Source organism: Paenibacillus sp. FSL H8-0315 (genome assembly GCF_038005365.1).
Lineage (GTDB): Bacteria > Bacillota > Bacilli > Paenibacillales > Paenibacillaceae > Paenibacillus_AQ > Paenibacillus_AQ odorifer.
Window position 1 is genome coordinate 922744 of record NZ_JBBOTA010000001.1, and the last position, 57671, is coordinate 980414.

Sequence of the window (57671 nt, forward strand, 5' to 3'; positions counted from 1 at the left end):
ATAAAAATAATGAATATTAATCGTTAGTTTAATGAATTTTTTTCATACATTATTGAGGAGAGAAATCATTATGAATCTTTTAAAATATCAAATTTTCAGTAAGGTAGTTGAGATCGGCAGCATTACCAAAACAGGAGAGATATTAAATTTAACACAATCAGCCATCAGTCATGCGCTTTCTAGCTTAGAAGCTGAATTCGGACTGTGTCTTCTCATAAGAAACAGATCGGGTATCCGGTTAACCAACGATGGCGAACGTTTAATCCCACATATCAGAGAAATCCTCCACCTTAATGAAAAACTCAATCAAGAAGTAGCTGCATTAAAGGGTGTCGAAATCGGAACTGTGAAAATAGGTACTTTCTCTAGTGTATCGATCCAATGGATGCCTCAAATCATTAAACAATTTCAAAATCAGTTTCCACATATTGAAATAAAACTACTTGATGGTAACTACTCTGAAATAGAAGAATGGATTGCCGATGGAACCGCTGACTTGGGATTTGTTAATCTGCCTACTCGAGATGCTTTTCATGTGGTCCCTCTTCAAAAAGATAGGATGGTCTGCATTATGTGGCAAAATCACCCTCTCGAACGCCAATCAACCATCCGCCTTGAGCAATTGATTGATGAACCTTTTATCATGCCCATTGCGGGTTGTGACACCGATGTAAAGCGAATTTTCTCGCAAAATAAACTCACACCCACGATCAAATATGAATTAGAAGATGATCATGCCATAATCGCCATGGTACAAAATGGTTTAGGATTAAGTATTCTCCCCGAAATGATTTTGTCACATCTCCCCGACAATGTATGTTATCGCCCATTGGAAGGCGAGTATTGTCGTTCTATTGGTATTGCAGCTGCCTCCATTAAAAATGCCTCTCCAGCGGCAAAAAAACTAATTGAATTCATAACACAATGGATCACCAACGTGCCCATCCCTCCGCATTACCGTGATTTATGAGATGGCTCAACGCGCTGTCTGTAACGGCAAGCTTTAAGGCTATCCTTCGCAGAGTAGTCCCTTTTTTGATCCAGCATTAACGTTAGCGTCAGGGGAAACGATTCTTCACTATGTATCTTTTGAGAAATTCACAACTCCCGGGACACGATAATTTGCACAACATAGAGAACAGCCTGCTGGCTGTTCTCTATCGCTGTCTGCCTTAGAAGCACGTGAACGAGCTAATCCGATTCAAATCAATGCCGAAGTACGACCAGAAAAAACCATTCCATCTGAACCCTGCAATAGAATTACGTCCGACGAATACCGGAAAGAACCAGAATTGCTCGCCGTTGTTCAGCCAAATGTATGTGTTGCGGAACAGGCAGCGTCTGATCCCGCCGGGATCAATGGCAAATGTGGTAGACGACATTTGTGGCACGAATTGCGGTGGAGGAGCCGTCGGCGCTTGAACGCCTCCCGGTGCACCCCCCGGAAATTGTCCGGGGGTTCCACCCGGAAACCCTGGTCCCCCTGGTCCTCCTGGTCCTCCTGGTCCTCCCGGCATGCCAGGTCCGCCAGGTCCGCCAGGTCCGCCTGGGAATCCTGGAAATCCCCCGCCGGCACCCGGTGTTGGAAAAAATCCCATATGTGATCGCTCCTTTCATGAGTAGGCATAATCATCATATGCATTCGCGGAGAGAGCGTTTGGGCGCAATAGGCGTTTTTTCAAAAAATGAAAATCAACAATAAGATCTAACATAGGCACTATCGGAAACCTAACTTGCCTCTACTTATGGTACGTTCAGCGCATCATAGATAAACTGACCAATTACACTCAGCTTTACCTGCAGAATTTATTCCGTCCACATCACTTTACTAAGTTCTTAACTTTAATATGGAATCTTCACTGATGTGATGTAGATGCCTGGTCAGCCTTCACACAATCAATAGCGACAACGAATGCAATCATGAGCGTCTCCATCTCATCCTTCAATATTTGAACCTTATAGCTATCCCCCCAAGTGAACCATTCCTTGTCCACTTTACCGATGACTACACCATGCTGTAAAACCTGAAAATCCATGTCCCACCAATTACCATGTACCTCAATGTCAGCCGCATCAATCGTATAACGTGCTTTAAAGAAAGAAAACTCCTTCTTAATCGTCAATACCTCTCGACCATCTACTTCTACAAAAAACTTTGGTAAAAAACTGAACACTTTTTTCGTAATAAGTGCGACTTCATCTCTTGTTGTATTCATGATGGAGAATGTCTTGGGAATTTGCATAAAACTGCCCTCTACGTAATAGACATCTTGCTCCTGCTGATTCTTTACCGTGAATTTACCACTTAGACTGAATACCTTTTGTTTTATATAAAGTTGCTTCATTCTAAGCCTCCTATCGTTCCTCTTAGTTAACATCATTTTAGACAAATGTTATAGTTGTTTTGTCATAATAAAATCTATTTGTTCTTCTTCACCCATATAAAAAGAATGAGTTCCTGTATGAACAAACCTCATTTTTTCATAAAAGCTAATAGCGTTTTTATTTTTTTCCCAAACCCCTAACCAAATCTTCTCTTTATTACATTGTACCGCTATTTCTATAGCTTTATTTATTAGATATTTCCCAAGCCCCTGTTTATGAAATTTTTTTCTAATATAGATCCTCTCGACTTCAAGTGAATCATTACCCATTACTTCAGATTGAGCATCCTCGGTGTTTACCTTTAAATACCCAGCGATTTCTTCATTAAAATAAATAAAATAGAATTCTGATGAGCTATCCGACAATTCTTTTTCTAATTGTTTTAAGTTAAATGCTCTATCCAGGTAGGCCTTCATATTTTCAGGTGAATTTTGATTACTAAATGTCTCATTAAATGTTTCAACACTAATTCCTTGAAGTGAACCTAGATCTTCGAACGTGCACTTTTTTATATTGATAGCCATATCGTTTTCTCCTTTTAAAATATCAATTTACAAATAAACTCTTATTTTGAGCTCTAATTATATGGTGTTATGCAGATGTGACAGGAAAATAGTATACCATAATTGTTGTATTTGCAACAAAAAACTAAGGATTTACCATTCATTCTACCTATTCGCGTATTGGCGTAATCAGTCTCTATGCGGCAGTCAGAACTCCAAAAGGGGAAGCGAACGAGGTTTTGGGGATTCGATGATGGATGGCGGTTACTTTCGGACCCAGATGACGTTATTTGTGAATATTTCGGCTTTGGAGCAAAGTTTCGGACCCCAGTGCAGCTATTACCTCGAAAAGGCTGCTTTCGGGGTTTTTTTTAGACCAATAACGGCTATGCGGTCCGTTAGGATTCCAAAAGTGAGATATGACGCGTCTAAGGGTCATCTGAGTCCGTTAGATGCTACCGGGCGCGCAAACGTGGTCGAAGAAAGTGTGGCTTGGGAGTTTGATGATGGATGACGGTTACTTTTCGGACCCAGATGACGTTATTTGCGAAGATTTCGGCTTTGGAGCAAGGTTTCGGACCCCAGTGCAGCTATTCCCTCGAAAAGGCTTCTTTTGGGGTGTTTTTCAGGCCAATAACGGCTATGCGGTCCGTTAGGGTTCCAAAAGTGGGATATGGCGCGTCTAAGGGTCATCTGAGTCCGTTAGATGCTTCCGGGCGCGCAAATTTGATCCAAGAAAGCGTGGCTTAAAGGTGATGATAGTGGAAGTGAGCCAACTTTGAGAAATCGGTGATGGAGAATAGATCGGCGAGATTTGCGGGTCTACGATGGAGAATGTCAGCGGGATTTGGAAATCAGTGATAGCAGTAGAAAACGAAGCATGAGGATTCGTGGATAGAGGAAGCGAACGAGGTTTGGGAATTCGATGATGGAAGATGGTTACTTTCGGACCCAGATGACGTTATTTGCGAATATTTCGGCTTTGGAGCAAGGTTTCGGACTTCAGTGCAGTTATTCCCCTGAAAAGGCTGCTTTCGGGGTGTTTTTCAGGCCAATAGCGACTATGCGGTCCGTTAGAATTCCAAAAGTGGGATATGACGCGTCTAAGGGTCATCTGAGTCCGATAGATGCTTACGGGTGTGCAAATGTGATCGAAGAAAGTGTAGTTTTTTTGGGGGGATAGCGGAGGTGACAAAAGTAGAGGGTTCTTGATGATGGAGGAAGCAAACGAAGTTTCAGGATTCGCGGATGGAGGAAACGAGCGACGTTTGGGGGACGATGATGGAGCAAAAAAAATGAGGTGCCCCAGCAGCCATTTTCGGCTTTTAGGACACCCATCCTCTCCGCTGTGCGCATATAGCGCGGTATGGTGGACTGGTAAGAGCCCGGTTAAAGCCATCTCATAAATCTTTTTTTAGATAGTTTAATCTGATTACTTTCGGCCCATGCGGTTAGTTCTTTCATTCCCTTGTATTCTTCGTCAAGAAAACTAAAACATAATCTATAGGGAGGAAATCTGTGATCTACAGGTTTAATGCCTATTACGGGTATGAAATAGCCCTTTACATAAATATTATCAATTTGATTCGCTTGAATTTCTTTGTTTTCTACTATTATAGAGTCCGGAAGAATCCGAACCTCAATGAACTTTCTAATCGTAATGATCCTATAGAGCAATATGATTACAACAATCAGACAGAAGGTCGACCATATATAACCAAAATAAAGTAATACTTTAAACTCCGTATTATTTCTGGTATTTAACAATAGTATGCCACTTGAAAAAATCATAGAAAACAGAAGCGACATTAGCGACGGACGACTCACCTTATAAGCTCCTATATTTTCCATAACCCCCTCACTTTCTCAGACTATTATAGCTTACTATATTTCATAAATTATGGATATGGCACTTCTTTTTAATCCACAGGAATCTCAATGACCTTGTTATATTCCTTCATATAATGTATTCCTTCTATCAGAATACTTTCAGGTTTCGTTTGTGTATCAAATAATAAGGTGCGTTCCTTCATGAGTTTACCGTTTGTTTGTTTTGACTCTTTTTGATTAATTGTTGTTTTTAAAGCCGTGTTTTCGTTAGCATTTTCTATAGACACACCATCCAGCATTACATCCTCATCTGTAGCAATAGTTACTTCAATCCCTTGAGCGGTCTTGGTCACATCCTTAATCCATAATTCTTTATCCCCCAGTAGAATCGGCTCATTACTATCAGCATTTAGAGGATACTTTTCTTCCAGTTTCTGATATCCAACAAACTCTTTAACAACCAGCTGCAATGAATGCAGTTCTTTTGGCAAGGTGTCATAACGAATATCAAATGATCTCCCACCCAGCGAGGTTTTATTGCTACTACCTAATATTTCTACAGGCTTTCCATTGGCAATTAATTGAATGCCTTCTAACCCTAATCTTATTCGATCGAAATTCTCGACATTCATACTCCCTTTAATCACAGTCATGGTGGGTGTGGCCGTGATCGACTTGAAGGTAATTGATCCTTTGTCGGCTTTGACCTTTTTATTAATCGACTGTTTGATCTGAGTCACCATCGCTTGATTTGGATTATAAGAAAACGTTATGCTCCCTTCACTCATCTGCCCTTTCTGTGGAGGTCCCCAGTAATGAAGTGTCAGTTTTTTCGAGAATGGGCTTACGCTATCAAATGTCATCGTGCCTTTTATTTCTGTATGTTCGTCGTTGATTAAAGATACGCCACTTCTTATGTTGGAATTCGTGAGAAACCCTTCTATTTTTGAAGGACTAAAATGATCTCCCGTCTCCTCTAGTCCCTTAGGATTGTTTAACGTGTAATATACAATAAATTGATTGGCATCTGCCATAATTCCGTTAATCGTAAGTTCTGTTCCATCTGCTAACGTCGTCTTTTTGTCTATGCTTTGTCCCATTCCTTGTTCATTGAGTTGTTGTAAAGTTCCCTCTAACACCTCATCAAAACCAAATAACTTTTTTCCATAATAAGCGAAGGCATTATAGCTGTTTCCAGAAACTACTATCACTAATATAATGACGGCTGCAATCTTCCAGAGGGGCGAGCTTTTTCTTTTTATTCTTTTTGGAGGTGCCGAGTCTAAAGCATTTCTTAATCTCATTTCTAAACCCTCAGGTGCAGTTATGGACTCTAAGTTCCTCTTCTCATCCACTAATCGTTGTTCGACGTTATTGTTCATCAACATCACCTCTGTAATGATTTTTCAGCGTTTGTAATCCATTGTAGATCCTTGATTTAACAGTTCCGATCGAGACCTGTGTGATCTCAGCTATCGTTTGATAATCGAGATCATGAAAATATTTCAATTGAATTGCTTCTCTTTGCTGCTCATTCACATGTAACAATAACGCCTGCATATCCATTTGCTGTTCACTTTTATGATAAGGATCGCCTGATGCAACATCAGCTTTTTCCTTCTCGTCAGTGATGCTCCAGTCCTCTAATAACACCAGCTTGCTTCGCTTATGAAGTTGCCTTTTACAGCCGTTTACCAAAATCGTCTTACTCCAGCTGTAAAAAGACTCCTCTTTCTTAAGTTGGTCAATCTTCTCGTATAACGTAACTATCATTTCCTCCATGGCATCCATAGCCTCATGCGCATTTCCCATATAGCTGTACGCAAGCCTATAAAAAACATCCTTTTCATACATGATTAATTGCAGCAAAACTTCTTTATTTCCCTTTTTAGCTTTTTTCACCAATCGAACAACATCCATGCCTTCACCTCTCTCCCCTATATGAGTCAGGAGCACTGTAAAAAGTTCATCTTCATAAATTTTTTTTATATATCGTGAACTATTCAATCCACCTAAACTGTAATATTCAGGAAAATTTCACTCAGACATACCCAAATCTAGTTGATTTTAAACGCTTCAATGTAATAGAATGAACTAATCTAAAAAGAAAAGGATGGGCATAAGCAATGCCGTTTAAAGAACCTCGTACACTTAGTAAAAGATCCCTGCTATTCTTCTCTCTCATTATGCTTGTGAAAAGCTATTTTGCCTGGTATTTTCTATTTGAAGATGGCCCTACTTGGACCACTTGGCTTAAAGAAATCCCTTTTGTACTTCTAGTCTTTTGCTTGATTGAATGGTTCGCTACGAAACGAAAAATTGCAATTTACATGCTTGTCAATGTATTGATTACTACTCTATTTTTCTCATTAATTGTATATCATAATCATTTTGGCATCATTGCTACTTCGCAAGTATTAGATCAGGTCAAACAAGTGGGAGCCGTAAAGAAAAGTATATTTTCGGTCCTTCGTCCTCAATATATGCTTATCTTTGTGGATATCATTGTCATCAGCTTGGTTATGTTTAGAAAACAGAAAGCGCTGGATTGGAAAAAAGCCATGTCGCGCAAAAGTAACCGTAAAGCGGTGGCAGTCCTGTTCTGTATTTCCATCATCATTTGTGCAATGAATATTTTTCCAAACCGTGCCAGTATGAACGAAACGATTAAAGCGGAACAAATGGGCATTCTTAATTATGAAGCCTACTCTCTGCTAGCTGATCAAGAGGAAGAACAAATTGACGTTTCTGAGATTACACAATCCACTATTGATAAAACTAAAGGAATTCAAGCTAGCTCTAATCCGGTTTTATTTGGAGCCGCCAAAGGAAAAAATCTAATCATTCTGCAAATGGAGTCTTTCCAGAACTTCTTAATCAATCTAAAGATTGATGGACAAGAAATCACACCAAATATGAACAAGCTTGCCGCCAGCAGCTTCTACTTCCCGCGTTTCTACCAGCAGGTTGGACAAGGCAACACTTCAGATGCAGAGTTTATTGTGAACACTTCTTTTTATGTACCCCCTGATGGTCCAGCTACCCAAATGTACGCTCCTAAAGAGCTACCAAGCTTACCCAAGCTGTTGCAAGCACAAGGTTACGATACGGCAACATTCCATACGAACGAAGTCGACTTTTGGAACCGTGGTGAGCTTTATAGTGCTTTGGGATTCAATCGTTATTATGATAAAACTTACTTCGGGGAAGAAGACACTGTATTCTATGGCGCTTCTGATGAAGTTTTGTATGAAAAAACAGCTGCAGAGCTGGCAAGAATGGATCAGAATGAGCAACCCTTTTACTCCCATGTAATTTCGATGTCATCTCATAATCCGTTCTCCATCCCAGAGGATAAATACAAAATGACACTTCCAGAGCGATTCGAAGGAACGCTTGTTGGCGATTATATTCGGGCTCAGAATTATGCTGATTATGCGCTGGGACTTTTTATCGATGAGCTCAAACAAAACGGTGTGTGGGATAACAGCTTGATCGTATTGTACGGGGATCATCGTGGACTGCCTATCTTCTCTTTAAAAGAGGATGATCATCTCCTACTGGAAGAGATTCTCGGCCATGAATATTCGGAACGTGAATTGATTAATATTCCCTTGATCATGTCAGCGACAGGGATTACAACTCCTAGTGTAAAAGAACAGCTAGGCGGGCAAGTAGATATTTTACCTACCGTATCTAATTTATTGGGTGTCTCTCTTGCAGATCATATTCATTTCGGACAAGATCTCTTGAATCAATCAACTTATAACTTACTACCACAACGGTATTACTTGCCTACAGGATCTTTCGTAAATAACGAAGAGCTCTTCTTATCCGGCAGTGGCTTCGAGGATGGCCAGCATTATACTTTATCTGGTAACGGCAACCAACCTCTGCAATCCACAGAAGACGAATTCGAGCGTGCCTTACAGCTACTCCATTTGTCAGACAGTTATGTTACACAGCTACCGGATAGAGTTATTGAAGAATAAGCTGCAATGTATAGCAAAAAAGACTGTGCACACCAAATCGGTGAGCGCAGTCTTTTTCTATTATGGTTATTATTTTGACTCTTTAACAACTAGTTTAAGCGGTGCCGCAATCAGCTTCTCTACGGTTTTGCCTTCTAATACATCCTTAGCGGCTTGAATGGCTAGTTGGCCAATTAATTCAGGCTGCTGCGCAACGGTTCCTGTTAATTTACCAGCTTCGATGGATTTAAGTGCATCTTCATTTCCATCAAAACCAATCACAGGGATATTCTTGCCTGAACTTTGAATGGCTTCAATAGCACCTAGCGCCATTTCATCATTATGAGCGAAAACTGCTTGTACGCCAGGATTTCCTTGTAGAAGGTTCTCCATAACGGTCAGCCCTTTCGTACGGTCGAAATCAGCCGTTTGCTTAGCAATGACCTCTAGCTGGCTGTCCGCAATCTCATGGAATCCCTTACCGCGTTCCCGAGTCGCTGACGCTCCTGGGGATCCTTCTAACTCGATGACCTTTGCACCTTTCCCAAGCTGCTCTACAATATATTCTGCTGCCATAGAGCCACCCTTTACATTGTCAGAGGCAACAAGAGCTTTGATATCCCCTTGATCTGCGGAACGGTCCAACGTAACGACGGGAATATTTAAACTGTTAGCTGTTTGCACTACCGTCGAGATCGCTGATGAATCCACTGGATTGATCAATAACGCATTCACACCTTTTTGCATCAAATCTTCGACGTCATTACTTTGTTTAGCAGAATCATTTTGGGCATCAATGACAAGGACTTCCAAGCCTTGCTTCTTAGCCTCAGCCAAAACACCATCTTTAACGGATACAAAGAAGGGGTTATTCAATGTAGATATAGATAATCCAATCTTCATGTTCTCCATGCTTCCACCACTGCTAGGCTTAGCCCACTCTGGAGGCTCCAAGGAACAACCTGTCATGAGAATTAATAGTAAGGAAGTAAGAATCAAAGTTAACTTTTTCATGTTGGAATCCCCCTTATACGGCTTTCTTACGGTCTATGAGTACGGCAATGGCAATAACGATCCCTTTGACCACCATTTGGTAAAAAGAGGATACGCCGAGCAAGTTCAATCCATTGTTCAAAATCCCGATAATCAGTGCACCAATCAATGTGCCCACGATACGTCCACGACCACCAGTTAAGCTCGTACCGCCTAATACTACAGCTGCGATAGCATCCAACTCATAAGATGTGCCTGCTGTGGGTTGCGCTGAGTTCAATCTGGAAGTCAGGATCGCTCCTGCCAATGCGGACAACATACCGGTCAATGAATAGATCATTATTTTAATGCGGTCGACTTTAATCCCTGAAATAATAGATGCTTTTTCATTACCACCAATGGCATAGGTTTTACGACCAAATGGAGTTTTGTGCAATACAACCCATAAGACTGCGAAGACGATGATCATTGTTATAGCAGGTACAGGTATTCCCAGTAAATATCCACGGCCAAACAATTGGAAGGTCATGCTGTCTCCGAGACCTGTGATCGGATTACCGTCTGTGTATACAAGTGTTAATCCCCGGAAAATCGTCATGGTCGCCAACGTAGCGATAAATGGCGCCATTTTACCTTTTGTAATCATCAGTCCGTTGACCATCCCCATCACGCCACCCGCTAAACAACCTACAATAATGGCTAAGACAGGATCCCAACCAGACAACATCAGGTTAGCGGTGAAGGCACTGGATAGGGCTAGAATAGAACCCACCGATAAATCGATACCACCCGTTAGAATAACAAAGGTCATCCCAAAAGCGATAAGCGCATTTATGGCAACTTGTCTAAGCAAGTTCAGGATATTAAGGGGCTCCATAAAGCTTGGGTTCAACACCGTAACGATAACAATTAGAATAATCAGCCCTAGTAATGGACCTAGCTTCTGTGTAATTTGCCCGATTTGAAAACCTTTATTTTCTCTCTCACCTTTGATAGTTGTCATTACTATTGCCCCCCTGTAGCTAACGTCATGATTTTTTCTTGCGTAGCTTCTTGTTGTGATAGCTCTCCACTAATTTCCCCTTCATGAACCACTACGATCCGGTCGCTCATTCCTAAGACTTCAGGAAGCTCTGACGATACCATGATTATGGCGACTCCACGTTCCGTTAATTCGTTCATGAGCTGATAGATCTCCCGTTTAGCTCCTACGTCCACTCCACGGGTAGGTTCATCGAGGATAAGCACACTTAAGCCGATCCCAATCCATTTGGCGATGACCACCTTTTGTTGATTCCCCCCGGATAAATTCCGGACTAAAGTGGAGGAAGACTGTGTCTTGATGTGTAGCCGTTTGATAAGTATGTCTACAAATTCTTGTTCTTTTTTATCAATGATTACACCCTTAGGAGCGAAGCTATATAAATTTGTAAGCACCATATTGTCTCGAATAGAGAAATCAAGCACTAACCCTTCATCTTTACGGTCCTCCGTAACGAATCCTATCCCCGCCTTCATCGCATCATTGGGATTTCGAATCGTGACCTTTTCTCCCCGCACCATAATTTCTCCACGGTCTAACGATTCCAATCCGAATAAGGTTCTCATCATTTCTGTTCGTCCAGATCCCATTAATCCCGAGAAACCTAAGATCTCACCCGAACGAACGGAGAAATTAACATCTTTAAATTGCCCTTTTTTCGTGGCATTTTTAACTTCAAGAACAACCTCTCCGGGTTTGGAGGTACGCTCAGGAAACCGGTCGGTTAATTCACGCCCTACCATCTTCCGAACTACATCATCGAAGTTAGTCTCTGGAATGGGCTTCGTGTCTACTGTTTTCCCATCTCGCATGACCGTTATTCGGTCACATATCGTAAAAATCTCTTCCATCCGGTGCGAAATATACACGATGGAGACGCCTTCCTTTTTAAGGGAAGTTATGACTTCGAACAATTTCTGGATTTCCCGTTCGGTTAATGCCGCTGTCGGTTCGTCCATGACGATAACTTTTGCATGAGTCATAAGCGCTTTTGCAATCTCAATCATCTGTTTCTCCCCTACCGAACATTCCCCCGCCTCTTGATTTAAGGGAATCGTTACGGAGAGCTTACGAAACTGTTCATTTGCTAACGCTTTCATTTCTTTCATATTTAAGATCCCTAGTTTGGAGGTTCGTTCCTTACCAATAAACAGATTATCTAGAACTGTCATATCCGGCCACACATTCAACTCCTGATGGATAAAAGCGATCCCATAACGTTCAGCCTCTTTGGGATTGTTAAAGTATGTTTCCTGACCATCTATACTAATGGTTCCTTGATCACGCTGATGCAGTCCAATCAAAATGTTCATCAGAGTAGACTTTCCTGCGCCATTCTCTCCCATTAGGGCATGAACTTCACCATCCTTCAGCTCAAAATCCACACCCGTCAACACACGGTTAGCCCCAAAAGATTTATAAATATCCTTCATCGTAATGTGCATATGCTTTGAACCCCCTTTTTATCAAAAATAGACCCCGGCTTGTAAAATACAGTTTGCATACGGCTTAGCTTCCCCCGTACGAATGATGACCTTCGCATGCCGGGTTAACAATTTAAATTGTTCATGTGAAATCGCCTCTATAGGTATTTCCTTAAATTTGTCATTCAAGTATTCAGAAGTGCCTTTATTTTTTGCTGCTAATTCCTCTGCCACGATAACTTTCTCTATGACCATATCCTCTGATATGATTTCGACAATCTCTTGAAAGCTGGGAACTCCCAATTTAAGCGCTAAATCAATCTTTGGAACACCAGATGGAACGGGTAATCCAATATCAGCAATGACAATCGTATCGGTGTGGCCTAAATCAGTAAGCACTTTGGAAATATGACTGTTTAAGATTCCTTGTTTTTTCATAATTAAAGACTCACCTCCACCTCTACTCTTGTTGGCATGCCACCTTGGGCACCAAATTTTGTGACGGATAAAGAAGCGGCGCGATTGGCAAACTTTACACTAGTTCGAATAGACTTGCCTTCAGCTAGAGCAACAGCAAATGCCGCATTAAAAGTATCTCCTGCTCCAGTGGTATCTATAGCATTCACTTTATAGGTGGGAACTAAAACTTCCTGTTTACCATCGTAATAACGCACACCATTGCTGCCCTCGGTTATAAATAACTTATTGGGATATTTGCGTAAAGCTTCAGCAGTACTCATCTCAGGAAATAATATTGCACATTCATGTTCATTGGGAGTTAAATAGGTGGCATTGTTTATAATCGTTTCACTGATAGGCCGAGCAGGTGCTGGGTTAAGCAACATAGGCACATTGAATTTATAGCAAATCTCACTTACATAAGACACCGTCTCTTCCGGGATTTCTTGTTGGATTAATACCATGTCAGAGCCTTTAATATTCTCAAGTGCCCGTTCAACCAATGCAGGAGTAACTAAATCATTGGCTCCTTTTACAACGATAATGCTGTTATCGCCTTCCGCTAAAATGATGTGAGCTGTCCCACTTTCGACATGTGTAACCGGTTCCACATTGGCGGTAAAAACGCGATTCTTTTTCAGATTATCCATGATAGCGGTACCATAGAAATCATCACCTACACAACCAACCATCGTAACTTCTGCTCCTAGACGGGCAGCAGCGACGGCTTGGTTCGCACCCTTACCGCCCGGAACGGTGGAGAATTGTTCTCCAAGCACAGTCTCACCCGCGTGAGGCCGCTTATTCGAAGTCACTACTAAATCCATTGAACAGCTGCCAATTACACATATCTTAGCCATATTCATCAACCTTTCTCATGTTGTCATCTATTCTTTACTTCTTGTAGTTTCCCGCTCCACAAAGCTAACGGGTAGTTGAATAATCTTCTCTTCCACCTTATCTTGCTCAATTAGCTTAATAAGTAAACCCGCTGCTTCTCTACCCATATCATGTGCCGGCTGGCGAATGGTGGATAAAGCAGGTGACAACAAGCTGCTGAGCGGGATATCATCAAATCCGATGATTTGCAGATCCTGCGGCACTCTTTTACCTAAACGATGTGCTTCATGAATGACTGCCGTCGCCACAATATCATTACTGGCAATTACGCCATCCGTATCTATATATTTATCAAATAACTCCACAGCCCATTGTTCTGCTACTGTATGGGAGAAGGATGAAGTTTCGATCACATTATAGCTGATTCCCATTTCATTAAGTACTTCAATCGCCCCAAGAAATCGATCTTGTGCAGGTTTGATATGCGCCGGTCCTTGTATCACTGTAATTTTTTTGCTTCCCCGTGCGATAATCTCCTGTGCTGCAAGACGTCCGCCCTTTGTGCCATCTGCGTATACGGAAGGGCTATCATTAGAAGTACGGTCCAGAAATACAACCGGAATCTTCAAGTTAGAATAAACGTCACTCTCAGGGAAATTGGTTGACGATATCATGCCAATGACATTGTTTTGGATAAAGGTTTGAATATAATCCATCTCTTTGTCCTCGTTCTCATCACTATTGCCAAAGATGATCCGATAACCTTGCTCCTGCATCCGATCCTCTATCCCCCGCGCTAACTGCGGGAAGAAGGGGTTAGTAATATCAGGCAAGAGCAGCCCAATTAATTTAGATTTCCGCTTGTACAATGATCTTGCAACCTCATTAGGGGTATAATTCATTTCTTTGATCGCTGCCTCAACCTTTTTGCGAGTATCGATATTCACATATCCAGATTCATTTATAACCCGTGAGACTGTTGCTACCGAAACTCCAGCTATTTTTGCGACATCTTTGATCGTCATCATTCTTTCATTCATCCCCCAATGTGTAACCGGTTACATGTATTACATAAATTAGATTATCACATAACCTTTTCATTTACAAATCTTTTTTTCGAACATAAAGCTAACAAAAGATACCAACTATATATCGATATCTTTTGTTATTTGAATTTATTTATCTGCAAAGCGATTTAATAATTTTATTGTATTGAAGTGCATACCTTCATGGTAAAGTGTGAAATTTATGAATTCACCGATTGAATTTAGGGTTAATCCACTTCCTGTTGTAAGAGGGGTTACTTGCTCACTTAAGCGATTGTGAAAAGCTTCCTGGATCCGTTTAGGTTGCTCCGTAAGCATCTCAAGTAAAACTTCAAGCGTTGGCGGTTCCTCATTCCACTCGGCTGGTTTAGTCCCTTTCGCAAATAAGCGTTCAAAGCTTGCCGGCAATTGCATAAGCTCCCTAGCAGAATGAAAGGCAAACTTCTCTTGCACCAAATAAATATGTCCCAAATTCCATCGGATATTGTTATTAAACCCTTCTGGAATGCTATTCAAAGTTCCCTCAGATAGTCCCTCGACAGCACGCACAGTAACACTACGCACAAACTTAATTTGTTTGAATACAATTTGATCCATTAGGACCCCTCCTAATTTTTATCCATAGTTTACCATAAGATTATCTTTAATTTCCTAATATTATTTTATACTTAATTGTTTCATAACGAGCGTAATAAACGACTGCATATAACTTTCTTGAAGTTCCTTCTTTCTGTAGCCCATCCATATCGAATGCTTGGAGACTACATTTTTTTCTACTGCTATTTTAGCTAATGTTCCCTGATCAAGATAAGGTTTCGCCAACAAAGCAGATACATAACTAATTCCATAACCGGCAATGACAGCTTGAATAACTTCATTCACTCCATTAAATTGAAGCCCAATCGTTGGCTGCTGTACACTTCTTTCTTCACACAACCGGACAAGCCGCTCTCTGGCTGCACTGCCCTCTTCCCTCATAATAAATGCTTCAGACATCACTTCTTCAAAACTAACCTGCTGATTGGCAATAGGGTGATGGGAAGAAACCACGAATATATACTCGTCCCTATATAACTCCCGATGTTCGAACACTCCTGTATTATGCGAAGGAAACTCCATATCACTGTAAATCGCCACGTCTGCTTCAAAATTATTTAATTTTCCCATGACACCATGAGAATTAGTAGTAGTGATCTGAATGTTAACTTCCGGAAAAGATTGTTTGAATAATGACGCCCACCGGGGAATGAGGATGCTTGTCGCTAAATAATTACCTGCAATCCGCAGATTCCCCTCAGGAAATTTGTGATAGTCTTCGATGATTTGCTGGACTTGATCACCCATGGCAAAAAACTTCTCAAGAGGTTCGATTAACCTTTTTCCTAAAGGGGTGAGCACCATCCTCTTTCCTTTAATTTCAAATAATAAAATATGATTCTCCCGTTCAAACTTACGGATTTGCGCTGATATAGCGGGTTGACTGATATGCAAACGTTCAGAGGCTTTGGTCACACTACCTGTGATCGCAACGTAATAAAACAATTTTAATACATGATAGTTCATCGTGATCTCTTCCTCACTTCATAAAATAATATCAGTATTCGCCGCTTATCCTCAGCCATTTTACTATAACTATACATTATGGATGTTAACTATTATATATTGTTTATTTATATTTATTTATCTTATACTTACAACTATTCATAAGGGAGGTCACGTTAATGACAAAGACAGTATTATACTTAACCCGCCACGGGCAAACAGAATGGAATTTACAAAAACGAATGCAAGGGCATCAAAATTCTGCGCTTACAGCCTTGGGCGAACAGCAGGCGGAATGGTTAAGAGATCGTTTGGAAGTAGAAAACTTAGGCGCAATTTATTCTAGTACTAGTCCAAGAGCATTGCATACTGCGCAGATTTTACGGGGAAAGCGGAGTTTACCTATTCATCAGCAAGTTTCTTTAATGGAAATTAACATGGGGAGCTGGGAAGGAATGAATACGGATCAGATACAACTAGAATCCCCTTTACAATATTTCCATTTTTTCACCAGACCCGATCTATATATTCCTCTAACCTCAGGTGAAACTTACAAGCAGCTTGAACAAAGAGTAGTGCCGACAATGGAGCGCATCATAAACGATAACGTAGGGCTAGAAGTGCTCATCGTCACGCATCGGATGACTTTAAAAGTTATTATGGCTTATTTTCTCAATAAATCATTGCAGGAAATTGGGGAGTTACCGGATATTCTCTCTACAGCATTATGTAAAGTAACCCTAACTGATAACAATACAACCATTGATCTGTATGGAGATACTTCACATTATCAATGACTATGGGTCAAAAAATAAAAAGGTAACTCCGATTAACGGGGCTACCTTTATAGGGTTCAACATTAAATATCCACACTTTTGATTATAAAACTGCGGACCTTCATCCATTTGCCTGAAATGAATTCATCAATCGTTTTCGTCTTTGGTCTAACGCAAAAGCGATGTTTTTCCCCTTTATCAAAGCCCACAGCTTCAAAAATTAGGCTATCCCCTATTTGCTCCTTGAAGAACACCTGCTTTAATCCCAACCTATTTAACATTTCAAGCTTTACGCTCTCAATATATGTGCGCGAATACTCCTTAGACATATGTGTTCCTCCTAGTAGTGGTAGTAATATTATAAGTCAATATGAAGAAAATCAACAATAGTTCATATATTCATCCACAAAAAACAACCAGGCAGCGATTCTCCGTTGGAGGTTCACTGCCTGGTGTTTTGGGTCTGCGGTGGTTTGCTTGAGTAGGTTACGAGCTAAGCTTAATCATTTGTAGCTTTCGGATACCCACTCCGTTGTAACGCACTATCTTGGTGAAATTTGTAAGATAACTGCATTCTATACACTTATTCCATATCCACAAGGGCTAATTCTAACTTTAAGTGTATTCTATACAATTAAAAACTAGAGAAGTAGCCTGTAGAGTATTAAATCAAGAAAAATTGATGTACTAAATACAGCTATTTTTATTGGCTGGGCGTTTTGAGCATTTTAGTTGTACAAAATACAGTTAAAACCATCTACTGTACACTTCAATACTCCATTACCTGTTACTTCAAAGCTTCCGTCGGCTCTCATATGGTAACTAGATGGGGTGTAGTCCATTATGAGTTTGCCCATTCATACTGATTCCTTTTTCCTGAACCTATCCGAATAATTCTATCTATTTAGTCCTTCAACTTCTACATCTAACTAATCGAAAACATCACTAACTTATTTAACTTCAGTTGCCCCAGTCACTTTACCTTCAATCCCTGCAGTTGCTTTCACATCTTCGTTTGCGAAGTAAAGATTTCCATCAATAGTCGAGGTTTCATGCAGATTAAATCCGTTCGCTTCTACATAAACATCACCTTTAATGGTTCCGCCTTGAACTCGTAAATTTTCACTTTGTACAGTTAACTTAGGTACAGTGAGTGTGTAATTGGCAGTAACTTTGTGATCAGCGTCTTGGGCATAAAGAGCAATCTTACGGTAGATGTCGCCGTCTGCGGCCCCTTTATCATGGAATTCGCCTTCAACAACAACATCTTGGGCAATCGTCACATCATTTAGAATGGCAATAATCCAATTTCCATCTTTACTTACAGCCTTGGTAAACGCATCTGCTTGATTTACGATTGAAGCTGTAGTAACTGCATCCGTTTGCTCTGTAGTTGGAGCCGTAGTAGCCGCCGAATTAGTCGCATTATTATTATTCGCACCACAACCAGACAAGACTGCAACCGAGACGCCTGCTACTAACATCATTTTAAATAACTTCATTTGAAATCCCCCTTGTTTTTGATTATAAATTAATTATATATTAAAATTTTTAATAAACAGGTGAAAATTTTCACAATATTGTGTCGTTATCTGAAGCGGTTTCACAAAGATCACTCCTTTCCATCCGGAATCGTATCCATAAGTAACACCTCATCTCGCTGCCCGTTTTAAGTTCATAGATCTTAATACTTATTTACCCAAATTTTAAGAAAGGTCACAAAGGTGATTAATTCCACACAAAAAGGACACTCCCAACAACTGCGGAAGTATCCTCATAATCTTTATTACTATAAATCTTTAGATTAGATATCCTCTTGAAAAAGATATGGAACCATCATACTCTACACTTACTTTTTTAATGTTAGGTTTATGCAAAACATCAGCATAAAAATAATACAGCGGAGGGATGACCATTGGGTCAATGAGCATTTTTTCAGCTTTTGCATAAAGCTTGTTTCGTATAATTTAGCTTAAGACGATTATCAAGCAGATCTTCCCAGAGTTGAATCTCAAGGGCTACATTCTTCCATTTCTAGCAACTTAGCAGGGTCATCTAACTGCTCACTCCCCCCCATTGACGCTTTAGAATCAGAATGTTAATCTTTAGAAAATATCACAAGGATAAGGGAGCTATTTACTGGTGAAAAAGACAACCATGAAGGACATCGCACTTCGTGCCAATGTCTCCGTCGCAACAGTGAGCTATGTTCTGAATCGTGTCGGCAACCAAACCATTCCTGAGAAAACGCGCCAGCAGATTCTTCAGCTTGCCGAGGAACTGCATTACATACCGAATCTGGCAGCACGTTCACTTGCGAATCAGAAAACAAGATTGGTCGGTGTGCTTGTTAACACATCAGCCCATACCCCACACTGGAAGCTCCATGCCCAGTTCTCATTTATACATGCCTTGGAACAACGGTTAACAAATGCTGGTTACCATACGCTGCTATATTCACTTGATGTTGACCAGCCTTCTTTGGATATTATCGTAGAAAGAAAGCTGGAGGCTGTATTTCTGATCGATGTGCGCGAGGAAGCCTTTTATTCGATCTCCAAGCATTTTGTAGAAGGAATTCCTTTGATTCTGATCGACAGCATGATAGAAGATAAACTCTTTAAGCAAGTCTTTTTCAACTATCGAGCAGCTCTGCAAAAGGTAAAACCACAGGACCTTTCACAGGTATGTTTAATTATGGAGAGCTTCAATAACTCTTTCCTCACCCGCTTTATTCAGGACAGTCTTCCATTACCTGAAGAAGCGATATTCACCGTTGTCAATTTGGAGGAATTAAATACATTCTTACAGGAGGGGGGCTATAAAGAGGCCATTGTCATTAATGAGTTTATTGGAAGTTACGTTGAAAAAAACGGGAGGTTCGAACAACTCTCTGTTCTTTGCACCTGCAATTGTCCGGAAATATTAGGAGATGACGTTCATAAATTCATTTTCACAGGGGATAAAGCGGCTACTGCATTTGAACTCATGGACAAATTATTGCATCATTCTGACTACTCCGCACAAGAAAATAATTGTTATTTTGTAGAATAATTTTTTTGGCTATTCACTTAAGCGTTTAAGTTGAAAGGAGCATAACTTATGCCTGGTCCTGTATTAGTGAAACAAGTTCCCCCTGCTGTTCAAGCTCATCCCTCTCTTTGGGGAAATCGGAGATTCCTGCTGCTACTCAGTTCGTACTCCATTTCCTTGTTCGGTAACACTTTTCATAGTATTGCTTTAAGTTTATGGGTACTGCAAACGACCGGCAGCGCCAAAATGATTGCCATCATCACGATAATCAATTTATTGCTTAGTTCTTTGCTCGGATCGATAGGGGGAACTTTTGCGGATAGGGTCAACCGTCGAACCCTCATGCTGATCACAGATCTGATAAGTTGCGGACTCGTAGTGACGCTAGCTTTAGCCATTTCCCTGCCCTCTACTTCGTTCATTATCGTCGCCATACTGACGGGTCTTACGACCATTTCAGCTTTATTCCAGTCTCCGGCATACCAAGCTTCTATCACTACTGTTGTTGGTAAAGAACATCTACAAAAAGCGGTAGGAATGTTGAACTTGTCTGAAAACATCTGCCGGACTATTGGTTACTCCGCCGGTGGGATTTTCGTAGCGAGTTTTGGAGCAGCCGACGCTATTTTATTTGATGGAGCTACATTCTTCCTCTCCTTTCTGCTCGTGTTAGCGGTCCGTTCCCTTCCTTTGCCAACTCAATTAAATAACGTGCCCAAGAAAGAACGGAAATTCACACAGGATTTGATCGATGGAATTCACTATATTTGGAGGTACCCTTTTGCACGCGCCGTTATGATTATGCTTCCTACCTTAACCTTATTTTTTGTCCCCTCCCTGATGTTGACCCAGGTTATGGCTGTCAACGTGTGGGATTCCACTCCCTTTCAGTTTGGACTTATTGAAGCCTGTATTCCACTTGGTTATATGATCGGATCCGGTCTGATCTTGCTGCTCGGCTCCAAATTGAAAAACAGAGGTTTCCTTATTATGACTGGACTGCTATGTCTCGGTCCCCTGTACCTCCTGTTATCATTCGTCACTTCCGCTGCGATTGCCATTCCTATCATTCTTGTGATTGGCTTCATGTTCTCATTCTCCACGTTGCTGATTAATACAATCCTTAGGCTGGAAGTTTCAGAAGACATCCAGGGTAGGGTGTTCGGTGTATTAGGTTCTATCATGAGTGTAGCCCCATCCATTGGTCTTACTGCTGTCTCATCCTTGTCTGATCTCTTCAGCCCTGGTCCTGTCATGGGTTCAATCGGAGTCTTACTGCTGCTGTTTGCCTTATCAACTATCACTAAATTAAAGGTAATTCGAAACTACAAGTAATTTCAGAACGTATCCTGTGTTCTTTATCGCCCTCTTTTTCTAATAACGCGTCTAAGATGAAGCTCAAACAGTAATAGAACAACCAGAAAAATCAATAACAGGAGACCCGCTATTCCAGTTAGAAATGGAAATAGGAGTGGGAAGAAAATACTAGGATAGGCCTTAGTAACATCTGAATAATAGCCCATACCCATAAGGGAGGTACCGGAGAACTCGATTAGCTTGACGCCTAAATGATTGTTGCTTCTTTGCGCATAGCTGAGAACCTCTTCGTCTACTTCTCCGTCTTGTGCAATCGTGATGATTTTCCATTTTCTTGTTTCCATGGGTTGACTATCGTCGGTCAGTCTTTGGACTATATTTATTTGATTCTCACCAGTCTTTCGGTCCTTTACTGTGAGAATATCTATCCACGAAAAATATCGGCTGCCTCTGTCCCGATTGGATAGCCATATTTCATCAGGGGTGGAGATTTTTTGATCATTTAATAAGAACTGAACTTTGACAATATCACCAGGCGGGACCTTCTCCTCTTCATCCCATGGGGTCAACTCTGCTTTCCTGCCTGTTTTTTCTTCCCTGATTTTAATATTCTTATCATCAACCGTTATCTCTTGTACGTTTATTGGGTTATATTCTTTTTCAGCATGCTTTATCTCATAACGCTGATTAATTTGATCAGAGATTATGTACTCACGTATATAGTTGAACAATGGGTTAAAAGAAATCGCCAGCAAAAATAGCGAGACGCCAGATATAACTATAAACTTCTTCATAAGTCCTCCTTTTTAACGTACAGTCAGTTTAAACTTTTGGCGTGAACCCCCTTCCGGTCCATCGGAACACACTCATCCATTTATATCTTCCATCGTAGCGTTAATAACATTCATAAATAAGTTCTCCTTTAATAGATTAGGCACTACCTTCCTCTAAATCTCCCAACCATAATAAACATTGTGGAATAAAATCAGCGTAGTCGTGTAATGCATTAATCGTACGGATTACCTCACGAGTACCCAGCTCCCGTTCTGCGTCATCCGAGCTCTCCAGTCCTAGCGAACGTCTGATATTGTAAACTAACCATTCTAATTTTCCCAAAAAGCCATAGTTGAGCACAACCTGCCAATCCGCATAAATCTCTCCGCCATGCTCCAGATAGCTGTTAATCAAATTTGAGAATGCCTTTTTGCTTAAATCTCCCGATACAGAACCCGACCAATATAAAGCTACATCTATCAGCTCTAACGTCGGATGAATAGGTCCTGCTGCTTCCCAATCGATTATTATTGGAACTTTCCGCTCATCCCACAAGACATTTTTGGGGTCTAAATCCCGATGGCTGATAACATAATGATTCGTCAATAGACTCGCTGAAGAATGAATCAATGACTCCCAATTCTCTATCTTATGCAGGTGATCTGCCAGCAAGCTTGACCATTCTGCACCCTGCTGCTCTCCTTTGAGAGCAAGCTCCTTCCAATTGGCAACTGCAGCATTAGACGCTTTAAGCGTTTCAAAGTGATGATCATCCGTTCCCTGTGAGAAATCGATGATGTGGAGCTGCGCAAGAATTGCCCCAATCTTTTTACAACAATCTAAATCTATTTCATCTAAAGGTAATGCCTTCCCCTGAACCCATGGAAACAATAAATAAAATTGCCCTTCAACCTCATGCATACTACTGCCATTAGATACGATTGCCGGAACAGCATGGATCCCCTTTTGATAAGCCAGATTCGCAACCATTTCAGAAAAAATATAATTGGACATTGCTGTATCTCGTTGCATAATTTGAGGATTTAAGGCCTTTACTGCGTATTGCGCTTTATCCGTTTGCAGGCGATACATTCTGTGCAAGAGTCCGCCTGTTATCGGTTCAGGTTCATTCATCAACAGACCCAGATTATATTTGGCACAAAGTGTAGCGAATTTTAAATTATAGCTTATATTTTCCATGTTATGTATTCCTTTCTGTGTGAGTAAAGTCGTACTCATTTAAAATGGTTCAAGTAAATTTAAAACATATTTTTATCTTTATGAAATATTATGTACTGTTCACTATGACATCCTGTGTAACCCTCGTGAACCAAAAATGAAAAGGAGGCTTCGTTAATGAGTAAGCGGTTACATCAATCAGGGTATCTTGTAATCATTTGGTTTTTAGTCTTTACCTTAGGGACGGCAGCTTTTGGCTCTCTTTCCTCTGTGTCGGCAGCATCTGCCCGGCAAGCGGAAAAGCTGAATCGGGGACTAGTAGCAGTGAAGGTATCCAGCGGTGTATTTGTGAGCTGGCGGCTACTCGGAACAGAAGAACTGTCGGTTTCTTTTAATTTATACCGCAATGGCACAAAAGTAAACGTTACCCCAATCACGGACAGCACGAATTATCAGGATAACGCCGGCACAACTTCGTCTAGCTATACAGTTCGAGCAATCGTTGGCGGTATTGAGCAATCTGATTCCCCAGCAGCAAATATATGGGCAAACAATTATTTGGACGTTCCAATTCAAATTCCAGCTGGCGGCACTACGCCAGATGGCGTAAGTTATACCTATAGTGCCAATGATGCCAGCGTGGGCGACTTAGACGGTGACGGGGAATATGAAATCGTGTTGAAGTGGGATCCTTCCAATTCCAAAGACAACTCGCAAAGTGGCTATACAGGCAACGTCTATCTGGATGCCTATAAGCTGAATGGAACTCGGCTATGGCGAATTGATCTGGGTAAAAATATTCGGGCTGGCGCACATTATACTCAATTTCTAGTCTATGATTTCAATGGTGATGGTAAAGCCGAAGTAGTCTGCAAAACAGCAGACGGTACGGTTGACGGAGTTGGCGTAACCCTTGGAAACGCAAGTGCAGATTATCGCAATTCCAGTGGATATATCCTGACCGGACCTGAATATCTGAGTGTATTTTCCGGACAAACGGGCAAAGCCTTAACCACGATTGATTATGTTCCTGCCAGAGGAACGGTATCCAGTTGGGGTGACAATTACGGCAATCGAGTAGACCGCTTTTTAGCAGGAGTAGCCTATCTGGATGGAGTACATCCAAGCATCATTATGGCACGTGGTTATTATACACGCACAGTCGTTGTAGCTTTTGACTGGAATGGCAGTGCTTTGACCCGTAAATGGACCTTTGATAGCAATAGCTCCACCAATGCTGGAACCGCCGGTCAAGGTAATCATAGCTTAAGTGTAGCCGATGTGGATAACGATGGTAAGGATGAGATCATTTATGGTGCCTTAACCATTGATAATAACGGTGCGACCTTATACAATACAGGGCTGGGTCATGGAGACGCGCTGCATGTAGGTGATTTAAATCCGAACCGCCCCGGTCTCGAAGTTTTTAAAGTCATGGAAAATACTAGTTCTCCCTATGGTGCTGCGGTATGGGATGCTGCAAACGGGACGGTCTTATGGGGTGTATACACGGGAAAAGATACCGGCCGGGGGATGGCTGCCGATATTGATCCCAATTATCCCGGGGAAGAGGTATGGGCTCACGGCGTTGGCCTATACTCCATTACAGGCACCAAAATAAGCAGCTCAATGCCTTCTGTGAATTTTGGGATCTGGTGGGATGGCGACTTGTCCCGCGAACTGCTGGATGGTGTCAAGATCGATAAATGGAACCCTGCAAGCAACTCCGTTACCAATTTATTAACCGGAGCGAGCGTAGCATCCAACAATAGTACCAAAGCAACGCCAAGCCTACAGGCCGACCTGCTTGGAGACTGGCGCGAAGAGGCTATCTGGAGAAAGTCCGATAACTCGGCTCTACGAATCTATACAACTACGAACATCACCACTAATAAAATATATACCTTAATGCATGATCCAGTATATCGGTTAAGCATTGCCTGGCAGAATACAGCTTACAATCAACCTCCGCACACAGGATTTTTCCTAGGCAACGGTATGGCCACTGTGTCTAAACCCAATATCTACGTAGTGCCGTAAGCTTTCTAAAGAATCAGTAAGTGAACAAAAAAGCAATTGCTGTTATCCGGATGTGCCGGGGCAACTGCTTTTTTGTTCGGTTTATACCAGCATCAGCAATGATCGAGGTGCGTTAATAGTTTTTTTAATTGTTTAATGCCTTCGCATTGAGTGGTTATTATTGCATATAGGATAGGTTTTAGTGCTGGGCAGATATTAAACTGCAAAACGTTGTTTGACATTCGTACAGCGCTAGATCCCCAATCAGAATCCCAGCTTTAATAGCCAGGCCGCAAGCTTCTCCTCCCGCCTTTTCAATTCACCATCTACGCGATTATATTTTCCAAGCCGTTGCTCAGCTGCAATGCTGCCATCTAGCATATACAAGACACGCTCAGCTTGAGCAGCGACTTTAGCATCATGTGTGGCGATTATAAGCGTTGTTCCTGATTGATTAATATCTGCTAATATGTCCATGATTTCACTAGCTGCTTTTGAGTTAAGCGCCCCGGTTGGCTCATCGCCAAATAATATATCTGGCTGATTAATGAGTGCTCTGCAGATTGCTGCTCTTTGTAATTGTCCTCCTGACACCTGTGTAATATCACGTTCAGCCAGCGCAGATATTCCTGTTTTGTTCATTAACTCAGCTGCTCTTTTATTGATAGTTCTACGGCTGCTGGTTCTCGCCCGATAAGCAGACAGGATGATATTGTCGTGGATATTCAAGTTTTTTAACAGATGCATTTGCTGAAAAATAAAGCCCATATGCTTTAAGCGCAGACCGGCTAATTCGTTCTCTGAAACTCCGCTGATCTCCTGCCCTTTAAAAATAACACTTCCCTCTGTCAACTTATCCATCCCGCTGATCGTATACAGCAATGTTGATTTTCCTGAACCAGAAGGTCCCATGACAGCTATGAATTCCCCCTGAGACACCTGAAGCTGAATATCCTTTAATATCGACTGCGGAGTTCCTTGCCCTGTTGAATAACTTTTTTTTAACCCTTTCGTCTCTAATATGAACATTCTGCCACCTCCTATCATTCGGCAATTAGTTTGGCTATACTGGATTTTCTGATTGAGATCGTGCTTGTTACGGTGGTGAGCGCTACAATCAGCATGAAAAGTAGAGGAAGCATAAGATAGGCTACCGCCGGATTGACTACAAACTGTATCTTAGAAGCCCCCATGAAAGAGCCTAGCATTTGAGCAATTTTTTGCCCAAGAGTGTTAGCCGCAAAAGTACCAAGAATGACGCCCAGCCCTGATATTATCAGCATCCTTACCAGGTATTGCCTACGAATATCTCCTAACGTAAAGCCAACACTTCTCAAAATAGCGGTTTGCGAAGAATCCTTGGCAAGCAGCATTTTCAGAAATAAAGAGGTAATCAATATCGAAATCGAAAATGCGATAACGATGGATAAGCCTGTAACCAGCTTCAATTGGCGAATTGTATTTCCTAATGTCTGAGCTAAATAGCTTTGCAGATGAGTGATTTTTGCTGGATAAAATAATTTGGTGTACTGATCCATTTTTGCCTGGACGGAAATTCCCGGATTCACATCCAAAGCTACTACATACCAGAGAACCGTCTTCGAATCATATGGCAATTGCGCTTTTGCGGTTCGGCCACCATTAGTTATATCCTGATAGATCCCGCTAACGGTCAATTTTATTGCCACCCCAGCAACCTCTAAATGAACGATATCCCCCACCTTTTTATTCAGTTCCTTGGCGTTCAGGTCAGAAAGAGCGATCTCACTTGCACTTCTAGGAGTTCCTCCATGAACATACGAGAGCGGAAAAATAGTAAAGTCACCGGTTTCAACATTTAGCGATTCCCATACACCATCACTACCTAATACCTTAAATCTAGAAGTAATCAGTGGAGAAAATTTAGAGATGTCCGGGTCATTTTCAAGCTTGGTTATCATCTCATTAAAACGCTTCTCTATTTGGCTCGATTGCTGCAAATCAATGCGAATATCGCTCTGACCGACGCCCATATAAGAAACAAACCGGGGAGACTGAAGGGTATTCAATATATTCACTGGCACTAGAACGATAAACAAACTGATCACAAATACGAAGAACAATAATCCGTACATGGTGAAGCGCCCGTAAACATCTTTTACCCCGAGAAAAGCATTCACGTTAACAAATTTACGCTTGCTAAGTGAAAATCTGCTTGTGTTCATCCTTGCTTCACCCCTCGTACCTGACCGTAAAGCTTCTACAACCGTGATGCGATTAAAGCGTCTAAGAATCATCCGGCAAAAGAATACAACAACTCCAAAGATCAAACCTACCGCCAGGACAGGAACAAAATAATGAAGGATACTGGCAGGAGCAACGCCCAAATACAAAGTAATATTAGCTGTAAACAAACGAACCACACCTAAAGACAGTAAATATCCACATACAGAGGCGACGGCTGCCATCACGATATATTTTGCTAAATAAATGCTGCGAATATCTTGCTGCGTGATCCCAATCGCTTTCATGACACCTATCTCTCTGTAATCCTCTTCCAAGGTAGCGATCATCGTAAATCTGAGACATAAAATAGCAATCAGCATCAGCAGAACACTTACCAAAATAATAACAACTGCGATAATCCCGTCCGTCAGTGCATTCAGCGTTTTAAATAAAGGATAGTCAATGGAGGGGCCTTTATTGGGCAGATTTGAGGATTGATACTCATTGCGGAAATCATTGAGCTTAGATAGATCTGTAAGCTGAAATTCAATCAGGTATTCAGGTTCGCCGAGCTGTTGTTTAAGCGCTGTAAAGTCAGCAGCATTTACGACAAAACGTTTGGAGCTGACCATGGCTGGATTCATTTGGACATCCCTTACAAAATCAGTAATCACAAACTTTTTATCGAACTGTTCACCTAGAACGCTAACTACGTCGCCGATTTTCAGATTCTTTTGCTTCATATAATAAATGGGGACAGCGATTTCTCCTGCCGATACCTCAATCACCTTGTTCTCTAAATTCAGCAGCAAATCAAACGAAGGGTTCTGCTCTACAAAGCCGATATCCATCACGCTGTTTGCTTCCGAGCCTTGGTTACTGCCTAGGTAAACGTTAGATCCATCCAAGTTAAGCATCTCTACGGTTTGTTGATCTTTCACCAGTGGATTAGCGGCTGTAAAGCTCTCGATTGCTGAGCTGTCGATTTGTCCTGCGTGCATCTGCACGAAATGAGGGGCTTTGGATTTAATCAATAGCTGATTCAAGGACCCCGACAATTCTATAATCACTTGCGACGCTGAAGCAACAAGCAAAGCCGATAACATGATAAACACAAATAATCCGAAGGTAATGATTTTATTGCGTTGAAGGTCTCTTTTTACAATTCGTAGCAGCATTGACGGGCCTTCTCCTCTCTAATTCATTCAATTATTCACGTTCAAGGCAGCGAATTGATTTCATTCTGGGGATCACAAATGCCATAATAATGATGAGCAAACCAGAGATGATAAATAATAAACCGATTCCCCGTCCTTCCCCAGTGCCTATCACCTTACCTACTGATGAAGCAAGTAGACCTCCCTCTCGTAAAAGAGGATTAAACACTTGATCAGCCAATATGCCAGCAAAAGCATACGCAGCCACATAACCGAGTTGTGATAAAATGCCAATGATCCCCCATGCCCGCCCCTGTGTGTCATTTGGGATATGGTTGCGAATCATAACGTCAGCACTGGTATTAACAAAAGGCAACGTTGCAAAAAATAAAAAGCCAGCAGCTGTAATAAAAGCAACATTCGTGGTCAGACCCACCAAAGAAAAAAACAGTCCGGCGAATCCTAGGCCGAGCGCTAATACTTTGATATATTTACGATCGATGCTAAAAACTCCAATAATCAGACTGCCGATCAACATCCCTATAGCACTTACAGACAATACCGTGCCTAGAGTTTTCGTATCCGTAAAGGGTAGAAGCATAGGCGTATATAAGGTTTGGAGAAAACCCACATAAAAAGTAACGACAGACAAAATGATCGTAAGCTGCAGTACACCTTTCGTGTAAATAAGAGCATCCCAGCCCTCCTTCAAATCTTTTACAAACGACTGATTCGTTGGAACTCTGTGTTCAGTCTGTAGATTCCTGCGAACAGCCATCACTGCAAGAACTGTAACTAGAAAGGTTGAGATATCTATAAGCAGGATAGTTTTTATATCCATAAAGCTAAGCAAAATCCCGGCAAGGATAGGGGAAAGAAGATATTTTGAGGACGCAGCAAGCTGAACTAAACCACTAGCCTTGGCAAATTGCTCCTCTGTTAATAAATCTGTAATGGTAGCTTTGTAGGCAGGTTCAAGCAAGGATACAAAAATCGAACTAAACGTCACGCCCAGACAAATCTGCCATAAATGAGGTTCACCCAGCAGCATGATGATGAGAACATATATAAGTCCAAAAGCAGACAACAAATCCCCTGCTATCATCATCAATCGCCGATCAAACCGATCCGCTAACACGCCGCCAAAAGGACTGAGCACAATGGAAGGGAGAAAAGCACATAAGGTTAAAAGTGCCACACTAGAGGCGGTCTGCGTCATCTGGAACACATAGACCCCTAAGGTGAAAGCCGTCAACCCGCTGCCAATACTGGATATCCACTCCCCCATCCAAATGATCATAAAATTTCCGAAGGATTTGTTGTTCAGAATATTCCCTCTCCCCTACTCAAACATTTGAAACACATAGTCGAAGCTACCTTTCTCCGCCCCTAGCGTAATTTCCATCGTATAGATAAAAGCTCTTATCTTCTGGATGAACTCCTCAGGCTGCCACTTGAATATCCCTTCATCAAAAAGAAATTGAGAGGTGATCAATAGAAATTCCATCGTCTCCCGGGGATACGGATTGTGAAACAGTCCCTCCTCTATACCCTGCTCAATGACCTCCGTCAAAACAGGAGTTAGCCGCAAAATGGTTTCCACCAAGCTTTTCTGGTGCAGCTGTGCATTATCAGCCTGATGGAACTGCTCAATCATTTGGCTTTTTCTGTCCGTATCCGGCTTTTGTGCCATAATGATTTGCAGCAGCTTTTCATGAACGGTCAGCTTAGGATCTGCAGCAATTTGCTTAGCAGCTGCTACACCAGCATCAATAAATCGCAGCACAACAGCATCCATGACCTCTTCCTTCGATTTAAAATAATAGTAAAAGGTTCCCTTCGCTATACCTATAGCCTGCAAGACATCATTCACCGTCGTTTTGGTATACCCTTTCGTAAAAAACAGCATTTCTGCTGTATCCAATATTTCATTTCTACGTTCTTCCGCTTCTTTGGAAATTCTCATCTGCAACGTCCTCCATTCTATCGACCGACCGTCGGTCTATTCCAATTATATACAAATATTAGATCCTGTCAAGATTAATCCGGCATCACAAAAAGAGAGAATTCCAAAAGCTACGTTATAGCAGCTGGAACTCCCTCTTTTTTGGATATACTGTTGGGTTTTACCGTTGGGTTTTTACTGCTGGGTTTTAGTCTTACTGTTTACTGTTTGGTCTTGCTGTTGAGTTTTAGTCTTACTATTTACTGTTTAGTCTTATCGTTTACTGTTTGGTCTTATTGTTTACTGTTTGGTCTTACTGCTGCGTTTTACTTTTAGCTTGCTCTTTGATCTGATCCGTTGAGCGAAACCTTTGCTCGCGTTGTAACACTAAACTTCGTTTCTTAGATCACATTTACACTTAAGACGCAGCATATCGGACACAGCTGACCTTATACGCTGCATTATCCCCCATTTGGATTCCTAACGGACCGCATAGCACCTATTGGCATCAAAAACACCACAAAAGACCGCTTCCTCAAGGAATAGCTGCACTAGAGTCCGAAAACCGGCTCAAAGGGCTATAAATTTGCAAATAGCGTCCTCTGGGTCCTTAAGCAACACGGGATAGGGATTCAATAGGTAATCAATAGGTAATCAATAGGTATTAATTACCTAAGTTCGGACTAAGTGGCTTCCGGCTGCAGATTTTGCCCCCAAACGGCTTCCCTGTATAGAATGCTGCTATTTCGCATGAGCTTCTGCAATCCCGTCTCAAATAGATTATCTAATCCGCCGGATTGTACTAATGAAAATTTGCTGCCCAAGGAATAGGCTATATAATAATCCGCCCAACTGCTATAACGTTCTTGTAGCTGCCTTGCGGCTTCTATTTTGTAATCCCAGGCTTCTTCCTTCTTCAAATAATCTTCAACATAACCAATCCGGCTCAGATAAATTACCCAAGCTAACCCAAAAGCAGAAATGTCACCAGAAGGCAACTGATGTATACCTTGTGCAACAACCTTCAGATTAACAAAATCCTCATGATCCTTATGTGCCTCAAGATATTTACTGCGTGAGGTTTCGGAAAGTGTGGCTAAACGAGCATGTAAAGATCTATATTCTGCACGGTTGCCATCTTCTAGAAGCCAGCGAATCTGGCGATGAAAGGAGTTAGCATCCTCGATATTCCATCTTTCACAAGCATTTTTGATTAATCCTCTTTTGAAGAAGACATTACTGAAATCAAATTCATAAACCACATAGTATCTCCCTAAGAGACCACGTATGCAGGTAGAGGAAAGACAGCGGAAATACATTTCCAATCGTTTTCTTTGCTTAACATTGTATTCCTTCAGCATGTAGAGCCTCCTGATATTAGTTCGAGAATAGGTATGCTGTTTTGCAAATCTTCCTGATTTTCCATAGAAAAATAAGAATGAACACTGCATTGACAAGCGGGGGAAGCTCAGATACTGAAAAATAACATATGGTATATACCAAAATATAGAACCAGCTTAATTTCAGGAAAACCAATAGATAGAATAATATAGGCCCCATAATGTTCTTTCCAATGGTTACGAGCGAAGAGATACGAAGACGTTGTGGATACAGTTTTTTGTTCTTCAACATGGACTTATTCGCAAGGTAACGAAAATGAATGAACTCGTCCTTTTTAGACTCATTAGTCTCCGTTTGTGTAAGAGCTTCCTCAATTTGAGAACGTGCAATCTTACATTCCAGAATTAAACATTGCACATCTCTATTTCCAGCATCCTCTTGCAACAAATATTCACAATCCTTCATCGCTTCCTCATAACGCTGCAAATAGTAGAGAAGCCGCCCTCTTAATAAGTAACCGTCTCTTTCGTTAGGCCACATAGTGGTTACTCGGTCCAAGCACACCAGCGCTTCCATATAATCAGCAGTATCCAGACAATTCTTAGCTCGCAATAATTGCAGATCCGGATCATTCTGAAACAGCTTATTTGCTTCGTCGAGCAGTTGACCCGCTTCAGTATGTTTATCCTCCATCAGCATGAATTGAGCGGATCGCCTCAGATTTAGATAGTGTTCTATGTCAAACTCAAGAGACTCCTGCAAAAGGAAACACTCATAACGCATTTCCATGCTTCCGTCGACCTGCCCTAGTATGTACTCAACTAACTTATTATCATAACGTTGAAGAAATATTTCCTTGTCCTCACGAAAATGAAAAAATGAATCCAAAGCCTCCCATACGGCATGAGGCAAATTTCGATACTGATCAAGGAACAACATAAGCTTATCCCTTAGCCGATCACGATGCTCTATACTCCACATGAAATCTTCATTCAAAAGTGAATGCCACGAAGCTTGTTTAATCCGCCGCGAGAAATCCGCATACAGTTCCCTAATTTGTCTGTCAAAAATATCTGCTGGCTGTTCTTGAAGATCAGCATCAAGTTGAATGGGAAGTGGGCGAAACAGCGCCCACTCGTTTTCATGCGGTATAGTAGTAGCCCCTTCTACTTCCTCCTCGGTGTCTTCCTCCGCAACTTCTTGTTCTTCCTCCTCGCTTTCTTCCTCCTCAACTTCATCTACTCGTATTACTTTTTCTGCTTGTATCACCATTTTTTCTATTTCTTTTGATATTGCTTCTGCTATTTCTTTCTTATCCTCACCTACCAATGAAGGGACAGTGCTTGCTATACGCTGCCCGGAGCGGGCCCATTTCACAGCTGTATCATAAGCTTCTCTAAGCTGCTGGTATCCTTCAGGGTCATCTTCGGGGTGATGCGATTTCAGTTTTTTGGCATAGGCCTTTTTGATGATAGCTAGTTCATGTGTGGGTTCGATCTCCAACATACTCCAGATTGTCATGTGAAGTATGACCACCCTTCAATTTCCGCCAATTGCTCATTGAAAGCTTGTGCCGCTTTTTCAATCACTTTCTCGTTCTGAGTATATAAAGCATCTTCGAATACTTTCAGACACTGTGCGATAAATTTCCGTTGGTCCCCAAGCATCTCTTCATATAAACGCTCACCTCTAGCAAGCAGAAGCCTGTTCTCGGTACGCTCACGCGGATGAATTTTGATACTCCGTAGTTCCAGTAAACGAGCTTCAATTTGCTTTTTCGTCATTCCACCAGCATTTTGCTCAATGATCATCTGATGCTTCTGACCTGTTGAAACGGTTGTAACCTCCACCTCAAGAATCCCATTCACATCATATGTATATCTGACATCTATACTTTCTTCTCCCCGAGGTGCTTGCGGAATCTGAAACTCCATTTCTCCCAGGAAAAGATTATTTTCAACGCGAGGACTCTCCCCCTGATACACATCCAAACTTATGATCTTTTGATTATCTGCGGCTGTATATAGACGTTCTACCCGGCTAACAGGAATCGGAGTGTTACGTTCAATGATCGGAAAGTAATGTCCAGATGACGTTTGTCCGCTTGAACCTCTACGCAAAACACTGGTTCCTAATGTATAGGGGCAAACGTCCGTCAAAATCATTTCATCCAGCGCTTGATCACGCTGCTTCAGAGCTACCTGAACCGCAGCTCCCAGTGCGACGGTCTCATCTGGGCTGATATTCGCATAAGGCATTTTCCCGAACATACGGCTGATAATTTGCTTAATCAGAGGCATTTTAGTCGCACCCCCAATCATCACAATCCCATCCAGATCGGAAGGCTGCAGAGAAGCATCACGCAATGCTCTTTCTATCGGCTGTCTTAGACGTATTAGTAACGGTTGTACCAATTGCTCAAGCTCTGAGCGTTCTATAGTCAGCACGTATTCTTCCTTCTTAATAACTATCCGCATAGTCGCAGCAGACTCTGTACCAAGAATTCGTTTACTCTGTTCAGCCTGCTTATACAACATCGACCTCGTTATTGGTGTTAACGATTCCGCGTCCAGCTTATTCTTTTGGATAAAATAGGCCACTAGTATCTCTGTGAAATCTTCCCCGCCTAGATAGTTATCTCCGGCAATCGACTTAACATCCATTACCCCTTCGAAAAGCTCCAGGATAGACACATCAAAGGTTCCTCCACCCAAATCAAAAACAAGAAATGAAGTCTCCTGATTCTGATGCAGGCCATAAGCGAGTGCTGCCGCCGTAGGTTCACTAATAAGCCGCTCTACTTGTAAACCAGCCAGCTCAGCTGCTTTCTTAGTTGCTTTCCGCTGAACATCATTGAAATAAGCCGGAACACTGATTATAGCTTTCGTTACGGACTCACCTAGATGATTTTCCGCATCCTCTTTCAGTGACCGCAGAACAAAAGAAGATAACTCTTCAGGAGTAAAAGTCATCGTACCTAGCGTGTATTTCTTTGCTGATCCCATAAAGCGCTTAAAAGTCGAGGCGGTTAACTGTGGATGTGTAATCAGTCTTTCCTGTGCGATTCTTCCAACTAATACTTCTCCCCCTGCATCTACACTAACAATCGAGGGTGTTACATGCTCCCCGAGTACATTGGGAATAATTACAGCCTGACTGCCGTCCCAATAAGCAGCTAGACTATAGGTCGTTCCTAAATCAATTCCGATTGTTCTCACTACTATCTCCACTCCTTTTATATACAATAATATACAAAGAAAAGAGTCCAAGAATCGAAATGTCACTAATTCAACATATTTACATCCAGAGCATAATAATGAAATTGCACTTCTGCAATAGACATAAAAAAGGTATCTCAAAAGCCACAATGGCTGATGGAATACCTTCATTTTTTGGCGGAGAATATTTTTCTGTACATCATCTATAAAAAACAGTCTCATTCGTTCTCTGAACGTCCTAACATCTGATCTATCTTCTCTTTTGCACCTTCCCATGAGGTCAATAATGGAAAAGCATATAGTTCACGGGCCCGCAAATTCCATGGATGCGGAATACAAAGCACTTTTCTTCCCTCCTGCAATGCCGGAACCAGGTTATGCACCCCGTCATCGATCAATAGATCGTAGTTAATAAGATTTTTCCGCTTACAGGTAAAGAAATTTTCAATCGGAATAAACGGCATATGCTTCTGCAGCCAGTTCCATTTTTCCACTACCGACTGGGGTTGGGCTGCCGTAACTATAATTACATCATAAGCGTTATGCAGCTTCTCCATTTCTCCTACGACATGTTCGTCAAACAGTTCAAGCTCTTCATACAGACCGGGCCGCCCATAGAAAATCTCTTGTGTACAATCCGGATGACGTAAATGATCCGTATTCCAATCAAGCATTTCCTCATACCGCAGCAGATGCGTGGGAAAATCATTATTATTATGGTATATGGCTCGCTTAACTAGATGGCAAATTGTATCATCCATATCTACTGCAATTATTGGCTTCCTCATCTGCGCCTCCATTATTTTTTTAGATTACACTTTAATTATATACAATGAAATTACGGTTTTCGTCGAGAGTTAATTAAAATCCCGGTTAATGTTTATTAAATGCTTCTACGCATTTTTGGCAGATACAAGCTTTCCCTCTCAGTTCTTCCGGGATCTGTTCTTGCAATTCGAGTGGAATTTCTGTATGGAAACACCAACAGTCACCGCCTTCAGCGCCACAACGATTCAATTCTTTACATAAAGGACAATGGCGTTCTTCAACCAGTATGTTCATCGTATCCAAAATTTCTACTCCCCCAAAAATCACAAACTATTTTTCTTTGGAAAACCATATCAATAAAATAAATCCAACAAATGACAAAACGTCAGTAAGTAAAACAAACAACTCCCCGAATAGGTTTCCGCCATAACCACTTCTGAAGATTCCAAGTTTAGTATAAGTTCAATTTCTCTATTATTCCTACACTTGTGAACTCGGTTCACTTGCATTAAGATAGTGAACATTACGAACTCAAATGGGAGAATAACAGATGAATGATAAGAAGCTGAGCTTTTTAGATACCCTACATAGTGACTTACTTGCTACCATGGAAGAAGTATATAATCCTTGCAGGTTTGATTGCTCCGACCCAATTCTTGAACCGCAAAATGCAGAATACGGAGCATATATCTTTACCTTAAATGCACTGGCCATTAGATTCCGGGTGGCTAAAATCACACCCACTAAAGTCGGGCAATTTGTGACACTATGGGAGCGAATTGGAGATCATCCCATCCAACCCTATGACATCTCAGATCCTGCTGATCTCTTCGTTATAAGTACACGAAATGGGAATCACTTTGGCCAATTTATTTTTCCAAAAGCTGTCCTAAGAGAACAAGATATTCTATCTGATAAAGGTGAAGGTGGAAAAAGAGCTTTTCGAGTCTACCCGCCTTGGGACATTCCCACGAGTCGCCAAGCTCAAAAAACGCAAACATGGCAGTCGGAATATTTCTTGGATATCCCTGCAAATAAACCCGTAGACTACCTTCGTGCGCAAGCACTTTACGGTTTACCCGTAAATCTTACGGTCTGACCTATCTCCTCCACATGTTCCGTATCGCCCTGCAAAATAAAATAATAGTATACATCATCTCCTATTTTCACCGCTTCGGGATATTTAATTATAAGCGCCGCTTGATGATTCCATTCCTCCCCTTGGTCAGCAGAAGGCATAATCAACTTTGCCTTCTCTTCCTCTTTCAACCTCTCTAATGTCAGTTCAGTAATTTGCGGATTGGAGCCATAAGGCTTCAGCTGATGGGAGGCAACGATTTCAGCAACTTCATCTATTGATTGTCCCTCTCCAGACATAGCGGATAATTGAAAAAAACCATCCTCCCCCTGACCCTTCTTATCATCTGCTGAATCTACGACCCATTCCGTTGGATACTTCAAAGAGACTCCATAAGCATTGGAAGTAAAGGTTGCAAGCCCAGTTTGCGTAACCAGCATACCGATTACAGTACCTGCAAGTACAATAACCGCGATAACCAACACCCATAGCCACCGTTTTTTGTATACTCTTATTTTCACGATATCCCCCTAAATCAATAATTAGTTGACATGTACAATATTAGGAAATAAGATATAAACAAACATATGAGCAATCATTCATATGTATTAGTGAGGAGGAAATTAAAATGAGCGATCTTAAAAATATCCTATCTCTACTTCTTTTCTGCATCTTCCTAATTTCTTATCTATTAAAGCTCCTTATACTTTACAAGAAAAACCACATTAAAGGAAACGTTCTGGCTAAAGGCGCTAAACTATCTAAGATCCATTATACCGAGCTATTGGTAAAAACCTCTACTTTTTTATGGGGCGCAGCATGGTTTGTTTTTTCCGTAGCAGAGTCCTTTATGGTTACACTTGTAGACAAAACGTTTGATATTCCTGTAATTCACTTTAGCGGTGTTGGTGTAGCTGCCCTCGGATGTTCCATTTTCATTCAAGCTATGATTGCTATGCGCACTTCATGGAGAGTTGGGATTGATAAGACTACTGTAACCAAACTCATCACACACGGTATTTATAAATATAGTAGAAACGCTGCATTTGTCGGGTTTGATCTCATGTTTTTGGGATTGTATCTGATATACCCCAATCTATTAACACTCCTAATATTCATTCTTAACATTGCCGCGATTCATTTACTAATTCTTCAAGAAGAGCAACATTTAATGTCCGTATTCGGAGATGAATATATCCAATATGCCAATAATACACCCAGATATTTTTTATTTTAAAATCTTTTATCAAGCTCCGATAATTTATATTCACTATATCATTTTACATTTTTTACAAGTCCAGAAAACATTCTCTTAATGTAACTACTATAATATGAGACTGTAAACATACATTAGGAGGGAAATTATGAAATCACCGAAAAAGTATGGCGTCAGAACAGCAATTGTAGCGACAGCGGCAACTGCTCTTTTTGTATCCAGCATAGTCACTACAAATGCACCTAATCAAGCAGACGCAGCATCTTCGAACACAAGAAATGTAATTCTGTTTATTGGAGACGGAATGGGTGCTGCTCAGCGTGATGCCATCCGGCTTGCCACCGTAGGTGAAAAAGGAAATCTAGCAATGGATTCCATGCCATACGTTGGATTAATTCATACAAGCTCCACTGTCCCTGTTACAGATTCGGCTGCTTCTGCTTCTGCTTATGCCAGCGGTGTGAAGACTTATAATGGTGCTATCGGAATGGATGCCGATAAAAAAAGTGTTAAGACCATTATGGAATATGCTAAAGATGCCGGGAAATCAACTGGTGTCGTTACCACTAGTCAGATTACAGACGCGACTGGCGCCGCATTTGGTGCTCACGTTGAAGACCGCTCAAAGCAAAGTGATATCGCTCTTCAGCTTCTGACAAAGAGCAAGGTTGATGTTCTGCTCGGTGGGGGTGAGGATTTCTGGTACCCGGCAGGCAATCCCGGCAAATTCCCAGATGAACCCGCTGAAGATCCTTCAGAAAAAAGCAAAGGAACGCAAGGTAACCTTGTGGATAAAGCTAAACAGTTGGGCTACACCTATGTAACGAACAAAGCGGATATGCAAAAAGAAAAAGACGGCAAGCTGCTTGGAATATTCGCAAACGAGGAAATGTTCCAGCAAAAGCCTGAGGGTGAAGGAGATATTTATAATCCGGTGGTATCGCTGCCCGAGATGACTAAGAAAGCTATAAATACGCTAGCAACAAATAAAAAAGGATTTTTCCTTATGGTGGAAGAAGAAGGCACTGACGAATTTGCACATCAAAACAACGCTAAAATGACGATTAAATCAGGTCAAGAACTGGACAAATCCGTGCAAGTAGCCAAAGACTTCGCCAAAAAGAATCCAGATACACTGGTTCTAGTGCTTGCCGACCATGAGACCGGCGGATTTTCTATTGAAGCAGTTGACGCAGATGATGAGTCCGGTGACGGCATATCCAAAGAAGACGGTCCATTCGCCATCGCCAATTCCAAACACAATTTTGTAGTGGACTGGACGACCTCAGGCCATACTGCGGTTGATATTCCAATTACAGCTATGGGCAAAAATGCACAATTATTTACTGGAATCTACGAAAACACCGAAGTATTCACCAAGCTTATGCAAGCATCAGGTTTTAAAGCCAAAAAATAAAGGCGAACAATAAAAGACTAGCCAGATTTTTTTCTGGGTAGTCTTTTTTATTTTAAAATACAGTATTTACTTAGCATCTGTTCGCACAACAAAAATGATATCCTTAGTCTGATCCGCCCATTTACCTGTCAGATGAAATCCTCTGATCGTTGCCACTCTCATCATCCAGTTCTATGCCCACCTCTCTGGAGAGGGTTTGAGATTGAATCACTTTTCCATCCATATGAATGGTTCTCTCTGGCATCGCCGTGCTGCTGACTTCCTCACGATCACAAATGGTTAATACAAGCAGAAGTATAAAACTTAGGACTGCGATGTATATTCTTTTCAAGAAGACACCCCTTCTTCCCATTGTTCAACTAATCTGATGTGAAATATTCGATTCCCAATATGATCAAACCCAAAATAAAGATGATGATATCAATCACAAGCGGAAAACCTAAAGCTAAACTATGAATCGATTTTACAAATATACCGTTAATTAACGATTACAGCGAGGTGTGTTTATAAAATTCTATTTTTATAGCTAATCCAACGGTTTCCTTATGCTTCTAATTTACGTGACAGCTCCTTAATTAACTCGATCTCTCGTAAAACCATACTTCGGGTGTAAAAATAGAGCTCCTCAGAGTAATCCATATCCTCACTATTGCCAACTACTTTGGATAACTGCTGTAAATGGTCCAGCTTTTCGTTCATATAAGTCTCTCTGTAATCAAGCAATCTTCTACGTGTCTCCTGATCCAAAAGCTCATAATAAGCAAGACGAATAGACCATTCATTATCAATTCGAATAGTCTCCAGCGTAAATTCTGTTAAGCAGGTGTTAAACCGCTCCTCACCCTCAGTAGTTATAGAATATACATAACGTTTAGGCCGGCGTTCCTGAATTTCCGTTTTTTTGATTACCCATTTTCGCTTTTCAAATAATTTCAGCTTTGGATAAAGCGAGTTATTGTTTACGATTTTATCATTGCCCATTACAAAAATAATGTTTTTTTTAATTTCATAACCATGTTTGGCCCCTTTCATTAATTGGGCCAGAATCAAAACTTCAATATCCATAATCATCCTCCGGGCTTCCGGAATACGTATCCGGTTCATCATTTTCTTATATTACCTCAATTACTACATTCCTGCCAAATCACTCGTGATTTTTTGCACATACTTCCACCCTGTTCTTTCGCTAATATAGGTTAAAATAACCTATTTATTTTCAACCTATATGTAGAGAGGAAGTTATCATATGGAATTCACACATTTATTTAGCAAGGGCACAATCGGAAATATGGAGCTTAAGAACCGGGTCATTTTACCAGCGATGGGCACGAAAATGAATGCGCCGGGTGGATACGTCAGTGATCGTCTGATTGATTACCATGTAGCACGAGCTATAGGCGGCAACGGCTTAAATACTGTAGAAGTAACAACTATTCACCCAACGGCGGCCTCCGATGATGCTCCTGCCCTTTATGATGATAAATTCATTCCAGGTATGGCTCAATTAGCATTAGCTATTCGAGAGGCAGGAGGCAAAAGCTGTCTACAGTTATGGCATGGAGGTAAAGTAACTCCCAACCTAATTCAGGTCTCCTCTTCACCTGTTCCGTTTGAAGGCGTGACTCATATACCACGTGAACTTGCGCATCATGAAGTCGGCGAGATGGTTCAAGCTTACGCAGATACAGCATTACGTGCGAAGAAAGCCGGATTTGACAGTGTGGAATTCCATGCCGGCCATGGTTATTTGCCCCAACAATTTCTAAGTCCTGCAATGAATTTTCGTCAGGATGAGTACGGCGGTTCTTGGGAGAATCGCTGCCGCTTCCCGCTGGCTTGTATCCGGGCTATCCGGAAAGCGGTTGGACCTGGGTTCCCTATCTTGATGAGAATCTCTGCGATTGAGGATCTACCGGGCGGACTTACGCTGGAAGATATGAAGCTCTTCTCAAAGCTCGCTGAAGAAGCTGGAATTGATGCTATTAATGTATCTCGTGGGGTCCCTGCTGGCGCTGCGATTAAATATGAAGTTCCGCCGATCGATTTACCTGTAGGCTTCAATGTAGATAACGCAGCACAAATTAAATCTGTGGTTAACATCCCTGTTATTGCCGTAGGCCGTATTAATGATCCAGCAATTGCAGACCGGATTATTGCGGAGGGTTTGGCTGATTTTGTAGCCATTGGGCGTGCGCAGCTGGCAGATCCGGAATTCTGCAATAAAGCTTTAGCCGGACGTGCAGACACGATCGTTAAATGTGTGGGTTGCGACCAAGGCTGCTTCGATGGATTCGTGAATCCTAATGTTCCATTTATCAGCTGTGTGTTTAATCCTGCAACCGGTCGTGAAAGTGAATATGAATTGCAGCAAACGGGTATCCCCAAAAAAGTACTTATTGCTGGTGGTGGCCCTGGCGGATTAGAAGCAGCTGTCACCCTGAAACGACGTGGGCATCATCCAATATTATGCGAAAAAAATGACATTCTGGGCGGACAGCTTTATATTGCCGGTGCCGCACCACGTAAAGAGGAAATGGCTGCAGCCGCTCTGAATATGGGAGAAACCGCTAAACGTGAAGGTGTAGACATTCGAATGAATACAGAGGTTACACCTGAATTAATCCAGGAAATTGCTCCAGATGAGGTCATTCTTGCAATCGGATCTTCTCCTATTATTCCGCCTGTGGAAGGCATCGACAGTTCACATGTGGTCAATTCACATGATGTGTTATGGGGAACGGTTCATCCAGAAGGAAGAGTCGTTATTATCGGCGGTGGTTTAGTGGGGCTTGAGGTCGCAGAACTGCTTGTAGAGCGCGGACATCAAATCACTGTAGTTGAAATGCAAGCTGATGTTGCTAATGATCTAGGGCTTCTGCGTAAAATCTGTGTCATGGAAAGTCTATATGGACATGGCGTTGAATTAATGACCAACAGCAAATGTATGGCGATTCAAGGGGATAGCGTAATTGTTGAAAAAGACGGCGAACGTCACAGCCTACCTGCTGATTATGTAGTAATTGCTGTAGGTTCACGCGCCCTCAACAAACAACCCCTTCAGGACTTCTTGGAGGAAAGCTCCATCCCTTATCATGTAATTGGCGATGCGGTGCAAGCGCGTAGAGCGCTGAATGCGATTTGGGAAGGCGCTGAATTAGCTAGACGAATCTAATTAAGCTAACTATATGCTTCATGAAAATAACCCGGCAGGTCCGCCCTGCCGGGTTATTTTTTACTCAGAGTGCATTCGTGAAATGTTATTCGGTAATCGGTATCCATTTAATCCTTCACCCTTCACCCATTATGCCGTTCGGACTCAGGAGACGCTATTGAGCTAAAAATAGCCTTTTTACGAATCTATCGGACCTAGATGCCGCTATTCCGCAAAAATAGGGGTCAAAAGAGGTGCTGCGACGGGAATAACTGCATTGGAGTCCGAAAAGCTTAGCAAATCAGCATTTAGGTGCTAATAAGTGCAACGGTGTCCGTTAGCGAGAAAGAAGCACACAAAAGTATGGTAAGAAAGATGAAAATGGTGAGAATGATCAGAATGGTGAGAATAGTAAAATACTCATCTCAATGACCACTCACATTCATTTTGAGTATCGGCAGCCCAATAAATGCCGCATATCGGTCAGCTTCTTTAAGTACCAACTTTTCCGTATCGCCCAGATCGGCAAAAGGATGGATCATAATCTCAATCCCCTTTGTCTTTAGGGTTCTTTTCCATGTACCCACCACCTGACCCTCCACAACAATCGTCGGAAGAAAAACACCATTATTGCCCGGAACTATCAAAGGAGCAACGTCGGGCTCTAGAACGGCACTTCGGTCTTTATAACCCAGAATGTACTCATCAAAACCCGGAACCAGATGAACGCCGGAGTCCTCAGCAGCTGGCTCTAGCCGATCAGCAGACATCCAATACTCACTGCCATCAATAACCTCTGATTGCAGTTGACTTTTGGCCGCTTCCAGACCTCTTCTAGCATCGGTAAGGGTTATGCCTGCCCACCAAGCAAAATCTTGAACAGTTGCTAAACCATGTCCGGTGAAATATCTCCGAGCGAGTTCATACAATGACTCATCGTAAGAAAGTTCTCGAAACTGTGGCACCCATTCCTCTAACAAAACAATCGTTTGCTGCTTACCATTCATCGGTCCGAAACAAATCAACCCTTGGTACGCAACATTCCACAACATATGATAACCACGCTGGTTCCCTGTGTGAATACCTTCTTCTTCTATTAGCTGAAGTAAAAGAGCACGATCTAGCTGCTTTCCACCTTGTAAAGCATTAACTATAATATGTCTACAACGTTCTAGTGTCTGATCATCTAGCCCAAGCTCTGCATTCCGCCGCTTTGTTTGTCCTGCTAAACGCGGCACAGATAGCTGATGCATCCACTTTACATCTTCCGGTGGGACAAAATGAAGCGTACCTCGCAGCGTCCAATTCAGAATCATCTTGCGATCAGCGATAGCACGCTCTATATCAGCTAAACTCGAAGATGGAATACGTAACCCGATCGCCCACATCGCCTGCATGTAATCCTGCGCCTGTACTGCCCCTAATTCTTTAACGACCTGTTCGGGCTTGATTAGCTTGGAATCAACGATCTTCTGGTTATATAAACGTTGCGCAGCTATCATTTTATTCGTCACACTTTGCCTCCTTAAGTGATCCTTCTCAAACCATCGTTTAACCTTATTGGAATAATTTTAATATAATTTTTTCCAATCTCATAGTTTTTCTTATTTCTTAGCTGTGGCCCGTCTTACGGCTGGTGCGACTACCGATCCCAACAAATCAATGATTTGCTCAACCTGAGCATAAGGTAAACCACCAATATCAATCTGAGCCAGAAAACGATTGTGTCCGTACAGCTCATGTTGATAAAGGATTTTTTCAATAACCTGTTGTGGGCTGCCTACGAGCAGCGCATTTCTCACACTCATGGCTTCAGCAAATTGGTCTTTAGGGTACGCTGATCCACGAAGCTCTTTCATCATGTGATTTAAATAAGGGTAATAGTTACGGAACGCTTGCTGTGAATCTTTATCGATATATAAAAGGGTGGTTGTACCCACCGGCAGCTCAGCCGGATTAAAACCTGATTGTGCGGCAACCTGACGATACATATTCACAGAGGTCTTGAACGCTGAAGCAGGTCCACCTAGAACAGCCAGCATCATCGGGATGCCCATTCTTCCTGCCTTAACTGCACTTGCCGGAGGTCCACCAACCGCTCGCCAGATAGGCAGTTTACCATTCAGAGGCTTCGGAAAAATCTCCATATCATTCAGAGCAGGACGGAATTGCCCTTCCCAGGTAATTCTTTTTTCGTTATTTATTTTCATAAGCAATTCAATCTTCTCTTCGAACAATTCTTCATAATCCCTCACGTCATATCCGAACAGTTCATAAGCTCCTAATCGTGATCCACGTCCAGCAACAATCTCTGCTCTGCCTCCGGATAACAAATCCAATGTCGAAAATTCTTCATGTACACGTACAGGATCCGCTGTGCTCAATACAGTCGCTGAACTGATGAGTTTGATTTGTTCCGTTGCGTTTGCTATAGCTCCAAGTACGACCGATGCTGCTGAAGTAATAAATTTCGCCTGATGACTCTCCCCCACTCCAAATACATCTAATCCAGCATCCTCTGCTAATTTGGCGGCAGCAATGATCTCTTGAATCCGTTGTCGTTCACTGATTGGTTTACCTGTTAAGGCATCTGCAACATGATCACCTAAAGTGTATAAACCTATTTCTAAACCCTTATTCTCGTCGATTCTATATTGTTCCATCATGATGATGTCCTACTTTCTTAGCTGTATTATTGGATAGGATGAAGCTTCGATGCAATCTCTTCCCGGCGTTCTTCCAGAAAAGAAGGCAAGGTCAAATCCTCGCCCAATGTGTCAAAAGATTCATCAATCTCAAACCCTGGACCATCTGTAGCAAGCTCGAAAAGAATATGGTTCGGATCACGGAAATACAAGGAATGGAAGTAATAACGATCAATGACCCCTGTGTTCTTGAACCCTGCAGCTGTGATTTTAGCAGCCCATGCGGTTAATTCTTCCAGATCCTTCACTCTTATAGCCACATGATGGACACTCCCTCTTCCCGGTCTTTCCCGGTCTTGATCATTAACTTCTTTGAGCTGAAGTTCAGTGTACAAGCCGCCTTTAGCTGTTTCATAAATATCCACCATAACCTTCGAATCACCCATGGATGGAACTCGACGAACTTGTGTATAGCCTAAAATATCCTCCAAAACAGCCTTTGTACGGCTAGCCTCACGGACAGTCAATTCAACGGGACCCAATCCAACAATGGCATATTGTGGTGGAATATCATCAGTAATCCAAGGTTCTACCAGCTGAGTCACATTATCTTTTTCTGCGGAAACCAGATGAACCGTTAATTCATCACTATCCTGAAAAGTAAGCGAATTGCGCTCCTCTATACTTACGATAGCTTCATGAGCGACTTCAAATGTATCTAATCTGCTAGCCCAATATACTAAAGCCTCATCGCTAGGAACGAGAAGAGAGATTGCAGAAATACTGTTCGTTCCTTTCCGGGTCTGGCCTGCATTCGGCATTTCAAAAAAGGATACCTCGGTGCCTGGAGCGCCATTAGAGTTGCCATAGAATAAATGGTACATGGTTGGATCGTCCTGATTTACGGTTTTTTTGACAAGTCTTAGTCCCAGTACTTCTGTATAAAACCATAGGTTTTGTTTAGCGTCTTTAGTAATCATTGATACATGATGTTGTCCGGTTATTTGTGGTTGGCTCATTTTAATTTCCTCCTAATATGATTATGGTTTACTAGTAAACTGATGCTGAAAAAAGGAAGCTTTATTCAGAATAAAGCTTTTACAATACTACTGAACTCCTTGTGGAATTCGATTCTCATTCAGGCTATGGCGGTGAATCTTCTTAAGCATGCTGTAAAATACTTTCTTCTCGTCGTCCGTCAGTGGATCGAATAACGAAGCTTGGAAATCCGATTGCAAAGGAAGCACCTTCTCGATAAGCGCCTGGCCCTTTTCAGTTAAAGAAATATACTTCACCTTCCAATCCTGCTTGCGTTCAATCCATCCTTCTTTTTCTAATCTGCCAAGCATATGTGATACTCCACCTTTAGTAATGGTTAAATGCTCGGCCATTTCCATCTGTGTCACAGGCTGATGTAATAGTATTTGTACTAACGCATCAAACTGGCTAACCGTTAAATCAAACTGCTTCAAGAACTCATTGGAAAGATCGTTACTATTGTCATAAACTCTTACCAGCCGCAGCCAGATCAATAAGCTTAGTTTGTTGTCTTCAGTGAATCCATTGTCTCGCATTATGCCACATCCATTACTTTGGAATTGGATCTACTTGATTATCAGTTTACTAGTAATCTGATATGAAGTCAAGTTTCGTATTAACTTAAGAAATAGAGAAGCACAGATAAACCATTACTAAACATGTGCGCGCCTATAGGCACTAATATATTTTTTCTTTTCTCATATAGGTAGGCAAAGATTAATCCAGCAGCCATATAGGAGAAGATATTCCACATTTCGTTATAGTTGCTCTGGAACACCACGGCTCTATAGACATGCTGGAAGCCAAATAAAAAGGAGGATATCAGATAAGCCAGAAGACGACTTTTCCTGCGGATCGTTCTATAAATGGTAACCCGATATACTAATTCTTCAATCACGGGGCCAATCCATACCACGTTCACTGTAAAAATAAATGGATACGAGGACAACATTGCCCGTAAATCCACCTCATTAACAGACTTTGTAATAGGATGAAAAATGGAAATTAGTGTGGGGATCAACATACTTCCGATGATAATAATCAAACAAAGTCCCCAAACCATCCATAACATATTACGGACCCAGTATTGTCTGAAATCATGAATAGCTTGTTTATAGAATCTCCTAAAACCTATAATCACTCCTATGTAGATCAGACTATTCAACATTAAGGCCATTCGATTTTGTTGTTCTGGCTGCCAAATAAAAACATGGTTAAGAATTCCCATAACCGGCCTGAGCAAGAGAATGGAGAACATTCCTAAAAAGTACATTACTGCTAATATAATGCCCAAGATCAATTGCCTTTTACTTAATTTTTCATCAATCATTATAATCTAATCCCCCAAGTAAAATTGTTAATAGACTGAATATCAACCATTTTAGCATTGGGAAATTTCATACGACTTAATGTAATCTTACATAGACCTTAAATTTGCCGGTTCAGCTCAATTATAATTTCAAACTGGTTATCTTGCGTATTCAGCTGAACAGTCCCTCCATGAGCAGCTATTATTTTTCGAACAATGAGTAACCCTAATCCAGAACCTGCCGGGTTCAAGGCTGATGGTTGGCCGTAATTAATAAAAGTAAGCTTGGCTCCATCATTCATCTTTTCCAGCACAGCTTGAAACGTAGAACCTTGCTCCTGATAAGCGATGGCATTATAAAGCAGGTTTGAGAATACTCGATTCATTCTTTTTTTATCAAACTGTAGAATTATTTCTTCTGGCTCGATTACAAAATCAGGGATCAGACCCGCAGCCTCAAGCTCGGGCAACATATGTATCATTTCTTCTCTCAAATATTCTGAGAAATCATCTGTTGTAACATCCAAGCGGAATTCGGGACTTTCCATTCTCGATAATTCAAACAAATCCTGAATCAATACATTGGCACGGATACTATTTTCGTATATTATTTTGGCAAATTCCAAATGTTCTATCCGACCGCTCACCTGTTCTTTTAGTTCAAGCTCTGCGTAACCCATAATACTTGTTAATGGATTTTTTAAATCATGGGATATATCCAATATTAGATTTTTTCGATTGTTTTCACTCTGTTCTTTTAACGAGGTCTGGATCTGAATCACTTCTGCCATATGATTAAAAGCCTGCTCCAGTTGACTAAACTCCCGATTCCCGCCTACCTGCACTCTTGCTGAATAATCCCCATTCTTAATTTTTTCAACAGCAGCGGACAACTGGTCTAAGGGTTTAATGAAACTAACCGCCGTAATTCTCGCATAAATCATCGTGCTTAGAATCAGAATCAACAAATAACCTAACCCAATAAACCCAAGCATTTGAAGGGTATGATCCTGCATAGGTGAATCTGAATTCCAATGGAAACTGCCTGTCATTTTCACTTGTATAGGTAAAGAGACGATCAGCCAAAATTGTTCCTGCTCATTATATTCAACAGTGATCATATCTTTGTTAGCGCCAGTATTCATTAGAAAATCCGTAAATTCTTTGACACTAATCTGCTTGGACGTAAATGGATTGTTGCCAATGGAATGTATGACTTCGTAATTGGAATTCACAACCTGTAAACTGCCCCCAACATCATTAACAACACTAGTGTCAATTCTTTGATAGTCATTTTGCATAAGCTTAGCAGCCGTTAACTGATTATAAATAATGTCCTTAGATCCCAGCCTGTTCATGCAAAACAAAGCAACAATCACCAATATCGTTATAACCGTTGTTATAAGAAAGATCGCGATATAGTTTTTTAACAATTGATAGGATATATTTTGTTTTCTCATCTTATTTACCTGGGTTGTAGAATTTGTAACCTAGTCCACGCACTGTAACGATATATTCGGGATGGTGTGGGTCCCGTTCGATCTTATTCCTTAGACGGCTGATGGTAACCATAATCGTATTATTATCACTATAGAAATCTTCTTCCCACGCCGCTGCATATAACTTTTTGGGCGTAAAAATTTGATTAGGACTCTGCATCAGACATTGTAACACCTTATATTCCTTGGCATTTAGAAGAACTGGACTTTCATTTATGTACAACATACATTCCTTTAAATTCAGCTTCAATTCTCTATGTTGGATTGTTTCTTCAGTTATCGATTGGCTAAGATCGTATACATTTCTTCGTCTCAGCTGCGCCTCAACCCTAGCCACAAGCTCTGAAGCACTAAATGGCTTCACCATATAATCGTCTGCTCCAAGGCCTAAGCCCACTATCTTATCAATTTCTTCACCGCGGGCAGTTAACAAGATAACCGGAATATGGCTTTTCTCTCTTATCCGTCGCAGCAGATTAAGCCCATCAAGCCTGGGCATTACAATATCCAGAATGGCAAGATTTATTTCATGTTGATTAACAACCTCTAAAGCCTCAATGCCATCCTTGGCTTCGAATACTCGATAGGATCGATCTTCTAAATGTATTTTCACTAGTTTTCTTATATCAGTTTCATCTTCAGCAATCAGTATATTCATCGCTTAATTCCCCTAACTATTCTCAAATAGCTGAGTCTTTTCACTCAGTATAACTTGCCAATACCACTTCGGTATATAAAGCCTAAAGAATACATCTGGAACATCATGATTAAAATACCCATGGATCACCATAATCAAATCTATTAAAATCAATAATTCCAAGTTCCTCGACTTCGTAATGATCATACTCCCGTTTTTTCTGATCATAATGGGAAATCTCCTCCGTTCTCAACAATAACTCTCAGCCCTTATGAACCGGTTCAACTACCTCCCATGTAGAAGCATTCAGGATGTCACTAAAAAATGGAATCATTTCACGACCTCCTTTTAATCAAACTGCTTCACAAAATAGAAAAATTTTCTTATTTATTTCTCAGAAGATTATTTTATTCAATTGATGTTGGAACAACAATAGTGTATGATGCATAGTATAGATCGAATACTGTATGACACATAGTAAGTATAAACGACTTCGACGTCCTCTTAAGGACAGCAAGCGTCTAAACCAAAAATATAAGAACAATTTATAAGAGATTATAAATCCTTATATTTTAAATAATGAGGTGGGTGAATGAGTACTTTATTAAATTCTTTAATCACAGAGCTTAGAAGAGGTACGTTAACGCTAGCCGTTTTAAGTCAATTACGAACGCCCCAGTATGGATATTCGCTCGTTCAATTGTTGGAGGAATCCAGCATCATCATCGATCAAAGCACCCTATATCCATTACTTCGCCGATTAGAGAAACAGGAATTAGTGACGAGCAGCTGGGACACATCCGAGAGCAGACCCCGTAAGTATTATGTTCTAAGTGACTATGGCGTAGAGATTTTTTTACAGCTAAAGGAAGAATGGCTTAAGAATTCGAAAGAACTCTACGGCCTATTACAAGGGGAGGATGACCATGAAGCTGATTGAGATTTACATTCATGAAGTTACTCGGAGGTTACCAGAACAAAATCGGGAAGACATCGCATTAGAATTACGCTCAACCATCGAGGATATGTTACCGGATGATTATGACGAAAAAGAGGTAAAAGCCGTCCTTGCAAAATTGGGCAATCCAGCTATTTTAGCTAGTGAGTACCGCGATCAGCCCATGTATCTCATCGGCCCACGCTATTTCGATTTATATGTTACGTTATTAAAAATGATTATACCCATCGCTGTAGTTGTTTCTTTAATCGCTCTGGTTGCTGATTACTTGATTGGCTACAGCGGCGATAAAACAGTTGCGGATATTGTTACTGCAGTTATAAGTACAGGAATTGGAACCTTCCTTGAAGTAGGCATCCAAGTCTTTTTCTGGATAACTGTTGTGTTCGCTATTATCGAACGGGCGGATAAAGGAAAGGAAGGTCATCCTCTTACTACAAAATTAAGGAAATGGACTCCTGATGATTTGAAGGATATCGCGCTTGTCCATAAGAAAAAAGCAATTACAAGCTTCGAAGTGTTCGGAAGTTTACTGTGGACTGCCATTTGGGCTACTGTTTATTTTAATGCTGAACACCTGATCAGAGTCTATAGAGGCGGTGAAGGCGCATTTAACTTCGTGGCCCCAGCTTTTAATCAGCATGTATTACTTGATTATTGGCCTATTATTCTTATTGTGATCGGATTAGAAGTCGCGTTAACTATATATAAATTAATCAAGAGACAATGGACTAGAGAATTAGCATTATGTAATACGGTCCTTGAGCTCATTGTACTTATTGTATTCGCTGTTATCCTTATAAATCCGAGTGTATTTAACCAAGAATTTATTAATTACATGTCTAATTTATTAAACACTACAGCTAACCAATTTGAAACGGGACTAGTAGGTGGAGGAATAGCAATCTTGATTTTAGTCGCGGTCCTCAATATATATGAGGGCTTCCGCAAGGCTCGCCTTTAGTATTCACAGAACGGCGATTCTCCTGTTATTTGGAGAATCGCCGCTTTGTTTTCTGACTCGTTGAATGCCTGCTTCAAATGCTTCAACAACTTCAACATTGTCACCCCCCTCTGAGAGTTGCGGACCCAGATGACGTTATTTGCACATTTTCTGCCTTTGGAACAGGGCTTCGGACTCCAATGACGCTATTCCCTAGAATCAGCTCCATATCGGGGGTGTTTCAAGGCAATAGCGGCTATGCGGTCCGTTGGCATCCCAAAAGTGCGATATTTCTGGGTTTAGAGTCATCTGTGTCCGATAGGTGTTTCGTATGTGCAAATGTTGGCGAAGAATACGAAAAAAAGGAGTTGTCTCAGCAGCCATTCAGGGCATATGGGACAACTCCTTCTGATTTAATTAAATAGTTCAAGCTCGATAACCGTATCCATCTCATCAGGTAACATCGCGCCTTTTAATGTAATAAAAGCTCCACCGTCAACATCCGAATATTCCTCAGCCATCCACGGCACCTCCACCTTTAGCTCGGTACCATCACGTAGTAATCTAGCCTTATTAATCTTCCCTTTCAAGCCTTGGAAATAGATCGGGCCAATTCCACGGTCGTAGACATGCGCATACAATTTATTGCCCTTTTGCGTATAACGTCCCCACTCTGGCTTAGGTAGCGAAGACTTCCCGCATCCATAAATACTATCTCCATTAAGGCGCATCCACTCCCCAACTTCGTCAAGGATAACCAGGGATTCCCGTGTCATTTCACCTTTAGCATCTGGTCCAACATTGAGGAGCAGGTTACCATTCTTACTGATACATTCGACCATCGTACGAATGACTTGCTTGGTCGATTTATAATTCTTATCCTCGGAATGATAACCCCAGTTGTCATTCAGGGTAATGCAGGCTTCCCAAGGGATGGATTGGCCGTTTACGTCAACAATGCCGCCAGGCGGAATGATCTGCTCGGGGGAGAAGAAATCTCCAGCATACTCCTCAGGTTCTGCCGCACGAATATTGCCACCTAATCGATTGTCGATAATAATATCAGGTTGTATGGAACGAATCATCCGGATAAGCTCCGTCGCCTTCCACTTCTCCCCTGTCATATTATCGTAGGAGAAGTCAAACCACATAATGTCGATTTTACCGTAATTGGTGAGCAGTTCCTTTACTTGCCCATGCATATACTCCAAGTATCTATCGAAATCAATCGGCTTATCTTTGACCGCTTCGTTATCCCGATCAGGATGTGCCTTATCTCCATATCCGGGATAATCCTCATGGTGCCAGTCTATGATAGAGTAATATAGACCTACTGCAATCCCTTCAGCACGGAAAGCGTCTACATATTCCCGCACTAGATCACGCCCAGCGGGCGTATTAGTCGCTTTGAAATCAGTCAGCTTACTATCGAACAGACAGAACCCGTCATGATGTTTGGTCGTAAGCACAGCGTATTTCTGACCCGCAGCTTTGGCTGCACTTGCCCATTTCTTCGGGTCATATCGAGAGGCGTCAAATTCATCGAAATACGTCATGTAATGCTCTCTACTCATCCGCTCGTTGCCGCGTATCCATTCCCCTCTAGCAGGAATTGAATATAATCCCCAATGGATAAACATCCCGAACCTATCCTGTAAGAACCATTTCGTTCTTTCTTCTCTTGTACCCATCTCTCCAACTCCTCCGTTAATGAAAGCTGTGATCAATCATTCACTCCACCTAAGCGGTATGAAATAATGCAGCTGCTCCAATTAGGCCTACATCGTCTTTGAGCGCGGCAGGTTCAATTGTAAAAGTACCCTTATAAGGATCCATGACAAATAGCTCCGTCTTCTCCACCAGTGCAGGGAATAACAAATCTCCAGCCTTACTCACGCCTCCACCGATCACGATCCGATCAGGATTGAACGTATGTACTGCATTGGCTAGACCTAGTGCCATATAATGAATACTCCGGTCAATAACCTCGACGGCCACGGGATCGTTAAGTGCCATGGCTTCAAATACGTGCCGCGAAGTAATTTTTTCTCCATTTATATTAGCCAGTTCCGTAATCATCGACGGTCTGCTCTCCATACTTCGCAGCGCCATATCCCGAATCGCTGTGCCCGAAGCGAAAACTTCCCAGCAGCCGAATCTTCCACAGCTGCATTCCGTTCCGTTCGGGTCAATAATATTATGACCTAGTTCACCAGCAAATGAATTTTTGCCAAGAAGCAGCTTGCCGTCAATGACGATACCTGCTCCAATCCCTGTGCTAAAGGTAACATAAACCATGTTGTCTGCACCTTTGCCAGCACCTCGGACATACTCGCCCCAAGCCGCAGCGTTCGCATCATTCACTACCTTTACTTCAACGCCTAGCTCCAACTCCATCCAGTACTTCAGTGGAACATTATCCCACTCCGGAAGATTGGTGCCGTGAATAACGATCCCGTCCTGGCTATTTACAGCTCCGGGAGAAGCCAGACCCACTCCTGTGAGTGGTCGCCCTTCGGATACGGAGCGGATCATATCGATCATTCGCTGCACCACTTCTTTAGCGGTACGTGCCCCAGCCGTTTCCATCAATTCCCGTTTCAACACGGTCCCCTTTGAATCAAACAATGCTGCGGCAATTTTTGTGCCTCCTAAATCGATTCCAACTACGTAGCTCTCAACCTTCTGCATAACCCATTCACCTTTTCACTATCTATTATTAGCCGTTAGAATGAATACTCTCCGCTAACGCCCGTAAGGCTGCTGGATCGATTGGCGACAAAGCGTCTTTGTCATAACGTACAGCCGACCCAAAATGTACTTCTGTTACTCCAGTCTGATGTATAAATGAAGTAATACCTTCCGGCTTCAGACCGCTTCCAGCCAGTATACTTACCGATTTACCCTTTGATTCCTCGACTAGCTTCCGCATAGCAGGAATAGCTTCAGGTGCCGGACCTGGCCCGGCAGAAGTGAGCACACGCGTAATTTGCGGATACTTACAAAGCGTTCGATAACCTTCTATTTGATCCTTCAACTCATCAAAAGCACGGTGGAAGGTTACTTGCAATCCCTCGGTCAACGGCAATAATGTTTCAAGCGCTCGCTCGTCGATAGTCCCTTCCGGAGTTAACGCACCAAGCACAATCCCCGCCGCACCGCTGGCTGCAATTTGCTTTATCTCTGCTGCCATGGTCAAAATGTCATACTTTGAATAGCAAAAAGAACGGCTGTGCGGGCGAACCATAACAAACGCAGGAATGTTAACCGATTTGGCAACTTGTTGCACCAATCCTATCCCTGGTGTTAATCCGCCTTCCGTAATCGCAGTAATGAGCTCCAGGCGGTTAGCCCCATTCGCTTCGGCTGTAAAAGCATCGTCCATACAAGTAGCGATGACTTCCAATCTCATAACTTTCCTCCACTCTTCCGGTTGTTATTGTTGTGCCTGTTTCATAACATAATCAGCGAGCAGTCGAGCACCATAGCCCGTTGCTCCAGCTTCTGAATACCCCACATCCTGTTTGTACTGAACCGTCCCAGCCATATCAATATGGACCCAGCTCAGCGATTCCGCTACAAAGCGCCGTATAAAAAGCGCTGCTGTAATCGCACCTGCAAAAGGTGAAGTACTAACGTTGCGCAGATCAGCGTAATTGCTTCGAAGATCGACTTCGTATTCATCCATAAGCGGCATGGGCCACAGTCGTTCTCCATTGCGCTCACCGATTTCGACGAGGCTCTGCGTCATCTCTCCATCACCCCATATGCCGGCGATACCTAATCCTAACGCTGCGCCAACATTTCCAGTAAGTGTTGCAATATCAATGACCTTAGTTGCCCCGATATTTGCTGCATGAATAAGAGCATCCGCGATAATAAGCCGCCCCTCGCCATCCGTATTTGCAACCTGAACCGTCAGCCCATTAGGATAGTGTATAACAGACGATGGCAGCATTGCTTCAGCATCTGGTACGTTATCAACAACTGGGATCAACGCGGTCACATTTACATGAGCTTGATTCCGCACTAAAATATCCAGCGCCCCAAGAACAGCTGCTGCGCCACCCATGTCCATACGTGCATCGCTAATATCACTTGCGGTCTTAACATTCATCCCACCCAAATCGAAGGTAACACCTTTACCCACCAATGCCAGCATTGGCAATTCAGGGTTACTCTCATAGCGAATTTCAACGAGGGCTGGGGAGTGTTTACTGCCAGTTCCAACCGCCAGCAACCCATTCATCTGTAGGTCAACCAGCTCCTGCCCCCGGTAGACATGAACTTTCACTGCTGCGTTATCACGCTCGAAATATTCGACCATCCATTCTGCGAACCGATCCGGATTTAGAGTCCCGGGCACCTCATTCACCAGATCGCGAGCAACCACTGCTCCTTCAGCGCGCATGCGGCCAGTACTTAGTACAACTTCCAGTTCAAGCTTAGTCAGTTCAGGCCAATCAGCTGTCTGGAGCAGCAAATCAACTGAAATGTCTATTTTAGTAACACCACGATAGGTTTGAAAACGATATAATCCGAGAAGCCAGCCTTCAATCCATGCTTGAAGCTCATCCGCAGCGGAAATATTACTTTCTGCTGTCCTACGAACAAATGAAGCTGAATTTCTTCCTTCTCTTAGGGCTGTACGGGCGGCAGATCCCGCTGCTCGGCGAACTTTCTCAAGCGTAAGAGCCCGGCGTTTTCCCATTCCAATAGCTATCACATCGGACTCTTCCTCAGAGCGAGCATATAACCATGTCACACTGCCACTCTGTTTGTGAGCTTCTCCCAGCCGAAGAGGAAAAGCCTCCTCTTCATAGGCTAAGTAGATAAGCGTATCCGCCCCATTAGCGGAATCGAACAAGATATTCATAGCTGTCCCTTCTTTTCCGTAAAGTGTACTCACATTTTAAATTATCGTTCTAGTTTCAACATTTCTTCATCAAACAGATGACAAGCGAGCTCATGACCTGGTTCAACTTCCCGGAATACAGGCACATGTTGCTTACAGATTTCCATACAGGAAGGGCATCTTGTATGAAAACGACAGCCCGTCGGCGGATCAACGGGACTTGGAAGATCCCCTTTTAGAATAATGCGTTCCTTCTTCAAGCTTGGATCGGGCACGGGAACTGAAGATAGCAGCGCTTGGGTGTAAGGATGCAAGGGACGGTCATACAATGTATCCTTATCAGCCGTCTCCACAAGAGAACCCAGATACATAACCCCAATTCGATCACTAATATGCTCGACCACACTGAGATCATGAGAGATGAATAAATACGTCAGGCCATATTCCTCCTGCAAGTCCTGTAACAGATTCAACACTTGGGACTGAATCGATACATCCAGCGCTGACACGGGTTCATCCGCCACAATTAGACTTGGGCGAACGGACAGAGCCCGGGCAATCCCAATCCGTTGCCGCTGTCCACCGCTGAACTCAAACGCGAATCGCTCGGCGTGGAAACTGTTCAATCCAACGGTCTCTAGCAGTTCGCAAGCTAGTTTATCCCGTTCTTTAGAGGACAGCTTTGTATGAATAAGCAGGGGTTCGGCGACAAGATCCTTCACCTTCATGCGGGGATTAAGTGAAGCATAAGGGTCTTGAAACACCATCTGCATATCTTTGCGCAGAGGCCGCATCTGGTTGTCTGTGATATGGCTAATATTTTGTCCCTTAAACCATACTTCTCCATGATTGGGTTCCAGTAAGCGGGTCACCAGTCTGCCCGTAGTCGATTTCCCACAGCCACTTTCACCTACAAGGCTGAACGTTTCTCCCTTACGAATGGCGAATGAAATCCCATCAACGGCGTGTAAATATTTAGTCGTTCCGAAGAAGCCCTTCTTCACAGAAAACAACTTCTTCAAACCCTTAACCTCAATTAATGGAGTCTCTTTCATAAACATCCCGCTCCTTCCGTGTCCTCCTGCTGTGTAAGCCAACAACGGCTTTTGCGCTCTAGCCCCTCAATCGGAAGTAGCTCAGGTTCTTGCGACAGACAAC

56 protein-coding genes (1 of these 56 running past the window's edge) are annotated in these 57671 nt (G+C 42.0%); 13 read left to right on the top strand and 43 right to left on the bottom strand.

Annotated elements, in window-relative coordinates; translation table 11 throughout:
• Window positions 1-70: 70 nt before the first annotated feature.
• Entirely contained in the window at window positions 71-970 is a 900-nt protein-coding gene (locus MHB56_RS03970) for a LysR family transcriptional regulator (RefSeq protein ID WP_341143282.1), read from the top strand.
• A gap of 202 nt (window positions 971-1172) precedes the next feature.
• Here the strand turns inward: MHB56_RS03970 and MHB56_RS03975 are convergent, their stop codons facing one another.
• The 3 genes from MHB56_RS03975 to MHB56_RS03985 all read right to left on the bottom strand — a co-directional run bounded on the left by MHB56_RS03975 (window position 1173) and on the right by MHB56_RS03985 (window position 2909).
• Window positions 1173-1598, bottom strand: coding sequence for a collagen-like protein (locus tag MHB56_RS03975; protein WP_340976449.1), 426 nt, complete (start codon window positions 1596-1598; stop codon window positions 1173-1175).
• A gap of 258 nt (window positions 1599-1856) precedes the next feature.
• On the bottom strand, window positions 1857-2345 hold the full coding sequence (locus MHB56_RS03980; protein WP_341143283.1) for an LURP-one-related/scramblase family protein: 489 nt from the start codon (window positions 2343-2345) through the stop codon (window positions 1857-1859).
• A gap of 48 nt (window positions 2346-2393) precedes the next feature.
• Entirely contained in the window at window positions 2394-2909 is a 516-nt protein-coding gene (locus MHB56_RS03985; protein ID WP_341143284.1) for a GNAT family N-acetyltransferase, read from the bottom strand.
• 489 nt (window positions 2910-3398) lie between these two features.
• On the opposite strand from MHB56_RS03985, the gene MHB56_RS03990 reads away from it, so the two are divergent.
• Window positions 3399-3638, top strand: coding sequence for a hypothetical protein (locus tag MHB56_RS03990; RefSeq protein WP_076218173.1), 240 nt, complete (start codon window positions 3399-3401; stop codon window positions 3636-3638).
• Window positions 3639-4807: 1169 nt separating this feature from the next.
• Here MHB56_RS03990 and MHB56_RS03995 read toward each other — a convergent pair.
• Both MHB56_RS03995 and MHB56_RS04000 read right to left on the bottom strand, forming a co-directional pair.
• Window positions 4808-6100: a DUF4179 domain-containing protein gene (locus tag MHB56_RS03995; protein WP_076190606.1), complete on the bottom strand. Its 1293-nt coding sequence runs from the start codon at window positions 6098-6100 to the stop codon at window positions 4808-4810.
• Complete coding sequence (locus MHB56_RS04000) at window positions 6090-6638, bottom strand: RNA polymerase sigma factor (RefSeq protein WP_341143285.1); 549 nt, start codon at window positions 6636-6638, stop codon at window positions 6090-6092. Before MHB56_RS04000 ends, MHB56_RS03995 begins: the two co-directional genes overlap by 11 nt.
• Before the next feature lie 206 nt (window positions 6639-6844).
• On the opposite strand from MHB56_RS04000, the gene MHB56_RS04005 reads away from it, so the two are divergent.
• A complete protein-coding gene (locus MHB56_RS04005; RefSeq protein ID WP_076218177.1) occupies window positions 6845-8710 on the top strand; it encodes an LTA synthase family protein in 1866 nt (621 codons plus the stop codon).
• A gap of 69 nt (window positions 8711-8779) precedes the next feature.
• Here the strand turns inward: MHB56_RS04005 and rbsB are convergent, their stop codons facing one another.
• From rbsB to MHB56_RS04045, 8 genes are all read right to left on the bottom strand, one after another.
• On the bottom strand, window positions 8780-9703 hold the full coding sequence (gene rbsB / locus MHB56_RS04010) for a ribose ABC transporter substrate-binding protein RbsB (protein ID WP_076127360.1): 924 nt from the start codon (window positions 9701-9703) through the stop codon (window positions 8780-8782).
• A 13-nt stretch (window positions 9704-9716) separates the two neighbouring features.
• Window positions 9717-10685, bottom strand: coding sequence for an ABC transporter permease subunit (locus MHB56_RS04015; RefSeq protein WP_076127362.1), 969 nt, complete (start codon window positions 10683-10685; stop codon window positions 9717-9719).
• A 2-nt stretch (window positions 10686-10687) separates the two neighbouring features.
• Complete coding sequence (locus tag MHB56_RS04020; RefSeq protein WP_076218180.1) at window positions 10688-12169, bottom strand: sugar ABC transporter ATP-binding protein; 1482 nt, start codon at window positions 12167-12169, stop codon at window positions 10688-10690.
• Between the two features lie 21 nt (window positions 12170-12190).
• Window positions 12191-12586 carry a D-ribose pyranase gene (rbsD, locus tag MHB56_RS04025; RefSeq protein ID WP_076183047.1) on the bottom strand — a complete coding sequence of 132 codons (396 nt, stop codon included), beginning with the start codon at window positions 12584-12586 and terminating at the stop codon, window positions 12191-12193.
• A gap of 2 nt (window positions 12587-12588) precedes the next feature.
• On the bottom strand, window positions 12589-13467 hold the full coding sequence (gene rbsK / locus MHB56_RS04030) for a ribokinase (protein WP_076201458.1): 879 nt from the start codon (window positions 13465-13467) through the stop codon (window positions 12589-12591).
• A gap of 27 nt (window positions 13468-13494) precedes the next feature.
• Window positions 13495-14475 (bottom strand): LacI family DNA-binding transcriptional regulator, encoded by a 981-nt coding sequence (locus MHB56_RS04035; protein WP_341143286.1) that lies wholly within the window; start codon window positions 14473-14475, stop codon window positions 13495-13497.
• 147 nt (window positions 14476-14622) lie between these two features.
• Window positions 14623-15090 (bottom strand): DinB family protein, encoded by a 468-nt coding sequence (locus MHB56_RS04040; RefSeq protein WP_076127369.1) that lies wholly within the window; start codon window positions 15088-15090, stop codon window positions 14623-14625.
• A 60-nt stretch (window positions 15091-15150) separates the two neighbouring features.
• Entirely contained in the window at window positions 15151-16056 is a 906-nt protein-coding gene (locus MHB56_RS04045; protein ID WP_341143287.1) for a LysR family transcriptional regulator, read from the bottom strand.
• Between the two features lie 158 nt (window positions 16057-16214).
• On the opposite strand from MHB56_RS04045, the gene MHB56_RS04050 reads away from it, so the two are divergent.
• Complete coding sequence (locus tag MHB56_RS04050; protein WP_341143288.1) at window positions 16215-16832, top strand: histidine phosphatase family protein; 618 nt, start codon at window positions 16215-16217, stop codon at window positions 16830-16832.
• A 62-nt stretch (window positions 16833-16894) separates the two neighbouring features.
• On the opposite strand, the gene MHB56_RS04055 is transcribed toward MHB56_RS04050, so the two are convergent.
• Together MHB56_RS04055 and MHB56_RS04060 are read right to left on the bottom strand one after the other, a co-directional pair.
• Window positions 16895-17140: a hypothetical protein gene (locus MHB56_RS04055; protein ID WP_341143289.1), complete on the bottom strand. Its 246-nt coding sequence runs from the start codon at window positions 17138-17140 to the stop codon at window positions 16895-16897.
• A gap of 621 nt (window positions 17141-17761) precedes the next feature.
• Window positions 17762-18313: a polymer-forming cytoskeletal protein gene (locus MHB56_RS04060; protein WP_076183054.1), complete on the bottom strand. Its 552-nt coding sequence runs from the start codon at window positions 18311-18313 to the stop codon at window positions 17762-17764.
• A gap of 640 nt (window positions 18314-18953) precedes the next feature.
• Between MHB56_RS04060 and MHB56_RS04065 the strand changes: the two genes are divergently transcribed.
• On the top strand, window positions 18954-19865 hold the full coding sequence (locus tag MHB56_RS04065) for a LacI family DNA-binding transcriptional regulator (RefSeq protein ID WP_341143290.1): 912 nt from the start codon (window positions 18954-18956) through the stop codon (window positions 19863-19865).
• 48 nt (window positions 19866-19913) lie between these two features.
• Complete coding sequence (locus tag MHB56_RS04070; RefSeq protein ID WP_341143291.1) at window positions 19914-21179, top strand: MFS transporter; 1266 nt, start codon at window positions 19914-19916, stop codon at window positions 21177-21179.
• Window positions 21180-21202: 23 nt separating this feature from the next.
• Here MHB56_RS04070 and MHB56_RS04075 read toward each other — a convergent pair whose 3' ends face one another.
• Window positions 21203-21955: a hypothetical protein gene (locus MHB56_RS04075; RefSeq protein WP_280753048.1), complete on the bottom strand. Its 753-nt coding sequence runs from the start codon at window positions 21953-21955 to the stop codon at window positions 21203-21205.
• 136 nt (window positions 21956-22091) lie between these two features.
• Window positions 22092-23135 carry a phosphotransferase gene (locus tag MHB56_RS04080; RefSeq protein ID WP_341143292.1) on the bottom strand — a complete coding sequence of 348 codons (1044 nt, stop codon included), beginning with the start codon at window positions 23133-23135 and terminating at the stop codon, window positions 22092-22094.
• Window positions 23136-23291: 156 nt separating this feature from the next.
• On the opposite strand from MHB56_RS04080, the gene MHB56_RS04085 reads away from it, so the two are divergent.
• Complete coding sequence (locus MHB56_RS04085) at window positions 23292-25154, top strand: rhamnogalacturonan lyase (RefSeq protein ID WP_248548540.1); 1863 nt, start codon at window positions 23292-23294, stop codon at window positions 25152-25154.
• 243 nt (window positions 25155-25397) lie between these two features.
• On the opposite strand, the gene MHB56_RS04090 is transcribed toward MHB56_RS04085, so the two are convergent.
• The 9 genes from MHB56_RS04090 to MHB56_RS04130 form a co-directional block, all read right to left on the bottom strand.
• On the bottom strand, window positions 25398-26162 hold the full coding sequence (locus tag MHB56_RS04090; protein ID WP_076183071.1) for an ABC transporter ATP-binding protein: 765 nt from the start codon (window positions 26160-26162) through the stop codon (window positions 25398-25400).
• A 14-nt stretch (window positions 26163-26176) separates the two neighbouring features.
• Window positions 26177-28516 carry an ABC transporter permease gene (locus tag MHB56_RS04095; protein WP_341143293.1) on the bottom strand — a complete coding sequence of 780 codons (2340 nt, stop codon included), beginning with the start codon at window positions 28514-28516 and terminating at the stop codon, window positions 26177-26179.
• 31 nt (window positions 28517-28547) lie between these two features.
• Window positions 28548-29795, bottom strand: a complete 1248-nt coding sequence (locus MHB56_RS04100) for an MFS transporter (RefSeq protein ID WP_341143294.1) — start codon at window positions 29793-29795, stop codon at window positions 28548-28550.
• Window positions 29796-29837: 42 nt separating this feature from the next.
• A complete protein-coding gene (locus tag MHB56_RS04105; RefSeq protein ID WP_341143295.1) occupies window positions 29838-30461 on the bottom strand; it encodes a TetR/AcrR family transcriptional regulator in 624 nt (207 codons plus the stop codon).
• Window positions 30462-31123: 662 nt separating this feature from the next.
• Window positions 31124-31801, bottom strand: a complete 678-nt coding sequence (locus tag MHB56_RS04110) for a DUF1266 domain-containing protein (protein WP_339168663.1) — start codon at window positions 31799-31801, stop codon at window positions 31124-31126.
• Window positions 31802-31817: 16 nt separating this feature from the next.
• Window positions 31818-33302, bottom strand: coding sequence for a J domain-containing protein (locus MHB56_RS04115; RefSeq protein WP_341143296.1), 1485 nt, complete (start codon window positions 33300-33302; stop codon window positions 31818-31820).
• The gene (locus tag MHB56_RS04120) at window positions 33299-34999 is read right to left on the bottom strand and encodes a molecular chaperone HscC (protein WP_341143297.1); all 1701 of its coding nucleotides are present in this window, start codon (window positions 34997-34999) and stop codon (window positions 33299-33301) included. The genes MHB56_RS04115 and MHB56_RS04120 overlap by 4 nt, the downstream gene beginning before the upstream one ends.
• Window positions 35000-35217: 218 nt before the next feature.
• On the bottom strand, window positions 35218-35787 hold the full coding sequence (locus tag MHB56_RS04125; protein WP_341143298.1) for a 5' nucleotidase, NT5C type: 570 nt from the start codon (window positions 35785-35787) through the stop codon (window positions 35218-35220).
• A gap of 85 nt (window positions 35788-35872) precedes the next feature.
• A complete protein-coding gene (locus tag MHB56_RS04130; protein ID WP_076310487.1) occupies window positions 35873-36061 on the bottom strand; it encodes a cysteine-rich CWC family protein in 189 nt (62 codons plus the stop codon).
• 256 nt (window positions 36062-36317) lie between these two features.
• Here MHB56_RS04130 and MHB56_RS04135 point away from each other — a divergent pair, with 256 nt between their 5' ends.
• Window positions 36318-36866: a MepB family protein gene (locus MHB56_RS04135; protein ID WP_076129875.1), complete on the top strand. Its 549-nt coding sequence runs from the start codon at window positions 36318-36320 to the stop codon at window positions 36864-36866.
• Here the strand turns inward: MHB56_RS04135 and MHB56_RS04140 are convergent.
• Window positions 36836-37366: a hypothetical protein gene (locus MHB56_RS04140; protein ID WP_341143299.1), complete on the bottom strand. Its 531-nt coding sequence runs from the start codon at window positions 37364-37366 to the stop codon at window positions 36836-36838. The two genes, MHB56_RS04135 and MHB56_RS04140, sit on opposite strands and share 31 nt — an antisense overlap.
• A 107-nt stretch (window positions 37367-37473) precedes the next feature.
• Between MHB56_RS04140 and MHB56_RS04145 the strand changes: the two genes are divergently transcribed.
• A complete protein-coding gene (locus tag MHB56_RS04145; protein ID WP_341143300.1) occupies window positions 37474-38082 on the top strand; it encodes a methyltransferase family protein in 609 nt (202 codons plus the stop codon).
• A 127-nt stretch (window positions 38083-38209) separates the two neighbouring features.
• Window positions 38210-39478 (top strand): alkaline phosphatase, encoded by a 1269-nt coding sequence (locus MHB56_RS04150; protein WP_341143301.1) that lies wholly within the window; start codon window positions 38210-38212, stop codon window positions 39476-39478.
• A 121-nt stretch (window positions 39479-39599) separates the two neighbouring features.
• Here the strand turns inward: MHB56_RS04150 and MHB56_RS04155 are convergent, their stop codons facing one another.
• Together MHB56_RS04155 and MHB56_RS04160 are read right to left on the bottom strand one after the other, a co-directional pair.
• Window positions 39600-39809 carry a hypothetical protein gene (locus MHB56_RS04155; protein ID WP_341143302.1) on the bottom strand — a complete coding sequence of 70 codons (210 nt, stop codon included), beginning with the start codon at window positions 39807-39809 and terminating at the stop codon, window positions 39600-39602.
• A 212-nt stretch (window positions 39810-40021) separates the two neighbouring features.
• The gene (locus MHB56_RS04160; RefSeq protein WP_036688994.1) at window positions 40022-40543 is read right to left on the bottom strand and encodes a PadR family transcriptional regulator; all 522 of its coding nucleotides are present in this window, start codon (window positions 40541-40543) and stop codon (window positions 40022-40024) included.
• A gap of 181 nt (window positions 40544-40724) precedes the next feature.
• On the opposite strand from MHB56_RS04160, the gene baiCD reads away from it, so the two are divergent.
• Entirely contained in the window at window positions 40725-42650 is a 1926-nt protein-coding gene (gene baiCD / locus MHB56_RS04165) for a bile acid Fe-S flavoenzyme BaiCD (RefSeq protein WP_341143303.1), read from the top strand.
• A gap of 404 nt (window positions 42651-43054) precedes the next feature.
• On the opposite strand, the gene MHB56_RS04170 is transcribed toward baiCD, so the two are convergent.
• The 8 genes from MHB56_RS04170 to MHB56_RS04205 all read right to left on the bottom strand — a co-directional run bounded on the left by MHB56_RS04170 (window position 43055) and on the right by MHB56_RS04205 (window position 49985).
• Entirely contained in the window at window positions 43055-44143 is a 1089-nt protein-coding gene (locus tag MHB56_RS04170; protein ID WP_341143304.1) for a winged helix DNA-binding domain-containing protein, read from the bottom strand.
• 90 nt (window positions 44144-44233) lie between these two features.
• Window positions 44234-45295, bottom strand: a complete 1062-nt coding sequence (locus MHB56_RS04175) for an LLM class flavin-dependent oxidoreductase (RefSeq protein ID WP_341143305.1) — start codon at window positions 45293-45295, stop codon at window positions 44234-44236.
• A 26-nt stretch (window positions 45296-45321) separates the two neighbouring features.
• The gene (locus MHB56_RS04180) at window positions 45322-46293 is read right to left on the bottom strand and encodes a ring-cleaving dioxygenase (protein ID WP_341143306.1); all 972 of its coding nucleotides are present in this window, start codon (window positions 46291-46293) and stop codon (window positions 45322-45324) included.
• Window positions 46294-46380: 87 nt separating this feature from the next.
• Window positions 46381-46848, bottom strand: coding sequence for a MarR family winged helix-turn-helix transcriptional regulator (locus tag MHB56_RS04185; RefSeq protein WP_076219998.1), 468 nt, complete (start codon window positions 46846-46848; stop codon window positions 46381-46383).
• Between the two features lie 80 nt (window positions 46849-46928).
• Window positions 46929-47642 (bottom strand): CPBP family intramembrane glutamic endopeptidase, encoded by a 714-nt coding sequence (locus tag MHB56_RS04190; RefSeq protein WP_341143307.1) that lies wholly within the window; start codon window positions 47640-47642, stop codon window positions 46929-46931.
• A gap of 98 nt (window positions 47643-47740) precedes the next feature.
• The gene (locus MHB56_RS04195; protein WP_341143308.1) at window positions 47741-49081 is read right to left on the bottom strand and encodes a sensor histidine kinase; all 1341 of its coding nucleotides are present in this window, start codon (window positions 49079-49081) and stop codon (window positions 47741-47743) included.
• A gap of 1 nt (window position 49082) precedes the next feature.
• On the bottom strand, window positions 49083-49778 hold the full coding sequence (locus tag MHB56_RS04200) for a response regulator transcription factor (RefSeq protein WP_076281473.1): 696 nt from the start codon (window positions 49776-49778) through the stop codon (window positions 49083-49085).
• Between the two features lie 12 nt (window positions 49779-49790).
• The gene (locus MHB56_RS04205) at window positions 49791-49985 is read right to left on the bottom strand and encodes a hypothetical protein (RefSeq protein WP_076276080.1); all 195 of its coding nucleotides are present in this window, start codon (window positions 49983-49985) and stop codon (window positions 49791-49793) included.
• A gap of 364 nt (window positions 49986-50349) precedes the next feature.
• Between MHB56_RS04205 and MHB56_RS04210 the strand changes: the two genes are divergently transcribed.
• Window positions 50350-50697, top strand: coding sequence for a PadR family transcriptional regulator (locus MHB56_RS04210; protein ID WP_076129886.1), 348 nt, complete (start codon window positions 50350-50352; stop codon window positions 50695-50697).
• Window positions 50684-51679 (top strand): HAAS signaling domain-containing protein, encoded by a 996-nt coding sequence (locus tag MHB56_RS04215; protein WP_341143309.1) that lies wholly within the window; start codon window positions 50684-50686, stop codon window positions 51677-51679. Before MHB56_RS04210 ends, MHB56_RS04215 begins: the two co-directional genes overlap by 14 nt.
• 392 nt (window positions 51680-52071) lie before the next feature.
• On the opposite strand, the gene MHB56_RS04220 is transcribed toward MHB56_RS04215, so the two are convergent.
• The 6 genes in view from MHB56_RS04220 to MHB56_RS04245 are tightly spaced (at most 49 nt apart) and all read right to left on the bottom strand, a layout consistent with a single transcriptional unit that may run on beyond the window.
• Entirely contained in the window at window positions 52072-53349 is a 1278-nt protein-coding gene (locus tag MHB56_RS04220; protein WP_076281537.1) for an alpha-L-fucosidase, read from the bottom strand.
• A gap of 49 nt (window positions 53350-53398) precedes the next feature.
• Window positions 53399-54349 (bottom strand): ROK family protein, encoded by a 951-nt coding sequence (locus tag MHB56_RS04225; protein ID WP_076304850.1) that lies wholly within the window; start codon window positions 54347-54349, stop codon window positions 53399-53401.
• Between the two features lie 28 nt (window positions 54350-54377).
• A complete protein-coding gene (locus tag MHB56_RS04230; protein ID WP_341143310.1) occupies window positions 54378-55070 on the bottom strand; it encodes a copper homeostasis protein CutC in 693 nt (230 codons plus the stop codon).
• A 24-nt stretch (window positions 55071-55094) separates the two neighbouring features.
• Window positions 55095-56534, bottom strand: coding sequence for a leucyl aminopeptidase family protein (locus tag MHB56_RS04235; RefSeq protein ID WP_341143311.1), 1440 nt, complete (start codon window positions 56532-56534; stop codon window positions 55095-55097).
• A gap of 41 nt (window positions 56535-56575) precedes the next feature.
• Complete coding sequence (locus MHB56_RS04240) at window positions 56576-57568, bottom strand: ABC transporter ATP-binding protein (protein ID WP_339244159.1); 993 nt, start codon at window positions 57566-57568, stop codon at window positions 56576-56578.
• Window positions 57565-57671, bottom strand: the final stretch of a protein-coding gene (locus MHB56_RS04245) for an ABC transporter ATP-binding protein (protein WP_076183115.1). Its footprint extends 895 nt past the window's final position; only the last 107 of its 1002 coding nucleotides appear in the window; its start codon lies off the right edge, out of view — the gene reads right to left on this strand; its stop codon occupies window positions 57565-57567. Before MHB56_RS04245 ends, MHB56_RS04240 begins: the two co-directional genes overlap by 4 nt.

Coding starts and splice junctions, on each gene's coding strand:
- MHB56_RS03970 (WP_341143282.1), top strand. CDS start 71: ATGAATCTTTTAAAATATCAAATTTTCAGTAAGGTAGTTGAGATCGGC.
- MHB56_RS03975 (WP_340976449.1), bottom strand. CDS start 1,598: ATGGGATTTTTTCCAACACCGGGTGCCGGCGGGGGATTTCCAGGATTC.
- MHB56_RS03980 (WP_341143283.1), bottom strand. CDS start 2,345: ATGAAGCAACTTTATATAAAACAAAAGGTATTCAGTCTAAGTGGTAAA.
- MHB56_RS03985 (WP_341143284.1), bottom strand. CDS start 2,909: ATGGCTATCAATATAAAAAAGTGCACGTTCGAAGATCTAGGTTCACTT.
- MHB56_RS03990 (WP_076218173.1), top strand. CDS start 3,399: ATGACGGTTACTTTTCGGACCCAGATGACGTTATTTGCGAAGATTTCG.
- MHB56_RS03995 (WP_076190606.1), bottom strand. CDS start 6,100: ATGAACAATAACGTCGAACAACGATTAGTGGATGAGAAGAGGAACTTA.
- MHB56_RS04000 (WP_341143285.1), bottom strand. CDS start 6,638: ATGGATGTTGTTCGATTGGTGAAAAAAGCTAAAAAGGGAAATAAAGAA.
- MHB56_RS04005 (WP_076218177.1), top strand. CDS start 6,845: ATGCCGTTTAAAGAACCTCGTACACTTAGTAAAAGATCCCTGCTATTC.
- rbsB (WP_076127360.1), bottom strand. CDS start 9,703: ATGAAAAAGTTAACTTTGATTCTTACTTCCTTACTATTAATTCTCATG.
- MHB56_RS04015 (WP_076127362.1), bottom strand. CDS start 10,685: ATGACAACTATCAAAGGTGAGAGAGAAAATAAAGGTTTTCAAATCGGG.
- MHB56_RS04020 (WP_076218180.1), bottom strand. CDS start 12,169: ATGCACATTACGATGAAGGATATTTATAAATCTTTTGGGGCTAACCGT.
- rbsD (WP_076183047.1), bottom strand. CDS start 12,586: ATGAAAAAACAAGGAATCTTAAACAGTCATATTTCCAAAGTGCTTACT.
- rbsK (WP_076201458.1), bottom strand. CDS start 13,467: ATGGCTAAGATATGTGTAATTGGCAGCTGTTCAATGGATTTAGTAGTG.
- MHB56_RS04035 (WP_341143286.1), bottom strand. CDS start 14,475: ATGATGACGATCAAAGATGTCGCAAAAATAGCTGGAGTTTCGGTAGCA.
- MHB56_RS04040 (WP_076127369.1), bottom strand. CDS start 15,090: ATGGATCAAATTGTATTCAAACAAATTAAGTTTGTGCGTAGTGTTACT.
- MHB56_RS04045 (WP_341143287.1), bottom strand. CDS start 16,056: ATGAACTATCATGTATTAAAATTGTTTTATTACGTTGCGATCACAGGT.
- MHB56_RS04050 (WP_341143288.1), top strand. CDS start 16,215: ATGACAAAGACAGTATTATACTTAACCCGCCACGGGCAAACAGAATGG.
- MHB56_RS04055 (WP_341143289.1), bottom strand. CDS start 17,140: ATGTCTAAGGAGTATTCGCGCACATATATTGAGAGCGTAAAGCTTGAA.
- MHB56_RS04060 (WP_076183054.1), bottom strand. CDS start 18,313: ATGAAGTTATTTAAAATGATGTTAGTAGCAGGCGTCTCGGTTGCAGTC.
- MHB56_RS04070 (WP_341143291.1), top strand. CDS start 19,914: ATGCCTGGTCCTGTATTAGTGAAACAAGTTCCCCCTGCTGTTCAAGCT.
- MHB56_RS04075 (WP_280753048.1), bottom strand. CDS start 21,955: ATGAAGAAGTTTATAGTTATATCTGGCGTCTCGCTATTTTTGCTGGCG.
- MHB56_RS04080 (WP_341143292.1), bottom strand. CDS start 23,135: ATGGAAAATATAAGCTATAATTTAAAATTCGCTACACTTTGTGCCAAA.
- MHB56_RS04085 (WP_248548540.1), top strand. CDS start 23,292: ATGAGTAAGCGGTTACATCAATCAGGGTATCTTGTAATCATTTGGTTT.
- MHB56_RS04090 (WP_076183071.1), bottom strand. CDS start 26,162: ATGTTCATATTAGAGACGAAAGGGTTAAAAAAAAGTTATTCAACAGGG.
- MHB56_RS04095 (WP_341143293.1), bottom strand. CDS start 28,516: ATGCTGCTACGAATTGTAAAAAGAGACCTTCAACGCAATAAAATCATT.
- MHB56_RS04100 (WP_341143294.1), bottom strand. CDS start 29,795: ATGATCATTTGGATGGGGGAGTGGATATCCAGTATTGGCAGCGGGTTG.
- MHB56_RS04105 (WP_341143295.1), bottom strand. CDS start 30,461: ATGAGAATTTCCAAAGAAGCGGAAGAACGTAGAAATGAAATATTGGAT.
- MHB56_RS04110 (WP_339168663.1), bottom strand. CDS start 31,801: ATGCTGAAGGAATACAATGTTAAGCAAAGAAAACGATTGGAAATGTAT.
- MHB56_RS04115 (WP_341143296.1), bottom strand. CDS start 33,302: ATGACAATCTGGAGTATGTTGGAGATCGAACCCACACATGAACTAGCT.
- MHB56_RS04125 (WP_341143298.1), bottom strand. CDS start 35,787: ATGAGGAAGCCAATAATTGCAGTAGATATGGATGATACAATTTGCCAT.
- MHB56_RS04130 (WP_076310487.1), bottom strand. CDS start 36,061: ATGAACATACTGGTTGAAGAACGCCATTGTCCTTTATGTAAAGAATTG.
- MHB56_RS04135 (WP_076129875.1), top strand. CDS start 36,318: ATGAATGATAAGAAGCTGAGCTTTTTAGATACCCTACATAGTGACTTA.
- MHB56_RS04145 (WP_341143300.1), top strand. CDS start 37,474: ATGAGCGATCTTAAAAATATCCTATCTCTACTTCTTTTCTGCATCTTC.
- MHB56_RS04150 (WP_341143301.1), top strand. CDS start 38,210: ATGAAATCACCGAAAAAGTATGGCGTCAGAACAGCAATTGTAGCGACA.
- MHB56_RS04160 (WP_036688994.1), bottom strand. CDS start 40,543: ATGGATATTGAAGTTTTGATTCTGGCCCAATTAATGAAAGGGGCCAAA.
- baiCD (WP_341143303.1), top strand. CDS start 40,725: ATGGAATTCACACATTTATTTAGCAAGGGCACAATCGGAAATATGGAG.
- MHB56_RS04175 (WP_341143305.1), bottom strand. CDS start 45,295: ATGATGGAACAATATAGAATCGACGAGAATAAGGGTTTAGAAATAGGT.
- MHB56_RS04180 (WP_341143306.1), bottom strand. CDS start 46,293: ATGAGCCAACCACAAATAACCGGACAACATCATGTATCAATGATTACT.
- MHB56_RS04185 (WP_076219998.1), bottom strand. CDS start 46,848: ATGCGAGACAATGGATTCACTGAAGACAACAAACTAAGCTTATTGATC.
- MHB56_RS04190 (WP_341143307.1), bottom strand. CDS start 47,642: ATGATTGATGAAAAATTAAGTAAAAGGCAATTGATCTTGGGCATTATA.
- MHB56_RS04195 (WP_341143308.1), bottom strand. CDS start 49,081: ATGAGAAAACAAAATATATCCTATCAATTGTTAAAAAACTATATCGCG.
- MHB56_RS04200 (WP_076281473.1), bottom strand. CDS start 49,778: ATGAATATACTGATTGCTGAAGATGAAACTGATATAAGAAAACTAGTG.
- MHB56_RS04205 (WP_076276080.1), bottom strand. CDS start 49,985: ATGATCAGAAAAAACGGGAGTATGATCATTACGAAGTCGAGGAACTTG.
- MHB56_RS04210 (WP_076129886.1), top strand. CDS start 50,350: ATGAGTACTTTATTAAATTCTTTAATCACAGAGCTTAGAAGAGGTACG.
- MHB56_RS04215 (WP_341143309.1), top strand. CDS start 50,684: ATGAAGCTGATTGAGATTTACATTCATGAAGTTACTCGGAGGTTACCA.
- MHB56_RS04220 (WP_076281537.1), bottom strand. CDS start 53,349: ATGGGTACAAGAGAAGAAAGAACGAAATGGTTCTTACAGGATAGGTTC.
- MHB56_RS04225 (WP_076304850.1), bottom strand. CDS start 54,349: ATGCAGAAGGTTGAGAGCTACGTAGTTGGAATCGATTTAGGAGGCACA.
- MHB56_RS04230 (WP_341143310.1), bottom strand. CDS start 55,070: ATGAGATTGGAAGTCATCGCTACTTGTATGGACGATGCTTTTACAGCC.
- MHB56_RS04235 (WP_341143311.1), bottom strand. CDS start 56,534: ATGAATATCTTGTTCGATTCCGCTAATGGGGCGGATACGCTTATCTAC.
- MHB56_RS04240 (WP_339244159.1), bottom strand. CDS start 57,568: ATGAAAGAGACTCCATTAATTGAGGTTAAGGGTTTGAAGAAGTTGTTT.